The sequence below is a fragment of the Rhodococcus sp. FW305-130 genome, from assembly GCF_058788335.1.
On record NZ_JBYTAP010000003.1, the window covers coordinates 646,267 to 688,521 of the forward strand.

48 protein-coding genes and 1 riboswitch are annotated in these 42,255 nt (G+C 61.1%); of the genes, 16 read left to right on the plus strand and 32 right to left on the minus strand.

Features of this window, described 5'->3' with window-relative positions; all coding sequences use genetic code 11:
* Positions 1–71 precede the first annotated feature (71 nt).
* From AC3WQS_RS12945 to AC3WQS_RS12960, 4 genes are all read right to left on the minus strand, one after another.
* Positions 72–1,289 carry a Dyp-type peroxidase gene (locus tag AC3WQS_RS12945; RefSeq protein ID WP_020906461.1) on the minus strand — a complete coding sequence of 406 codons (1,218 nt, stop codon included), beginning with the start codon at positions 1,287–1,289 and terminating at the stop codon, positions 72–74.
* Entirely contained in the window at positions 1,282–1,782 is a 501-nt protein-coding gene (locus AC3WQS_RS12950; RefSeq protein WP_019747182.1) for a copper chaperone PCu(A)C, read from the minus strand. Before AC3WQS_RS12950 ends, AC3WQS_RS12945 begins: the two co-directional genes overlap by 8 nt.
* Positions 1,783–1,807: 25 nt before the next feature.
* Positions 1,808–3,238: a PepSY-associated TM helix domain-containing protein gene (locus AC3WQS_RS12955; RefSeq protein WP_492712651.1), complete on the minus strand. Its 1,431-nt coding sequence runs from the start codon at positions 3,236–3,238 to the stop codon at positions 1,808–1,810.
* Positions 3,239–3,346: 108 nt separating this feature from the next.
* On the minus strand, positions 3,347–3,877 hold the full coding sequence (locus tag AC3WQS_RS12960) for a hypothetical protein (protein WP_020906463.1): 531 nt from the start codon (positions 3,875–3,877) through the stop codon (positions 3,347–3,349).
* Positions 3,878–4,091: 214 nt separating this feature from the next.
* On the opposite strand from AC3WQS_RS12960, the gene AC3WQS_RS12965 reads away from it, so the two are divergent.
* Together AC3WQS_RS12965 and AC3WQS_RS12970 are read left to right on the plus strand one after the other, a co-directional pair.
* Positions 4,092–4,436 carry a hypothetical protein gene (locus AC3WQS_RS12965; RefSeq protein WP_020968637.1) on the plus strand — a complete coding sequence of 115 codons (345 nt, stop codon included), beginning with the start codon at positions 4,092–4,094 and terminating at the stop codon, positions 4,434–4,436.
* Positions 4,437–4,821: 385 nt separating this feature from the next.
* Entirely contained in the window at positions 4,822–5,988 is a 1,167-nt protein-coding gene (locus AC3WQS_RS12970) for a MinD/ParA family ATP-binding protein (protein ID WP_020906466.1), read from the plus strand.
* Positions 5,989–6,025: 37 nt separating this feature from the next.
* Here AC3WQS_RS12970 and AC3WQS_RS12975 read toward each other — a convergent pair whose 3' ends face one another.
* The 3 genes from AC3WQS_RS12975 to AC3WQS_RS12985 all read right to left on the minus strand — a co-directional run bounded on the left by AC3WQS_RS12975 (position 6,026) and on the right by AC3WQS_RS12985 (position 8,625).
* Complete coding sequence (locus AC3WQS_RS12975; RefSeq protein WP_492712650.1) at positions 6,026–7,060, minus strand: baeRF2 domain-containing protein; 1,035 nt, start codon at positions 7,058–7,060, stop codon at positions 6,026–6,028.
* Positions 7,061–7,261: 201 nt separating this feature from the next.
* Positions 7,262–8,344, minus strand: coding sequence for a M48 family metallopeptidase (locus AC3WQS_RS12980; protein WP_019747189.1), 1,083 nt, complete (start codon positions 8,342–8,344; stop codon positions 7,262–7,264).
* Between the two features lie 77 nt (positions 8,345–8,421).
* On the minus strand, positions 8,422–8,625 hold the full coding sequence (locus AC3WQS_RS12985; protein WP_003945456.1) for a hypothetical protein: 204 nt from the start codon (positions 8,623–8,625) through the stop codon (positions 8,422–8,424).
* A 145-nt stretch (positions 8,626–8,770) separates the two neighbouring features.
* Here AC3WQS_RS12985 and AC3WQS_RS12990 point away from each other — a divergent pair, with 145 nt between their 5' ends.
* A complete protein-coding gene (locus AC3WQS_RS12990; protein ID WP_003945912.1) occupies positions 8,771–8,926 on the plus strand; it encodes a DUF6131 family protein in 156 nt (51 codons plus the stop codon).
* On the opposite strand, the gene AC3WQS_RS12995 is transcribed toward AC3WQS_RS12990, so the two are convergent.
* The 4 genes from AC3WQS_RS12995 to AC3WQS_RS13010 all read right to left on the minus strand — a co-directional run bounded on the left by AC3WQS_RS12995 (position 8,920) and on the right by AC3WQS_RS13010 (position 13,729).
* A complete protein-coding gene (locus AC3WQS_RS12995) occupies positions 8,920–10,089 on the minus strand; it encodes a carboxylate-amine ligase (RefSeq protein WP_113682217.1) in 1,170 nt (389 codons plus the stop codon). The genes AC3WQS_RS12990 and AC3WQS_RS12995 overlap by 7 nt on opposite strands.
* Before the next feature lie 517 nt (positions 10,090–10,606).
* On the minus strand, positions 10,607–10,993 hold the full coding sequence (locus AC3WQS_RS13000) for a hypothetical protein (RefSeq protein WP_133053396.1): 387 nt from the start codon (positions 10,991–10,993) through the stop codon (positions 10,607–10,609).
* A 257-nt stretch (positions 10,994–11,250) separates the two neighbouring features.
* A complete protein-coding gene (locus AC3WQS_RS13005; RefSeq protein WP_030537607.1) occupies positions 11,251–12,657 on the minus strand; it encodes a serine hydrolase in 1,407 nt (468 codons plus the stop codon).
* A gap of 184 nt (positions 12,658–12,841) precedes the next feature.
* Positions 12,842–13,729: an SAM-dependent methyltransferase gene (locus tag AC3WQS_RS13010; RefSeq protein ID WP_020968642.1), complete on the minus strand. Its 888-nt coding sequence runs from the start codon at positions 13,727–13,729 to the stop codon at positions 12,842–12,844.
* Between the two features lie 285 nt (positions 13,730–14,014).
* On the opposite strand from AC3WQS_RS13010, the gene AC3WQS_RS13015 reads away from it, so the two are divergent.
* Positions 14,015–14,353, plus strand: coding sequence for a hypothetical protein (locus tag AC3WQS_RS13015; protein WP_021333190.1), 339 nt, complete (start codon positions 14,015–14,017; stop codon positions 14,351–14,353).
* A gap of 47 nt (positions 14,354–14,400) precedes the next feature.
* Positions 14,401–14,742, plus strand: a complete 342-nt coding sequence (locus tag AC3WQS_RS13020; protein ID WP_492712649.1) for a hypothetical protein — start codon at positions 14,401–14,403, stop codon at positions 14,740–14,742.
* A 187-nt stretch (positions 14,743–14,929) separates the two neighbouring features.
* On the opposite strand, the gene AC3WQS_RS13025 is transcribed toward AC3WQS_RS13020, so the two are convergent.
* Genes AC3WQS_RS13025 through AC3WQS_RS13040 form a run of 4 tightly spaced genes read right to left on the minus strand, consistent with a single transcriptional unit; the run spans position 14,930 to position 18,101 of the window.
* Entirely contained in the window at positions 14,930–15,700 is a 771-nt protein-coding gene (locus AC3WQS_RS13025; protein ID WP_019747198.1) for a glucose 1-dehydrogenase, read from the minus strand.
* Between the two features lie 8 nt (positions 15,701–15,708).
* Entirely contained in the window at positions 15,709–16,284 is a 576-nt protein-coding gene (locus AC3WQS_RS13030) for a TetR/AcrR family transcriptional regulator (protein ID WP_019747199.1), read from the minus strand.
* 51 nt (positions 16,285–16,335) lie between these two features.
* Positions 16,336–16,863, minus strand: a complete 528-nt coding sequence (locus tag AC3WQS_RS13035) for an SRPBCC family protein (RefSeq protein ID WP_019747200.1) — start codon at positions 16,861–16,863, stop codon at positions 16,336–16,338.
* A gap of 50 nt (positions 16,864–16,913) precedes the next feature.
* On the minus strand, positions 16,914–18,101 hold the full coding sequence (locus AC3WQS_RS13040; protein WP_019747201.1) for a zinc-dependent alcohol dehydrogenase: 1,188 nt from the start codon (positions 18,099–18,101) through the stop codon (positions 16,914–16,916).
* Positions 18,102–18,286: 185 nt separating this feature from the next.
* On the opposite strand from AC3WQS_RS13040, the gene AC3WQS_RS13045 reads away from it, so the two are divergent.
* Positions 18,287–18,433: a hypothetical protein gene (locus AC3WQS_RS13045; protein ID WP_019747202.1), complete on the plus strand. Its 147-nt coding sequence runs from the start codon at positions 18,287–18,289 to the stop codon at positions 18,431–18,433.
* A 150-nt stretch (positions 18,434–18,583) separates the two neighbouring features.
* Here the strand turns inward: AC3WQS_RS13045 and AC3WQS_RS13050 are convergent, their stop codons facing one another.
* Positions 18,584–19,222 carry a PAS and ANTAR domain-containing protein gene (locus AC3WQS_RS13050; RefSeq protein ID WP_019747203.1) on the minus strand — a complete coding sequence of 213 codons (639 nt, stop codon included), beginning with the start codon at positions 19,220–19,222 and terminating at the stop codon, positions 18,584–18,586.
* A 168-nt stretch (positions 19,223–19,390) separates the two neighbouring features.
* Entirely contained in the window at positions 19,391–20,266 is an 876-nt protein-coding gene (locus AC3WQS_RS13055; RefSeq protein WP_492712648.1) for a haloalkane dehalogenase, read from the minus strand.
* A 62-nt stretch (positions 20,267–20,328) separates the two neighbouring features.
* Here AC3WQS_RS13055 and AC3WQS_RS13060 point away from each other — a divergent pair, with 62 nt between their 5' ends.
* The gene (locus AC3WQS_RS13060; RefSeq protein WP_170320392.1) at positions 20,329–20,787 is read left to right on the plus strand and encodes a MarR family winged helix-turn-helix transcriptional regulator; all 459 of its coding nucleotides are present in this window, start codon (positions 20,329–20,331) and stop codon (positions 20,785–20,787) included.
* A 125-nt stretch (positions 20,788–20,912) separates the two neighbouring features.
* On the opposite strand, the gene AC3WQS_RS13065 is transcribed toward AC3WQS_RS13060, so the two are convergent.
* From AC3WQS_RS13065 to AC3WQS_RS13075, 3 genes are all read right to left on the minus strand, one after another.
* On the minus strand, positions 20,913–21,527 hold the full coding sequence (locus tag AC3WQS_RS13065) for a hypothetical protein (protein WP_020968648.1): 615 nt from the start codon (positions 21,525–21,527) through the stop codon (positions 20,913–20,915).
* Between the two features lie 49 nt (positions 21,528–21,576).
* Positions 21,577–22,365, minus strand: a complete 789-nt coding sequence (locus AC3WQS_RS13070) for a hypothetical protein (RefSeq protein WP_021333197.1) — start codon at positions 22,363–22,365, stop codon at positions 21,577–21,579.
* A gap of 70 nt (positions 22,366–22,435) precedes the next feature.
* Complete coding sequence (locus AC3WQS_RS13075) at positions 22,436–23,308, minus strand: hypothetical protein (RefSeq protein ID WP_019747208.1); 873 nt, start codon at positions 23,306–23,308, stop codon at positions 22,436–22,438.
* Positions 23,309–23,677: 369 nt separating this feature from the next.
* Between AC3WQS_RS13075 and AC3WQS_RS13080 the strand changes: the two genes are divergently transcribed.
* Complete coding sequence (locus AC3WQS_RS13080; RefSeq protein WP_492712647.1) at positions 23,678–25,054, plus strand: WS/DGAT/MGAT family O-acyltransferase; 1,377 nt, start codon at positions 23,678–23,680, stop codon at positions 25,052–25,054.
* 18 nt (positions 25,055–25,072) lie between these two features.
* Here AC3WQS_RS13080 and AC3WQS_RS13085 read toward each other — a convergent pair whose 3' ends face one another.
* The 3 genes from AC3WQS_RS13085 to AC3WQS_RS13095 are packed head-to-tail and all read right to left on the minus strand — an operon-like array spanning position 25,073 to position 27,398.
* Positions 25,073–25,486: a PPOX class F420-dependent oxidoreductase gene (locus tag AC3WQS_RS13085; protein WP_492712646.1), complete on the minus strand. Its 414-nt coding sequence runs from the start codon at positions 25,484–25,486 to the stop codon at positions 25,073–25,075.
* A gap of 55 nt (positions 25,487–25,541) precedes the next feature.
* A complete protein-coding gene (locus tag AC3WQS_RS13090; protein ID WP_492712645.1) occupies positions 25,542–26,408 on the minus strand; it encodes a hypothetical protein in 867 nt (288 codons plus the stop codon).
* 12 nt (positions 26,409–26,420) lie between these two features.
* Positions 26,421–27,398: an HAD family hydrolase gene (locus AC3WQS_RS13095; protein ID WP_492712644.1), complete on the minus strand. Its 978-nt coding sequence runs from the start codon at positions 27,396–27,398 to the stop codon at positions 26,421–26,423.
* Between the two features lie 177 nt (positions 27,399–27,575).
* Here AC3WQS_RS13095 and AC3WQS_RS13100 point away from each other — a divergent pair, with 177 nt between their 5' ends.
* Positions 27,576–29,936 carry an arylsulfatase gene (locus AC3WQS_RS13100; protein WP_492712643.1) on the plus strand — a complete coding sequence of 787 codons (2,361 nt, stop codon included), beginning with the start codon at positions 27,576–27,578 and terminating at the stop codon, positions 29,934–29,936.
* Between the two features lie 15 nt (positions 29,937–29,951).
* Here AC3WQS_RS13100 and AC3WQS_RS13105 read toward each other — a convergent pair whose 3' ends face one another.
* From AC3WQS_RS13105 to AC3WQS_RS13125, 5 genes are all read right to left on the minus strand, one after another.
* On the minus strand, positions 29,952–30,725 hold the full coding sequence (locus AC3WQS_RS13105; protein ID WP_019747215.1) for an ABC transporter ATP-binding protein: 774 nt from the start codon (positions 30,723–30,725) through the stop codon (positions 29,952–29,954).
* Positions 30,722–31,762 carry a FecCD family ABC transporter permease gene (locus AC3WQS_RS13110; protein ID WP_019747216.1) on the minus strand — a complete coding sequence of 347 codons (1,041 nt, stop codon included), beginning with the start codon at positions 31,760–31,762 and terminating at the stop codon, positions 30,722–30,724. The genes AC3WQS_RS13105 and AC3WQS_RS13110 overlap by 4 nt, the downstream gene beginning before the upstream one ends.
* Entirely contained in the window at positions 31,759–32,511 is a 753-nt protein-coding gene (locus AC3WQS_RS13115; protein ID WP_030537618.1) for a class I SAM-dependent methyltransferase, read from the minus strand. The genes AC3WQS_RS13110 and AC3WQS_RS13115 overlap by 4 nt, the downstream gene beginning before the upstream one ends.
* Positions 32,512–33,525: an ABC transporter substrate-binding protein gene (locus AC3WQS_RS13120; RefSeq protein ID WP_021343124.1), complete on the minus strand. Its 1,014-nt coding sequence runs from the start codon at positions 33,523–33,525 to the stop codon at positions 32,512–32,514. It abuts the gene before it with no gap.
* Positions 33,526–33,583: 58 nt separating this feature from the next.
* Positions 33,584–33,764: riboswitch (cobalamin riboswitch) on the minus strand.
* Positions 33,765–33,804: 40 nt separating this feature from the next.
* Positions 33,805–34,662 carry a siderophore-interacting protein gene (locus AC3WQS_RS13125; RefSeq protein ID WP_492712642.1) on the minus strand — a complete coding sequence of 286 codons (858 nt, stop codon included), beginning with the start codon at positions 34,660–34,662 and terminating at the stop codon, positions 33,805–33,807.
* A gap of 482 nt (positions 34,663–35,144) precedes the next feature.
* Here AC3WQS_RS13125 and AC3WQS_RS13130 point away from each other — a divergent pair, with 482 nt between their 5' ends.
* Positions 35,145–35,936 carry an SDR family NAD(P)-dependent oxidoreductase gene (locus tag AC3WQS_RS13130; protein WP_492712641.1) on the plus strand — a complete coding sequence of 264 codons (792 nt, stop codon included), beginning with the start codon at positions 35,145–35,147 and terminating at the stop codon, positions 35,934–35,936.
* A gap of 52 nt (positions 35,937–35,988) precedes the next feature.
* Here the strand turns inward: AC3WQS_RS13130 and AC3WQS_RS13135 are convergent, their stop codons facing one another.
* Positions 35,989–37,326 carry a DUF1254 domain-containing protein gene (locus tag AC3WQS_RS13135; protein ID WP_492712640.1) on the minus strand — a complete coding sequence of 446 codons (1,338 nt, stop codon included), beginning with the start codon at positions 37,324–37,326 and terminating at the stop codon, positions 35,989–35,991.
* Positions 37,327–37,425: 99 nt separating this feature from the next.
* On the opposite strand from AC3WQS_RS13135, the gene AC3WQS_RS13140 reads away from it, so the two are divergent.
* The 4 genes from AC3WQS_RS13140 to AC3WQS_RS13155 all read left to right on the plus strand — a co-directional run bounded on the left by AC3WQS_RS13140 (position 37,426) and on the right by AC3WQS_RS13155 (position 39,982).
* The gene (locus AC3WQS_RS13140; RefSeq protein WP_020968661.1) at positions 37,426–37,827 is read left to right on the plus strand and encodes a nuclear transport factor 2 family protein; all 402 of its coding nucleotides are present in this window, start codon (positions 37,426–37,428) and stop codon (positions 37,825–37,827) included.
* A 164-nt stretch (positions 37,828–37,991) separates the two neighbouring features.
* The gene (locus tag AC3WQS_RS13145) at positions 37,992–38,147 is read left to right on the plus strand and encodes a DUF6131 family protein (RefSeq protein ID WP_003945564.1); all 156 of its coding nucleotides are present in this window, start codon (positions 37,992–37,994) and stop codon (positions 38,145–38,147) included.
* A 136-nt stretch (positions 38,148–38,283) separates the two neighbouring features.
* A complete protein-coding gene (locus AC3WQS_RS13150; RefSeq protein WP_031332956.1) occupies positions 38,284–38,760 on the plus strand; it encodes a hypothetical protein in 477 nt (158 codons plus the stop codon).
* 64 nt (positions 38,761–38,824) lie between these two features.
* Positions 38,825–39,982 carry an AI-2E family transporter gene (locus AC3WQS_RS13155; RefSeq protein ID WP_029254636.1) on the plus strand — a complete coding sequence of 386 codons (1,158 nt, stop codon included), beginning with the start codon at positions 38,825–38,827 and terminating at the stop codon, positions 39,980–39,982.
* 7 nt (positions 39,983–39,989) lie between these two features.
* Here AC3WQS_RS13155 and AC3WQS_RS13160 read toward each other — a convergent pair whose 3' ends face one another.
* On the minus strand, positions 39,990–40,205 hold the full coding sequence (locus tag AC3WQS_RS13160; RefSeq protein WP_019747225.1) for a hypothetical protein: 216 nt from the start codon (positions 40,203–40,205) through the stop codon (positions 39,990–39,992).
* A gap of 187 nt (positions 40,206–40,392) precedes the next feature.
* Here AC3WQS_RS13160 and AC3WQS_RS13165 point away from each other — a divergent pair, with 187 nt between their 5' ends.
* Positions 40,393–40,662, plus strand: coding sequence for a DUF4235 domain-containing protein (locus tag AC3WQS_RS13165; protein WP_007734706.1), 270 nt, complete (start codon positions 40,393–40,395; stop codon positions 40,660–40,662).
* A gap of 22 nt (positions 40,663–40,684) precedes the next feature.
* Here the strand turns inward: AC3WQS_RS13165 and AC3WQS_RS13170 are convergent, their stop codons facing one another.
* Complete coding sequence (locus AC3WQS_RS13170) at positions 40,685–41,092, minus strand: RidA family protein (protein ID WP_019747226.1); 408 nt, start codon at positions 41,090–41,092, stop codon at positions 40,685–40,687.
* Between the two features lie 111 nt (positions 41,093–41,203).
* Between AC3WQS_RS13170 and AC3WQS_RS13175 the strand changes: the two genes are divergently transcribed.
* The gene (locus tag AC3WQS_RS13175) at positions 41,204–41,419 is read left to right on the plus strand and encodes a BldC family transcriptional regulator (protein WP_021333209.1); all 216 of its coding nucleotides are present in this window, start codon (positions 41,204–41,206) and stop codon (positions 41,417–41,419) included.
* Between the two features lie 72 nt (positions 41,420–41,491).
* Here AC3WQS_RS13175 and AC3WQS_RS13180 read toward each other — a convergent pair.
* Positions 41,492–42,255, minus strand: a 764-nt coding sequence (locus tag AC3WQS_RS13180) for an acetyl-CoA C-acyltransferase (RefSeq protein WP_492741476.1), incomplete at its 5' end; no start/stop codon positions are given.

Sequence of the window (42,255 nt, forward strand, 5' to 3'; positions counted from 1 at the left end):
TTGGGGGAGAAGGTGTTGTGGGGGGGGGATCCGTTCGGCCCCCCCCCCCACAGTATCGTTACCCGGGGTTGTCAGCCGAGCAATCCGCTTCCCACATAGTCGTTCTCGGTGCATCCCGGCGGAATGAGATACACCGCAGAACCGATCGGCGTCGTCCACTCGTTGAGTGCGTCGAAGTCACTCAATCGCTGTTGGACCGGTAGATATTGCTCGGCGATGTCCCGTTGGAATGCTGCGAAGATCAATCCCGAGTTCGAGGTCTGCCCGCTCTCGGGTGCGTCGTCGTAGTTGTATGCCCGACGGAAGAACTGCTCCTTCTCATGCGTCTGGTGGGCTCGCGCGATGTGTGATCCTGGCGGGATCACCGGAATGCCGAACTTGTCCGTGAGTGTGAAATCCGCTTCGTCGAATTCGTTGGTTCCGTTGAGCGGAGCGCCATTGGACAACGTGCGCCCCATGGTGAGTTCGCGCCCCGAGCGATCGAGTTCGTCCCAGGTATCCATTTCCATGCGAATGCGTCGCAGTACCAACGAGGTTCCGCCCGCCAGCCACGGTTGACCGGCGCCGTCGTGCCAGATCAGTGAATCGAAATCCACTGTTCCCGGAGCCGGATTGACCGTCCCGTCCACTTGGCCCATGAGATTGCGCATCGTGGTTCCCTCGGGCGTGGTGCCGCGCGCGTTACGGAATCCCTTTTGCGTCCACCGGATTGTCGTCAGTGATCGGACGTTCTTGGTCAGAACTCGCACAGCATGAGCAATGGTCACCGGATCGTCGCCACAAATCTGCAGCAACAGGTCCGATCCGCCCCATCGATCGTCAAGTCGGTCGATCTCGTAGCTCGGCAACGGCTCGAACCAGTCCGGTTGACGTGCTTGCAATCCCAGCTTGGTGAACAGGCCAGGGCCGTAGCCGACGGTCACCGTCAAGCGGGCCGGATCCACGGCCAGTTCCCGTTCGGTATCGGCCAACGCCGGGTTACCGGCGGTCAGCCGTGACGCATCCTCGGACCACATCTTCATGATCCCGACCACGACTGCTCGATCGGCTCCAGGCAAGAGGTCGAACCCGATGAACGTGCCGTGCGCTTGCGGAGTGGTGGCGATCCCAGCTTGGTGGACGCCGTAGAACGGTTCCACCAGCTTGCCTGCTTGCTGCTCGTGTTCGCTGCGCTCGACCACTGTGGTTGCGCCCCAAGTTATTCCCGCGACGCCGAGCGCGGCGGCACCTCCTCCGAGAAGGCGCCGCCGGCTGAGTGCTCGGCTGGGCGGGTTCGTGTTCTCAGCCACCGTGATTCGGGTCGTAGTTCTCCTGATTACCGGAGAAGTCGCGAATCTGGGCTGTGAACGTGGTGCTGGAACCGTCGTCGTAGATCAATGTGAGGTCGGTTTCTGCGCCTGGGAGCAGCGGCGCGGACAGGTCCATGAACATCAGGTGGTCACCGCCCGGGGTGAGGCTGGCGGACCCGTTGGCAGGGACCAGGAACCCACCGTCCTTGGGGCGCATCGTCATCGTGCCGCCGTCCCCGGTCACGACCTCGTGCAGTTCCAGTCGCGATGACGCGGGACTGGTTGCCGAGACCACGCGTACGTCCTTGTCGCTGGAGTTGACCAGTTCGGCGAACGCCGCACTCATTCCCTCGGGTGCTGCCTTGACCCATTGATCCTGAACTGTGATGGATTGTGCGGCTTCGGTTTCCTTGTCGGAGTTCGAAGAACAGCCGGTCAAGGCGAGAGCTGCGGTCAGTGCAACAGCTGCGAATATCTTTGTTCGAACAGTCATGTGTGTCTCCGTGATTCGTGAGGTGTCAGGTGGTGACGCGGCGTTTGAACGCCGCAATGCAAACGTCGATCAGCAGGAATGCGAGAAGACTGATGCCGAGTAGCGGAACAAACCAGCCCACCAGTGCGGTTACCGCAACCAGCGCAACAATGCTGAGCGGGGAGAGGTTGCGAATCCCGCCGCGGGCAGGGGCCCGGCCGACAGCCCAGTCGGAGCCACGGGTGGGGCGTCGGCGCCACCACATGATGTAGCCACGAATGACCACGCTGACCAACGCGAGTGCCAGTGCGGTGAGTGCGATCTGGTTGGCAAGGCCGAACAGCAGGCCCATGTGGAGCTGGATTCCCCAAGCCGAAAGTTTGGCTGCGAGTGGCCAATCCGAGAACCACAACTCGTCGGTGACCTTCTGCGTCGCTCCGTCGATTGCGATGGTGTTGTTGCTGTACACCCACGGCTGACGCGTCTGGGCGACGGTGAAGGCTGTCTCGGCGTTGGCGGGTATCGATACTTCGACCGGACCGGTGATCCCGTTGTACCTGGCGATACCGAGGACGGTGTCGACACGTCCGACGTTGTTGTCTGTCAGCGTGCCGGCGGCGGCGGGGGCCATGTCGTGACCTTCGTGCCCGCCCGTTGCCGGTGGTGGAGCGTCGCCGAGAGTTTTCACGACCGAGGGCGTCGTCCAACTCAATGCGGTTCTCAGATTGCTGACGTTCTCTCCGGCGTACGTCGACCACGTGAGTCCGGTCGCCGAGAGAAACACCAACGCAACTGCTATCCAGATGCCGACGACACCGTGCCAGTTCAGGGTCCGGCTCCGTCCGGTGGACGCTCGGTCGATCGTAAGTAGACGAGCGTTCCGAGCGGTGCGGTATCGACGGAACCACAGGTAGACGCCACCGAGTGCGACCACCCACATCCACGACGCGGCCAATTCGCTGTAGAGGCGGCCAGGTTCACCGAGATGAAGGTGGCGATGCAGCTGAGAGATCCAGGTGCGCAGTGGCAACGAACCACTGCTTCCGTAGACCGCCAGCTCGCCGACCGGCTGTGCAAGCACTGGATCGACGAAGACTGCGAGCCTCTCCGATTCGCCCAACGACGGATCGGTGAACAGGACCCGCGTGGTTTCTCCGGCCGCAGGGGACGGACGTACTGCCGAGACGGTCAGGTCAGGGCGGTACTGCTGGGCGGAACGGATCTGGTCGTTCAGCGACGCGATTTGTCCGGTGGTGTCGGTCTGGAGGTAGTCGCTGTAGACGAATTTCTCGATGGTGGGCGCCATCGCGTAGAGACCACCGCTCAGCGCGGCGATGAGGATGAACGGCCCGATGAGGATTCCGGCATAGAAGTGCAGGCGCAGAATCAGCGGTCTGGCGCCGCCGACCTGCTTCTTCGGGGGAGAGCTGTCGTTGGAAGCGCGTGTCTGTGCGCGCTCCAATTCGGGTGCGGACATGCGTGTACTCGATCCCGCCGTGCGCCTTTATTAACCGCCCGCGGTTAATAAAGGCGCACAGCAAAGTGGCGCACGTATTCACGTGCGTGAGAGGAAAGGGAAGGTGAGTTACACGAATGCCGGTGGGCCGCGAGTGCCCAGGCCTGAGGTGAGAAGTTGACGCAGAACAACTTTGGCGCGGTATCGAGTACGGGCAGTGAACGGCGAGGGTTCAGGTGCCCACGGGCGCAATAGGACGGCGACGATTGCCGCCACCGTCGATGCCGCCACGACGTACCCGTGTTCTGCGCCGCGGATCAGAACTGCGCACACTCCGACGGCAGCGATGTGCGCTGCGAGCATCGGAAGCGACAGGAGCAGACCGTGTTGATGATCCGAAGCGATGGTCAATGTCGCGTGACCGATGGCCTGACCCGCAGCGAGCATAAGGGCGAGCAAGAGGGCAGGGGATCGGCGAGTGTCGATGGACGTGACCACCGCGCCGACGCTCGCGCACGCGAGGATCAACAACACCACCGCGCTCTCGGACGGGGCCATGCCGCCGCCACCGAGCGCGTGGGCTGCGACGGAAACCGCGCCGGAGGTACCGCCCACGAAAGCGCCGCGCAGCTGCGCGACATCTTTCGGACCCGGCGTCATACGCGAAAGGATACAGGCAGCTACTACGAGGGCTAGTAGTCGAGCCCGGCCGAGTCGGTTTGACGCCGTCGACGGCAGTCAGGTCGCGCCACTCACATTCTTGCAATCCCTGTATACGAATGGTGCACGGTCATCGTTCAACGCTGTCGGTCATCATCCGTACTCGTATCCGGCGCTGCCTACAGATGAACATGACTGGAACTCGTGGTCTCAGATGAGTGTCGAGTCGTTCGCGGGCGGCGGGATCGTTCGGCCGAGCCTTCGCGGAATCATGACTGCCAACGGAGATTCTGCAAAAAAGATTTGGATTACCGAGTTCGGGGCGCCTACAAGTGGGACTCCCGACAGCGTCAGCGAAGCACGTCAACTCGAGATCTATCAGGCAGCGATGGCAGACAAGCAAACCAAGTCTTGGTTGGGGCCGCTCATCTTCTACCGTCTCAACGACTACGCGCCTTACGGGGCAACGACGGATCGAGAGTCGTATTTCGGCGCAGTGAGGTCGGACGGCACCGTCAAACCGAGTGGTGCATACGTGAAGAGTGTGCTCTGCCCGTGATGGCGGTCGAATGGTACGAGTGATCCGTAGGGTTGGGGGCACTTCGTTCGAGAGCGCGGAATTCTGCAGCAGCTGAACACTTGTCCATGAAGGGAGGGCGATCGCCCAGGTGATCACCCTCCCTTTTCTCGTTTGTTACCAAGGGATTTGCCCTGACATTGCGGAAGGCTGTTTTCAGCGGCAGATGAAGATATCTGTGCCGCATATCGTTACGACGTTCGTATTTGCTGAGATCGGCACAGGCGTGGGGACCAAAGTCATCGAAGTGCGGGTGTAACGGTCTGTTGTGCCGTGACGGTATTGAGCAGAGAACGGCAAGCCCGCCAGAGTGATAGCGTCCGAGAGGCTATGTCCGAAATGATTCCGAACTCGACCTAGGAAAACGGTGCGCAGCGATAACAACGGTTCGAATAACGGAGTCCTGGGGAACAACTCCGGAACGACTCAGGGCGACGGCCTTTTCGACGCGTCCGACGACGGTTACGCAACGTCGATTCGAACCGTCACCTTCACGCCGCAATTCGACGAACCTGCGGCAAAACCGTTGCCCAGTCAGCGGATGCGCCAGCAACGTCGTGAAGAGCCGACCGATTTTCGGACCTCGACGCCCAGAGCTATGACGTCCGTCGACGATCTGGACATCATCAAGCGGGCGAAGCGTCCACCCGAACGCGGTTTGGGCAGTGTGTTGTTCAAACTCACCGGGGGTCGGATCAACACCGGGCAGTCGGCCGCCGAACTCGAACATCAAGCTCTGGTGCGCCGTGCCAACCGAACAGTGCGCGGCGTGTACAAGATTGCTTTCATCTCACTCAAGGGTGGTGTGGGGAAAACCACGGCGGCCAAGACCGTCGGTTCGACGTTCGCGTCGATCCGTGGCGATCGAATCGTAGCCATCGACGCCAATCCCGACCTGGGGACTCTGGCTGATCGTGAACGACGTGAACATCACCTGACCGTTCGTGATCTGTTGGCCGACGGTGACATTCGTACGTACAGCGATGTTCGCTACTACACCTCGCAAGGCGACAGCCGACTCGAAATCCTTGCGAGTGAGGCAGATCCGGAAACTTCGGAGTCTTTCAACGAGCAGGACTACCTCGATACTCTGCGAATTCTCGAGGTGCATTACAACATCGTCATCACCGACTGTGGCACCGGAATCATGCACTCTGCCATGTACGGAATTCTCGACGAAGCAGACGCTTTGGTAGTCGTAAGCCCGACGGCGCAGGACGGTGCCCGTAGTGCCGCAGCAACGCTCAGTTGGCTGACCAAGCACGGCTACGCAGATCTGGTGAGCAGGTCGGTCGTGGCGATCAATGCGACGCGGCCGGGTTCGTCTTCGCTCGACCTCGACCAACTCGAGGACGTTTTCGCTCAGCGTGGAGTGCGAGCGGTCAAGACGTTGCCCTATGACGATCACCTCGGTGAGGGCGGTCCGATCGACTTGAAATTGTTGAACAAGCGCACTGCACGGGCATATCTGGAACTCGTCGCAGCGATTGCCGACGGTTTCCCGGACTCGGTGGGCAAGCACGCTTCTCGCTGAACGTGCTCGCCCCCGAATCTGATCATCGGGCCGGTGTTCAGGGGTGCCGAAGTATCGCGCCGTATCCGTCGGCGAGAACGAGGCGTTCGTCGATCTGTATCAGCTCGGTGCCGGTCCCGATTGCGATGTAGGGGAGTACGCGATCGGCGGGCCCGATCAGCTTTCCACTGGTGACTTCCTTGTCGTCGGGATCGGTGAGCAGCAGTGTCTCGACCTTGCCCTGCTCGAGGGCGTCGAGGACGCGTGCGGTCCCGTCGATGGAGAGGCCGGAGTCCCGGCCCTGCTCTGCGACGTAGCGTTCGGTTTCCGCATCCATTCTGCGTAGTCGCTGCGTGTCGATCAGTTCACGAATCGACTTCGACACCTCGGCGGGTGTCGAACCGACTGAACGCGAACCTTTTTCGACGTCCACCACCCGTAGCGTCGACGGTAGAAGCTGTGCAAAAGCTTTGCGGGACTGTACTTCTCCGATCACGACCACCAGCGCGACCTTGTGTTCGCGGGCGAGCGCCGCCGCGCGCTCCACGGCCTGTGTCAGGTTCTTTCGGATGTTCTCCTCCACGAGGCTTTGGCTGTCGGTGTACCGCTCCTGGCCGCCCACGTGTGCCTTGTGGACCGGGAAGCCGTCGCCGTCTACCGTTTCGCCGTACACGTCACGCCCGCGAGCATCGCGCACGCACAGGTCCGCGCCAGTGTGGTCGACCTTTGCGATGAGGAACGGTTCGGTGTCGTATCCGTGTGCGATCAGTGGAATCAAGTAGGGCAGTTCGCCCAAGGTCGCGATGGTGGAGCCGGCAGGTTCGAGCAGAATATCGTCGATCAGCACTGCCTCGGATGTGGCGACGATCGCGCGTCCGGCGCGACCTGAGATGCCGTGATGGTTGTCCTTCACCTCGTCCAGTCGCGCGATCAGCGATTCCGATGCTCCCTGTTTAGTGAGTTGATTGCGCATCGAGCGCCATTCGAGTTCGAAGCGCTCGCGTGCATCTTCCCGGTTGCGGACGTCTTCGAAGTACACGGAGGCAAACGGGCCGTCACTCGAACCGACCTTCTTCAGCCGCCCAGCATGCATGTCGGCTCCCTTCTGTAGTGGTCCTATGCCGCGTACCCGACAACTGGTGATTCGACACGACCGCTTTCAGTTCGCACGTTTGTTCGACTGCTGGTACTGTCTGTGAACGTGAGGGTGGTGCAGAGGGAAGCCTGCATCACCTTCACGCCAAGAACCCGGGACCTGCCGCCGACTGCCTTCGGTGGCAGGTCCCGATTCTGCTTAATCGGCGTCGTCAGTGCCCTTCGACCTGTCGGAACTCTTGCGCCAGTGAGTGAATCGTTCCTTGATGTCCGTCGCTACGTCGCCGACGCCGTTCCCGACGGCGCCCACGGCACCGCCCAATCCGCTACCGATGTCGCGCACCATCCGGACCAAGGGGTCTTCCGACTCGTCGAAGTTCTGCTTGTACGTCTTGGCTGCATTCTTGAACTCGTCGCTGATCTTCGCTCCGTCGTCATCGCCGCGGCGGGGGTAGTTTCCGCGCAGAATCGCGGCGTAGTCTCCGCTGTCCACCCACTTCTTGAGTTCGGCGGCGCGAAGCACCGAGAACGGGTGAGAGAGCAGTTCGATGTTGAGGAGCTTGAGTACACCGTCGCGGAGGTCGCCGCTGGCGTCGTACTCGGCGGCCTGGGCGAGAAACGCGTCGATGTCGATTTCACTGACTCGGGATCCGCCGGCCAATTTCATCTGCACGCGAATCGCTGTGTGTACGTCCTGGCCGCACAGTAGTCCTGCACGATCGCCGGACAGTTCGGACTTGCGTTGCCATTCCATCAGGGCGGCGATGATCGCGCGCAGTGCCCATCCGCCGACCGGCAGCCATCCGATGGTTCCGGCCAGTCGCATCAAATGCATCAAGATGGTGCGATACACGGCATGGCCGGACAGTGCGTGGCCTAGTTCGTGGCCGATGATGAACCGTTGCTCCTCGTAGTTCATCACGTCCAGCAGACCAGTAGTGACCACCATGAACGGCTTGTCCATGCCGATGGTGAAGGCGTTGACCATCGGGGTCTGGAGTACGAACAGCTCTGGTGTCTCGTCGGCCTGCAGGATCTCGACGCAGTCACGGCGCAGATCGTTCAGGTCACTGAACTGGCGTTCGTCGACTCGCACTGACGTGGCGAGGTACATGAGGCGGTGCTGACGTTCTTGGAGCAGTCCGGACAGCGTCCGCAGAACAGTGTCGAACCCCCGAAGCGTCCGGAGCGTCACCAATGCGGCCCGATCGGCTGGGTGTTCCCACGCACGCGAGCTGATGTCCGGGAACTCGATTCGGGTGCGATCTGGTGCAGTGGTCATGGTGGCCCCTCACTTCGATGTGTGTCGACTCACCTCCAGGGTAACGACTAGTCGGTTTAGCGCGGATGTCCGGCAGCTCACTCGGTGGGCTGGGGGAGCGTGCAATCCGTGACTTTGGGGTTGACGCCGAAGTAGTTCAGCGGGCCGGCGATGACCGTGAGCGCGATGGTCCCGACGCCGGCGCAGTTGGTCGGCGAACTGCTGTAGTAGCCGCGTTGGCCGGCCGCGACGGCCCCGACTATCAGCCAGATCAGAACGATCAGAGTCACAATTCTCATCATGGCGGGCTCGATTCTTCAAATATTATGGTGCCCAGCGAAATACCCGGTCAGAGTGGGTATGAAACGCTCAGCCGACGGGTATCCCTGATGTATGCGGCTCGAGGCGGGCGTATCCGCCCGAGTGAACGCACTGAAGGAGCTTGTGATGATCATCCTCGGCGTAATCCTGCTGATTATCGGTTTCGTGGTGAACATTCCGATCCTCTGGACGATCGGTGTCGTCTTGTTGGTGATCGGAATCATCCTGTACGCGCTGGGCGCGGCCGGGCACGCTATCGGTGGTCGGAGGCATTACTACTGATCAGGGGTCGACCCGTCATGCGTATCCGTGCCCGTCGGGACGGTGCGCTCAACCGCACGTGCGATCAGTTTCCGCAGGCAGACCTGGCGAAGCGTTCGCTGTTGCCAGTCGCTGCCGCCGCCGGTCACGCATTTGTCGCGCAGTGCTGATTCCACGCTCGTGTACTCGCCTGTCTCGTCGAGGGAGTCACGGACATGGATCAGGAGTCGGTGCAACTGTTCCGTGGCCGAAATTCTTTGTGTGGTAACCGGATCGATCGACGCTCCCAGGACGCCTTCCTTCGCGGACACCCAGGTTGCGAGGCGGAGGTTCTCGAGGGAAGTGCGCGGAGCGACGACTCCTCGTTCGACGGCGCGCAGTGCAGTGGCGACCAGTGCGCGCACAAGTGCTGCAAGCAATACGGTGTCGTCGACCGTCGGCTGAACGTCGCAGACCCGGATCTCGACGGTCGGTAGGTGGCAGGAAGGCCGGATATCCCAGTAGGCCATCCGCTTGTCGAGCATCACGCCGCAATCCACCATCTTCGCGACCGCAGTGTCGAAGTCCCCGGGTGTCTCGAAGTACGGCGGCGGCCCGGCGACGGGCCACCGGGACCATTGGATCGCCCGCCAACTCGCGAAGTCGGTGTCGACTCCTTGGTGGATACGGGAGTTGGCGCTCAGTGCCAGCAGGGCAGGCAACCAGATGCGCACGTGATTGCAGACCTGCACGGCCTCTACTTGATCAGCGACGCCCACATGGATGTGGCAACCGCAGATACTTTGTTCGGCGGCAAGGGCGCCGAAGTGTTCGCCCATCTGGCGGTAGCGAGGGGAGTCGCTAATCTCGAAACGAGAAGGCCCCGAAAGCGGTGCGCCGACGGCCAACAGCCTGCAGCCGTTCAACTCGGCCGCTTTCGCCGCGAGCCGACGCATGTCGATCAAGTGGGTTCGGAGTTCGTCGATGCTCTGGCACACGGGAGAGTTGGTCTCGACTTGGCAGCAGGACAACTCGAGCTGAAGATCCAAACCGAGTGTCGACGCGGTTTCCGCAACCGCGGCATTGTCGGTGGACGGCAGCCAGGATGTCGGGTCGACGAGGATGAATTCTTCTTCGACGCCGACGGTCGGGGTCGTCGATTCGTAGCGGCCAGCGGTGGATCCGGTCGAGCAGGTGGCGCCCATGCTCGCGTCTACCCGGTCGGTCGAAGGCGGAAACCGACCCGAGGAAGCCCCGTTCTCGTCGGGAGAACGGGGCCTGTGGTCGGTCTTGCCAACATCTCGGAAGCGTCAACGAGCCCTTGCACACCGTATGAATCTGGGGACTGGCGTGCCTGGGAAAACGTACTGTGTCGGACTCGGTAAAACGAGACCCCAAGGCATGTCTCACCCCCGATTTCACCCTCATGCGAGGGTGCCTGCACGCCCTTCGTCGAGGCGCGGATCGTGACCTGGTGGCCTGCGGCGGTCCAGTCGCGGTTTATCCGTGGGGCCGCCTTTATCGGGCAGATTTCGAGAAATACGAACCCATCTAAACTAACGTCCAGCATTCGGATGTGAAGTTCTGGCGAAGTGTGGGGACTCGGTGAGTCAACAGACATTTGATCAGTTAATCGCGTGCACAGTATCCACTGAAGATATGTAATTTTCGAACTGGTATTGCGTTTCATCTGCGAGAATATCCAGTGGTCATGGGTGAAAGTCAGAAGGTGGGAGAAAGTGCCTGGGATTGTGTTGCTAACGGTTCGTTATCGCCGCCGAATGCCCACCATGTATGTGGATGGCGCCTCTTGGAAGCGGGAAAACTGCGTGTCATCCGTGTCGCAACTTCCTCTGCCTCGTGGTCTTGGATTGAGAGTTTCACCAGGAGGATCTTTCGTAATCGACGCGTACGGAAATTTTTCTCAAGATTTACCCACTTGCGAATTAGGGAATTTAATGGGTTGTGGAAAGTGGAAATATTGCGGGTGGGAGCTGTTATTTGCGGTGATTTGCTCATATCTTGCTGAGTGAGGTATTTGCAACCGAAGTGCCACGTGGTCGAGAAATAATGCTTTTCATGCTTTACATTGGAAATTGCAAGATGCACGTTTCATCCTCCAGTGTTAAACGAAAGGACGAACGCAATGGGTAGCTTGGAAGATTTCGACATCGCGGCACTTCTTCAGAAGGTCATCGCATTCTTCGACGGATTCTCGTCGGACGAGACCGAGCCCCCCACGGGCTAAGACTTGGCGAAGCCGCTGTGCATCCGGATGACACTGGAAGCACAGCGGCTTCTCTGTATCCGGACCTCATCTGTCAACCCAGTCGGAGACTGTCGCGAAATCTCAACCTTCTATCGTTCTAGCTGGTCGCATCCTTCTGGATCAGGAGCATCGCGTCGTCGACCGGATCGAAGTACAGAGCCGGATCGGCAACCAGGGCAGCGTCGTCACCGTGAGTTTGCATGGCGACGACCCAGGCGCGATCGTCGTGTTCAACGTAGTAGGCACCCGCAAGGACCCCGATGGAGCTGCCGCCCTTGAATCCGCCGTAGGTGAACCATTTCGCGGACTCGTCACCGAGCGCCGGATCTTCGGCCAGTATGTCTCGAACCGGTGCACCGCTCTCGGTCTTCGCCATCTCTTGCAACGAGACCAACGCGGCACGCAGGTCGGCGGGCGAGGCGAACCAGTCGATGTCGAAAGGCCATGCGGGGGTGGTGAATGCTGACGCCGGGATGTCCACCAGGCCGCCAGGTAGTGCCGCCAGTATTGCTCGACGCTCGTCCGGGGTTCCGTCGCGCCAGGCGATACGTTGTGCGCCATCGTTGCCCCAGCCGAGTTGGAACAGTGCGCGGGTCGGCTTCAGTGGAATGTTGAGCGAAGGATCCGCCATGCCCATCGGGGCGAATTCGGCCTCGACCTGCTCGCGCCCGACAGCAGCGATCAGCATGTCGGTGGCGGTGTTGTCGCTGATCGAGATCATCTTGCCGGCGGTCTCCCGGACCGTGACTTCGGTTCCCGACGGCAGGTCCTGCATTGTCCCGCCGGGCATCGACTTGAGGTCGTCGGTGATGGTGAGCTTCTGATCCCACGAGAGTGTCCCGTTCTGGACAGCCGTCGCGACCGCGCCGAGAACGTACAGCTTGATCGTTGACCCTGTGGGCTGTGGTGAGGTGTCGCCGACACCGAAGACTTCGGCGTTCTTTCCGCCGGTGACCTCGGTGACGGTCAAGTTCGTCGGCGCGGGAAGTGCTTTGACAGCTGCCTCGAGCTCTTTCCACGATGCGGCAGGCACATGATCGTCTTTGGTCGGTGTTATCGCCATTCCAAGGACCAACCCGCTGCCGTCGACGACGACGTTTATGTCGAACGCGCCGCCGGTGGTACTGGTGATGGAAACGGTGCCGTCGGTATCGCCTCCCTTGTAATTCACTGTTGTCCAGGGCTGTCCGGCTCGGATGGAGTCGAAGTCCGGAGGCGTCAGGACAACTGGTGCGGTGGGTCCGAAGTGCTCGGCGATTTCTTCCTGGGGCAATGGCGCGCTCGTGTTGAACGCACTGAGAAGCCAGCTGATCTGCTTGCCGACGGGGCTGTCGGGGATCGTGACTGTCGTGGGTGTCTCGGTGGCGGAGACCTTTGTGCTGTTGTCCGAGGTTTGTGCAGAATCCGGCCCGGAAGTACATGCGGCGAGGGCGAATACCGCTGCGGAGGCAAGTGCCACCAGCGTGAGCGGGCGACTCTTCCTGCGTGTGTGTTCGAGTTTCATGGACTCATTTCATCAGCGTTTTCTTCGGCGCGCGTCCGTCTGAGGTGTAGACGTACTCAGCCTGAAGTACTGAATCGGTTCATCCTCGAGTGCCGTCAACTACTTGTCGTGGTGACACGCATAGTGAAGCTGGACAAAACGGAGAAATGCTGCACCCGAGTAACTTTCGTGAGGACTGCCCGAGTTAGTTCTTGGTCGCGGCCAGGAAAGAAGGCTGCGTCGACAGTGCGGCGATCTCTTCGGGGAGATCAGGAATCCGGCGATCGTACAGATCTGCCAACCCCACCGAGCTGAAGCGTCGGACGGTCCAATTGTGTTCAGTGAGCCACCGGCCGGGATCGGATCGTTTGTCGCTGTAGAACAGTTGCGAAATGTCCAGGTCTCCGAACGGGTTCTCGGCAAAGTACTTGGATCTGATGGTCGCCAGCTTCTTCGGGTCCGTGCCGGCCGGAAAGTCGTTCACTGCCAACCGACTACCAGTGGCCGAGAGTTCGTCGATCCGCTCGAACAGGGCGTCGTGGGCCGGGCCGGGGAGATAAGCGAGCAGGCCTTCTGCGGACCATGCAGTAGGTTCCTTCGGATCGAAACCGGCCTCCGCGAGCGCAGCCGGCCAGTCGTTGCGCAGATCCGTAGGCACAGTGCGTCGATCAGTTTTCGGCTGGGCGTCGCGCGCCGCGAGCACTTCGGCTTTGAACTCCAGTACCTTTGGTTGATCTACTTCGAACACTGTCGATTCTGAGTTCCAATCCAGCCGGTACGCACGCGAATCCAACCCCGCCGCAACGATTACCGCCTGCTTTACTCCGGATTCGGTTGACGACAAGAAGAATTCGTCGAAGAACCTGGTTCGCAATCCCATGAAACCGCCGAAGGGTGTGTCGTCGAGGAGTGCCGGATCTTTCAGAAGAGCTGTGAAATGCGGCTCCGCTGCAGCTTCTACGAACCACGATGCGAACTTGTCTTCGATGATCGCGTCCGAGCGGGCGCTTTCCAATGCGCGGAAGGTCGCCACTGCAAGCGCGGTGAGTCCGACGCTGCTGACGATGTCCCACGTATCTCCATCGCTCCGCATTTTCTGGGTGTCCTTCCGCTCTGGACGACTGAGCCGAACCCTCTCGACTTTACGCCCGAGCGACCCCTTGCCGCCTGGAACGGAACGGTCGGAACTGGGGCGCGAACAACCACGAGGCAGCGTCGGAACATTATGTAGTGCAAGGCGTTCGGTTTGAAATCAGCCCTGCCAGGAATCTGCCAGGGTTGTGCCAGTGGACGGCCAGGATGCAGGACTTCACTGGTGTGTGCCCCGTTCGGGACAGCCAGAGAGAGTCTGGAGAAATCTTCGGAGAAGGGATCGATCATGACACGACTATCCGCACCGGAACAACGTAGGAAGTACTTCTGGACCAAGCTTGCGGTGACGGGTGCGGTATTGACCGTACCCATTGCCGTGCTCGCCGCACCGGCCTCGGCAGATACTGTGAATCATGATGTAACACAGGCCGATAACAGTTGGTACGGAGATCAGGGGGGCGATCACTCGCACGATTGGGACCGTGGTGGAAACGGCGGCTGGAACCAGGGTGGTAACTGGAATCAGGGCAACGACTGGGGCAATCAGAACCAATGGCAAGGCGGGCAAGATCAGGCACCCGCGCCGACAGTGAACCCCTTCGCCGGACTGTTCGGATCCAGCTGATCCCCCGGTTACACGACGAATTTCGGGTCGAGAGAGATTGTAAGCCCATGTTGCAGGAAGGCTCGCTCGAGATGTTGGCCGCCGCGGCACGGAGCGGTAGCGATGAAGCCATGACCGATTTGTACGCAGTGTTTCGCCCGATGGTTGTGCTGCGGTGCCGCGCCGAGCTTGATCGGGCCGTCTCCGACTCCGCCGCGGATGCTGCATGCATCTCTGTTCTCACGGCAGTTTGTGACGGATCGGCGGCGAATCAGCCTTTCCTGCGCCTGCTGTACGTGAGTACAAGCGTCGCGATTGCTCGGGCGGCATCCGACCGGTTCAGCAGTGGGCCGCTCCCGCCTCCAACAGCGCTCCCGGTGTCGAACGCGATGTCCTGGTGTTGCGGTTGATCGTCGGCCTCGACAGTGAGGCGACGGCAACATCGCTCGCCCGTACGACCGACCAGGTGTCACTCGACCTGCATCGTGCGCTGCAGCGCCTGCGAAAGTTGAGTTCTCCGAATGCAATCAGGGAGACGTTGGTGTCTACCTGAGGACGTTCGGAATGCGCAGGTTCAGGCGGGAACGGATCCCTGCCTTACTGGCCGGCGATGTATTCGATCGACGGTCCGGCGGTCCAACCACCGTCGACGGCGATCTCGGAACCTGTTGTGTACGAGGCATCGTCGGAAAGTAGGTAGGTGACCGCACCGACCAACTCCTCCGGGCGACCGACACGGCGATACGGATTGTTGGGGAATGCGCCCTCTTCGAGGCTGATGCCCGTCGGCGCAGTCATGGGGGTGAGGACCATGCCGGGGTGTACGGAGTTGACCCGAATCTTGTCGCGACCGAGTTCGACGGCGGCGATCTTGCTCAGCCCACGCACGCCCCACTTGGCTGCGCCGTAACCGCTGGTCAGAGCCATGCCCATCAGGCCGGCGGCCGAGGAGATGTTCACGATGGATCCGCCGCCTGCTGCCTTCATGAACGGCACCACCGTGTGGATACCGGTGTGTACGGACACCAGGTTGATCTGGATGATGCGTTGGAACGTCTCGAGCGGTTCTTCGGCGACCGTCTGGCCGGAAGCCGAGATTCCGGCATTGTTGACCAAACCGTTGATCGCGCCGAATTCGGATACCGCGTACTCGGCGGCGGACTTCCAAGACGTCGGATCGGTGACGTCGAGGTGAACGTAACGTGCTGCGTCGCCGAGAGATTCGGCCACTGCTCGGCCGTCGTCGTCGAGTAGGTCGCCGATGACGACGCGGCCGTTACCCGCGACGATGCCGCGCGCAAACGCTTCGCCCAGGCCGCGTGCGCCGCCAGTGACGAGAACGATTTTTCCGGAGAGATCCTGAGTCATGATTGTTCCTAACCTGTTGGTGTTGCGAGATATGGCTTCGAGAACGCGCCGAGCGCGCGGGTGATGGCCTTGGGTGCGGGGGTCCGGAGGTCTGCCATCTCGCGCAGTGCGGCCACTACCGCCAGTGTTGCCTGGCCCGAAGCCGCTGTCGTGTCGAGCGAGCCTTCTGGCCGATCGATCAGACGTGCAACTTCTGGGCGGATCAGTTCCATCGTCTCGAAAGTTGCTGATTCCCAAACTCTCCGGAGCGCCGCGTCGCCGAAGATGATGGGCATCAGTGACCGAGTCATCGGCTCGAAGGACTCGCCGACCGATGCGATAAAGGCCGTCTTCACTGCCGCTGAGAGTCCGTATTCGCGGGATTGCGCGCTGAGGGCGGTGGCAAGACTGCGGTTTCCCTCGTCGAGCATCGGCCAGATGCTCTCTTCCTTGGTGGCAAAGCAGCGATAGAAGGTGCGCTCGGAGATTTCTGCCCGTTCGGCGAGCTCCGCGATGGTCGTCGAAGTGTCGCCGCGTTCGACGAAAGCGGCAGCGCAACTCTGCGAGACGCGGAGAAGTAGTGCAGTGCGGCGGGCTGTTGCCATATCCGCACTGTACCAAAAGTGGCAGAAACTGCCACAAGCTGTGCCGGTCGGTCAGCCGGTGCTGCCTTCGATGCCGGATACCTCCTGCTCAACGGCGCTCTTGATGTTCAGCAGCGTCTTGCGGATGTTGCCGCGCTGAAAGTCGGCGAACGTCTTTCCGCCGGTGGCAACTTTGTCGAATATGTCGGCCGCAAAATCCGGCCAGCCCCGTCTGTCGTCGATCCACGTTTCGGTAACTCGGGTTCCACCGGGGACGGGCTGAAATCGGTACCGCCAGGTTGCAATAGCGGCAGAGATTCGTGGCGTGGCAAGGCCGATCTTGTGAACACGGAATTCGAACAGTTTCCCGGTGTCGGCAGCGGTGACGGTGCATCTTGTGGTCCACTGCGCGCGCCCACGTTTGTTGTGCCCGTCGAACTCCATACCCAGGAAAGCGCTTTCGCGGTCTCCCCGCAAGGTAGCTCCCAGGTTTTCGGGACTCCAGTCGCCCATGCGAGTGGGATCGCTGATGAGCTCATAGAGAGAAAGCGCGTCGACATTGACGACGACGCTGTCGGAGACGGTGAGTTCGCGAGCCATTTCGGTTTCAGTTTCTTTCTGTCGAACGTGGATGGAATCGGTGCTGATTATTACCCGTGCGGTTTCAGTTGGATCTTGACCGCGCCTTCCTGCTTTTTCTGAAAGATCTCGTAGGCGTGTGGCGCCTGATCGAGCGGCAGCTGATGAGTGGAAAAGGTGTCGACGCCGAGTGGGTCGTCATCAGTGAGCAAAGGCATGATGTCGTCTACCCACTTCTTGACGTTCGCCTGACCCATCCTGAGCTGAATCTGCTTGTCGAACATAGTCATCAGCGGCAGTGGATCAACCATGCCGCCGTATACACCGATCAGAGAAATCGTCCCCCCGCGCCGAACGATGTCGATGGCCGAATAGACCGCACCGAGTCGATCGATTCCTGCGTTACGCATCGCAGGCGCGGCAAGAGCATCGGGAAGGAGTCCGACGAACTGCTGCGCGAGCTTTCCGATCGGAGACCCGTGAGCTTCCATTCCGACAGCATCGATCACCGAATCGGTTCCACGGCCGTTCGTCGCATCTCTGACTGCGTCACCGATCTTGCTGCCGTAGTCGTCGAGATTGAGGGTTTCGATCCCGCGTTCGGCAAGGCGTGCAAGGCGTTCGGGTACACGGTCCACGCCGATTACTCGAAATCCCTTGTGGTGAGCGATGCGGGCCGCCATGTCACCGATCGGTCCGAGACCGAGGATGGTCACGGACCCACCCGGCGGGATGTCGGCGTATTCAACCGACTGCCAGGCTGTGGGAAGCACGTCGGAGAGGTAGACGAATCGCGAATCCGCGGGACCTTCGGGAACTTTGATGTGTGTGAAATGTGCTTGCGGTACTCGAAGGTACTCGGCCTGCCCGCCTGGCACCGAGCCGTACAGCTCGGAGAAGCCGAACAACGCTGCGCCCGTTCCCTGATCGCGGACCTGAGTCGTCTCGCACTGTGTGTAGAGGCTCGAATCACACATGAAACAGTTGCCACACGAGATCTGGAACGGGATCACGACGCGGTCGCCTATCTCGAGATTCGTGACTTCCGAGCCGACTTCTTCGACGATGCCCATCGGTTCATGACCGAGAATGTCGCCGGCATTCATGAACGCACCCAGAGTCTCGTACAGGTGCAGATCGGATCCGCAGATATTCGTCGTGGTGACCTTGATGATCGCGTCACTGGGTTCGACGATCTTCGGGTCCGGAACCGTATCGACGCTTACTTTTCGTTTGCCTTGCCAAGTCACTGCGCGCACTGGGATCGACCTCTCATCGCGGAAATGCTGTTCGCAGTCACCTGCCCGAAAGCGCTGAAATGCAAACAAAACCGGTGAGGGTTGCGGGAAGTGCTGAGAGCGTTAGATTGAGAGGGAGGCGGGCCGAGGCTCCTGAAAGGCCGCACGCCGTATGACTGACAGGACCAAATGACGGGGATGACCGCATGACCGAGAAAGACAACAACGACCAGTCGCCCAAGGGTGGGCACCCAGGGCCCGTGGACAAGGGCGGCGACGGCGGAATGGCAACTCGAGAACAGGCGCCTGAACTGGTCGAGGAGACCTCCGAGAAGAAGTCTGACGACAAGTAGTTTCCTTTTACTCCGCGTTGGGTAACAACGGGGATAGGCCGCATCGGACCGTCCCGGAATCAATGCGGGCGAGGTTCCTCGAGGTTGAGCAGCCAGCCACGGGAACCGCCTTAAGCATCTCCCAGTTCGTGGTTCAGCCGGGTTAGAAGTTCAACCCTGTAACAGCAAGTGATCGAACCGGGTCCGCAGAAGTGTCGGGACCCGGAAATCGTCCAGCGTGCGAACTATCAACTGCTCGGCAACATCCCTGAGTTTCACGTTGGTCTCCTGCGAACGCCACACGAGGATGTCGAAAGCTCGATCGGCAGAGATTCCGTAGATCACCATGAGCATGCCTTTGGCTTGCTCGATCACCCCGCGAGAAGCAGTGATTTCGTTGACCAGCACGTCGACAGATGCTTTCACCGTGCTGTCCAGGGTTTCGGTGACGTCGATGTAGAAGCCTGAGCTGCCGACCACAGCACCCGACTCGTCCACGACGCTGTCGCCGACGACGATTACCGAGTGAGTGTCCCCTGCGGTGTCGATAATGCGGTGGCGGCTGCTGAACGGGCCGCCTGAAGTGCGGATGGCATGGAGTGTCTGGGCAACGTGTCTTCGGTCGTCGGGATGCTTGTGCGCGAGCATCAATTCCGTCGTCGGAGCCACTTGGTCGGGTTCGTATCCGTGAATCCGTGCGACTTCGTCCGACCACTCCCACCGGTCGCCGTTGCGGTGATAAAGAAAGCCGCCCACCCGGTGTGGAGCCCCCGATCCCGACGTTCGCCCCAACCCGTCCTCGTTCACCACACACGCCCCCTCGTTCTCGACCTCGTCCCAACCGGCGTACTCGCCAGTTAGTTATATCGGACAAATCCGGCGGAGGTGGTGTCGGTCCCATATTTCGGAGCACCGTCTGGATCGCTACCGCATGGGTCGGGGAAACCGGCGCTCAGAGAACGTGGCGACGGTCCCACTTCAGTCGCGGCTGAAGCAGTGTTGCCGCTGTGTCCATTCGGTGATCGCCGCCGCGATGGCCGCAGGCTGATCCTCGGGGGCGAGATGTCCTGCGGGACCGCACTGTTTCACCTCGAGGTTTGCGATATTCGATCGGCTCCACGCGACTTCGTCAGGTCCGATCATGAGAAGTTCGGCGGGGCCGCTGAAGGTGAGAAGGAGTTTGGGTACCTCGCTGCTTTCTGCGAGCCAATCGCTGTACGCCGCCACTCGTGCATTCACGTCGCCGGGACTTCCTTCGACGGGGAAGGACCGTGGCCACTCGAGAAGGGGCCGGCGACTCTCCGGCGAGGGGTAAGGGGCGCGATAGGTTTCAGCATCGGTTTCGGACAGTTCTCCGAGAACTGTTCTGTGAAGCGCAATTTCGAGGAAGAAGTTTTCGTCGAGTACCTTGGTCTCGCCGATGCCGGGAGCTCTCAGGGCCTCGACCCGCGCTCGTGCGTCTCCCGGGAAGTGCTCGTCCCAGGTCATCGGACGGAGGATCGTTTCGAAGAAGGCAACACCTCGAACGCGTTCGGGATGGCGGGCAGCCCAGTCCAGTGCAAGTGCCCCGCCCCAGTCGTGTCCGACGAGTACGACGTCGTCGAGCTCCATCTGGTCGAACCATGCGCCGAGGTAACGGGCGGTGTCGAGAAAACCGTAGTCGATTGGCGGTTTGCCCGACGCGCCCATTCCGGTGAGGTCAGGGGCAAGCGCTTGGCCGAGATTTCCTATCTGCGGGAGGATGTTTCGCCACAGGTAGGAGGATGTGGGGTTCCCGTAGATAAGTACGAAGGGTGTTCCGTCTCCGCACGAGCGGTAGGCCACAGTCGAGTCGAGCACGGGAATTGTGGGCATTGCGACTCCTCGAATAGTTTCCATGTACCCTAATTGAGATAGTAGCCATGTATTCTATTTGAATGCAAGATCGAGAATTATGGACGACGGGGTCGCTGGTGTGGCACCTTGGCTTGCGCTGGCGGGCGGGGGTTGACCGAGCGATCGCCCACCTCGGGTTGACCCACGCCCAGTATTCGGTGCTCGCGTCTCTCCATGGTCTGGTGAGTGCGGGGGAGAGGCCTAGTCAGCGAGAACTCGCCGCGCACACGGGGTTGCAGCGAATCTACATATCCAAGCTCGTGCGAGCGTTGGAGAAGAGCGGGTTTGTTGTCAGCGAACGAGACAGTCGCGATGCGAGAGCCGTTTGCCTCGATCTCAGTGACGAGGGGAAACGAGTCATAGAACTCGCTAAAGACATTGTCCGCCAATTGGATGCAAAGAATACGGAAGTGCTGACGAAAACCGGTGGGCGGGAACTGGCCGAGCTCCACCGCGCCCTCGGTGCGTTACTCGACGCCACCGAAGCAGGAGATGGATAATGCGCCGGTCCGCTTCGTGGCGCAACCGATGGTGATCGTGTGCTGACTCGGTCCATAGGACGTTCGTTGGGGGAGCGACGGAAGCGTCGATCCCCCAACGAGCCCTATTGTCTAGCTGTCGATCGTCACGGTGTCACGTTGATCGGTGTGGCCGATGCGAACTGCAGTGTGCCGGACATGGTTGCCGTGCCAGTGGCCGCGGCGGGGCAGACGGGCCCGGTGCCGGTACGCGTGTAGTTCACAGTGCCGGTGTTGCTTGCCACGACGCGCTGGTTGGGAATATCGAATGGTAGCGGTCCGATAGTGCTGGCCCCGACGGTGACTGTGCACGTGGATCCGGGCATCGTGACGACTGCGCCTCCTGCAGGAATGACCAGGGATCCCTGAGCCGATCCGGTGTCTGCCGAGACGTTCAATAGCCACGAGCCGGAGGTCGTGACCACAGCGGGTAGGCCGTTAGCCTTGCACCCGGTCAGGCTGGGGGTGCCGATGTTTACGTTGATCCCGCCCGTGCCGGTGGTGGAGTTACCCGGCGCCGCTGGGATGGTTCCGGATCCCGTCGTGCTGGAGCAGGTAAGCGTGATCGTGCCAGTCTTGATACTGAGATTGCTGCTCGAGGCAGTCACGGCTTGTCCCGCTGGAGTGACGACGGTCGAAGCCGAAGCGGTGCCAGCTGCGACCGCGATCGCGGCTACTGCGGCAGCTGTGACGAAGGTGGTGCGGCGAACTGCATGGGACATCGATATCTCCTTGTTGTCGGTGATACTTCGTGAGTCGCCGGTGCTTGCTCTACTGCGTCCGCAGGCTGTCGGCGCCGATGTTGAACACATCGCTTGTGGTGGTCAACGAGTTGTGACCACTCGAAGACGGAACGTTGGCGCGAAGATTGACTGCCCAATTCAATGCGCCGAACAGTCCGCATCCAGATGCGCCCGGTACCGCGAACGTCTGGTCGGCGTGCGTCACGTTTCTGACGGCGGCGGTATCCGGAAATCCTGGAACTTCCTCCAGGACACCATTTTCGGACACTCCGAGTTTGAACATGATCGGGTTGCTCGCAGAACCCAGATAGCAGTTGCCGCCCAGCAAGGGGTTGGAGATCTTCAATCTTGCCGGAAGTGTGACACCGAGTTGGAATGCGTCGACTGTCGGCAACGCGACCGGTTCGACTGTTGCCTTGATGGTGGTCAAGCCGCCGGGGAACGGTATACCGAGCCCGAAGATTCCTCCTGGTACCTCGATGGGGCTGGAATAGACGCCTTTGGTGCCGTCAGTGGGAGGAATGAAGATCTGGTCGAACCCGAACTCTGCGTCGGGGTTCTCGCGATAGGCGACACCGCCGGCGATATTCAACGAGCCGGAAGGAATCGGTACTTTGAGCCCGTTGATGTTCATTTCGCCGCCTTTGACGACGACGTCGACACAGGTGCTTGTCTCCGGATTTGCTATCGGGCACTTTCCCCAGCCCCCGAACGGCGCATTGGGCAGCGGGGCCGCCGTCGCGGTTGACACCGCCCCGAGAGTGAGGACTCCCGCTGCGACGACGGCGAGCGCGGCTCTGAATCGTATTGTGCGCATGGACAAGTGAACTCCGTTTCGAGGTGGCAATCTGTCGTCGATGACGGTTCTGTGGCAGTGGGTTGGATTGCTAGTTGGCGCTACGTTCGGCAATGACGGCAGCGGGTTCGGGTGAGCCGGCCGGCTGTGGCCTGAGGCTGTCGGCACCGATGTTGTAGACGTCACTCGTCGTGGCGAGGGAGTTGGACGTGGTGGACGAGGGAAGCCCGGCGCGCCAGTTGACGATTGGATTCAGAACGCCGAACGGGCCACATCCGGAAGCTGTCGGGACGGCGAAGGGCTGTCCGGTGTGCCCGGTGTTTCGAACGACGGCAGTATCCGGGAAACCTGGAACCTCTTCGAGGACGCCGTATTCGGTCACATCCAAGTTGAGTTGAACGGGGTTGCTGTCCGAGCCCAGGTAGCATTTGCCGCCGAGGAGAGGGTTCGCGATCTTCAATTTGACGGGTAGCTTCACGCCAAGCTGGAATGCATCCACGGTGGGGAGTGCAGACGTCGACTCGACGGTGGCCGAGGCCTTGTTCAGTCCGAAGAGATTGTTGAATGGTAGGTCGATTCCGAGTGCGCCCCCGGGGATGTCGATAGGTTCGGCGTAGATCCCCCGACTGTTGTCGTTCGGTGGGATGAAGACTTGGTCGAATCCGAATTCAGCCTCTGGATTCTCCCGGTAGGCAACTCCGCCTGCGATGCGCATCGCCCCGGCGGGAATGCCGACGGAAAGCTTGCCGATCTTCATGTTTCCGCCGGTAACCGTGACGTCCATACAGGTGCTGGTCTCGGGATTGTCGATCGGACATGAATCCCAACCGCCGAAGGGGATCTCCGCTGCCGGGGCGGCTCCTGCAATGCTTGCTGACAGGCTTCCCACCGCTGTGACGGTGGCGAACACAGTTGCGGTGGCGAGTGCGCCGAAAAGCCCACGCGACGTCGAACGTCGGGACATGTATTTCTCCTTTGGGTACAACCGACCAGTCGGGATTGTGATGATGAGTGACGGTAGTCACGTGTGACTTGGATGTACAGACAATTTGAAACAATTCCGACAAAAGTATTACTGCGATCGCCTTCGCTACTACTTGTGGCTGTGAGGATTGAAATTTGTTGCAGTGCTCTGTGTCTCGTCATTCACCCACGCATCGCTGTGAGGTGCTACGACCCGAAAAGGCGTTCGTCGACGGGAATATCGGACTCCTGTCGAAATCGAGGGGGCAATGTTTTGTCGGAGTCGCCAATGTGGGAAGTCAGGGCGAGTAACTTTGTCGAACAGCGGCTGATCGGTACTCCGGGCAGCTGCCCGAGAGAACGGATCGCCATGACGCTGATGCTGCCGCTCGACTCGATGTTCCTGCTGATGGAGTCACGAGAGCATCCCATGCACGTCGGTGGACTGTCGCTTTTCGTTCCGCCGGAAGGAGACGACGGCGAATTCGCCAGGTCGCTCTACCGTTCGCTCACCGACGTCGACTCGATTCGCCCCCTCTTCCGCCGCAAGCCGGTGCAGTTCTTGTCGAACTTCGCGCCGGTGCGTTGGACGGAAGATACGGATGTCGATCTCGAGTATCACGTCCGGTTGCTCGCGCTGCCCAAGCCGGGACGAGTCCGCGAATTGCTCGAGCTGACCTCCATGCTCCACGGCACGCTGCTCGATCGGCACCGGCCGCTGTGGGAGGCGTACGTGATCGAAGGTCTCGCCGACGGCCGAGTTGCCGTGTACATGAAGACGCACCATGCACTCATGGATGGTGTGTCTGCTGTTCAGGCGTGGTACCGCAGCCTCTCGTCGGACCCGCTCGATCGAGAATCGATGCCTCCGTGGGCGCAGCGACCTTCTTCGGGGCGGGTTCGAGCCAGTCGCGGGCTGGACCTGCAGAGGCGGGTGGGCTCCGTGATCGAGACCGTGCAAGATGTGGTCGGGGTGGGCCCTGCGATAGTGAACGCCGCTGCCTCGGCAGTGAAGGACCACGTCGCACCGTTACCGTTCGCTGCTCCGAAATCGATCTTCAACGTCCCGATCACCGGCGCGAGGCGTGTCGCCGCGCAGTCGTGGCCGATCGAGCGCCTGCGTAAGGTCAGTTGCGTTGCAGACGTGACGCTCAACGATGCGGTGTTGGCTATGTGCGCGGGCGCGCTGCGGCGTTACCTGATCGAACTGGACGAGTTGCCGGACAAACCGTTGATCGCGATGGTGCCGGTATCACTTCGTAAAGGCGAAGAGGGTGAGGCTTCCGGCAATGCTGTTGGTGCGGTGTTGTGTGATCTGGCAACCGAATTGGCGGATCCGGCGGCCAGACTTCAGAGAGTTCACGACTCGATGAGTAGCGCCAAGTCCCTGATGTCGGGACTGACGCCCCTTCAGATCACGGCGCTCAGTGCATTGAACGTCGCGGGCCTCGGGTTGCCGCTGATCCCTGGTTCATCCCGACTGATCACTGGGCGCCCAGTCTTCAATCTGGTGATTTCCAACGTGCCCGGCCCGACGACGACGCGATACTGGAACGGCGCGAAGCTCGAGAGCTGTTATCCGGCATCGATTCCGTTGGACGGGCAGGCAATGAACATCACCGTCATCGGCTACGCGGACACCATGCAGTTCGGTCTCGTCGGTTGCCGCCGCAATGTTCCGCACCTGCAGCGGCTTCTCGGTCACCTCGAGGAATCACTGAGTGAACTCGAAGCCGCCGCAGGCTGATCAATTCGATTCGGGCATTCAGACGTCACGTCCGTTCACGACCAACTGGTGGACGTCCAGTTCTTTGTCGTCGAGGCCGAAGCTGATGATGCGTTCGGGGTGGATACGGATGATCGGTGCGTCGAGACCATGCGCACCAGCACCCGTAACATCCAAAGCCTCTGCCCGTCCACGGATTTCGACACACCTGACCCGCCATGGATCTACAGATGCGATGTCGTCCACGACAAACGCGACCCGCCCGTTCTCCGCGACGTTGTGAAACTTACGGCTGTCCGTCATGTTGTAACCGCTGATGTCGATCGTGGCTGTATCCGGGTTGTAGTGGAATCCGACCGGACTGACTTGCAGCGTTCCATTCCGTTGAACCGTCGCGAGGCGTCCGAGAGTCTGTGTGGCCAGGTAGTCGAGTTCGATTCGGGTGAATGTCATGAAATCACGCTAGAACCTGAACTGCTGTAGAGGTCAAGATCTCCGAACGTGCAACTCATTCCGTCTCGTCAAGGCTCTCTTCTGCTTCGTCGACCCGGCGCTCGGCCTCGCGAAGCTCATCCTCGGACTCTCGAACCGCGACGCCGGCAGCCTTCTCGGTGTTCTTGGCGAACTGTCGTTCCTGTTCTGCGTGTTCGAGATCGGCGCGGAGTTCTTCGATGCGGCGGTCGAGGTCGGACAGCTTTGACCTGGCATCCTCGAACTGGGCGGTCTCGGCCTTGACCCGTCGTCGGATTTTCTCGAGGTCTGCCCTGGCTTCCTTCAATTCTGCTTTCGCCTTGGCTTGTTCGGCCTTGTGATCCGGAGCAGTGGATTTGGCCGGAGCGTTGTCTTCGGTGTGGATCGCAGGGGCATCTTGTACGGAATCCTCCTCCACTACAGCAAGTCCCGCCGGCCCGAAACCGCTGTAACTGGCAGCGGTCACAACTCGTCCGAGTCGGACCTGCGCGGCAGTCTCCTCGTCGGACAGGGCGGCATTGAGGGTCTGCGCGACATCACGTAACGCATCCTCACCGGCATTCTTTCCACGCGAAGCCGCGATCTCGCCGGATTTGTGGGCGAGACTTCGCACCACCTGCTGCCTCTGTGTCGTCAGCCGTCGCAAGTCCTGACCTGAGAGATGGCGTTGGGCGTCGCGTAGCGATTCGCCAAGCGCGAGAAGTGCATCCAGATCTTCGGATAGATTGCGCGAAATGAGATTGACCAACCATCCCACGGTGGTTGGCTTCCGAAGTTTTCCGATCTCCGCGGCCAGTGTGCGGTCGTTGTCCTCCCGGGCAGCCTTCACATGCTTTGTACGCGCCTCGACGAACTCGCCGGGGTCGAGGCCGTAGAGTTCGTCGGCGACATCATCGAGGGTCACACGTCCATACTGTCATTCGGCGAGTGGTTCGAAGACTGTCTTCCAGTCGTTTTTGATGCTCACCACTGTCCACCCGTTTGCGCGCGAGGCGTCGAGTGCGTGCTCGGCTCCGTCCACGTAGTCGAACTCGCGTTCCGGATCGTCATGGAGCACCAGAAGACGAAGTGCCGGAATGTTCGGGTGTTCGGCGAACTGCAACATCGGTAGGTCACCGTTGCTGTTTCCGGCCGCGATGACAGGTCGTCGGCCGATTCGGTTCCATATCTGTACGGGCTTGGCCGGCCCGTCGTCGACGACATCGGTTTGGGGATGACGAAGGATCGTGCCGCTGTGGCCGTCGTCCTTCCACGTCAATGCCACGCCGCTGCCGATGACGCGATCTCGGTGGATGCCGTAGACCTCCTGACTGATCGGCCGCATGAAATCACGTCCGCCGCCAGAGACTATGTAGTTGGAGAAGCCTTTGGCCGCAAGGTAATCGAGCAACTCCACCATGGGCGAATAGCTGCAGTGCAAATATTTGCGATCGAGAGTGGGATGCGAAGCAGTGCGCAGGTAGGTATCGGCGTGGGTTTCGAATTCGTCGACTGTGACTTCGGCGAATGCCGCCAGGACACCGGCCGCGAGCACCTTCAGTGCGCTGTCGTCGCCGCGATAGTGCTTCGAGATCACATCGTTCAACCAGGCGTAGTCCTGCTCGAAGGCCGCCTGCCACGGTTGACGGTTGCGAAGAGTCGGATCCTGGTTGGTCATCTCGACGAGGCGGCGCAAGATGAAGTCGAGTTGGATCGGCATCGGCTTCTCACACCACAGAGTTCCGTCGTTGTCGAAGACTGCGATCCGGTCTTCCGGTGCGATTTCGTCCGGACTTCCCGCAGTCGTCGCGCGTTCGACGAATTGCCTGATGGCCTGTTTCGGCGTGCCGTCCTGCCAGCTCGGAAGCGGGTCAGGGTTATCGGAGGTGGAGGCTTCAACGAATTGACTGCTCATGTGGTCCCTGGCTTCCAGTGAGGCGATGACAGACCCGGCACTTTCATACTCGGACCTCCTGCCGAAGATGGCATCGCCCATTTCGGGCGACAGCGCTTCGGTGAGCACAATCGGGGTATGCGATTGACCATGCAGCCGTAGAGGCTGGCATTCAGATCACCTACAAGGAGCCAGGTCATGGCCAACGCATTCAAAGGCGTCGTCAACCTCGATATTCGCGATTCGATTCCCGACTGGAGCCCGTACGAGCAGCCGAAGGCTGCCGCCGGCACGCCTAACATTCTCTACATCGTTCTCGACGACGTCGGATTCGGCGCCTTGGGTTGCTACGGGGGACCGATCGAGACGCCGAACATCGACCGCATCGCGGGCAACGGATTGCGGTACGGGCAGTGGCACACCACAGCGCTGTGCTCACCGACGCGATCGTGTCTGCTCACCGGCCGGAACCACACGACCAACGGAATGGCTTGCATCAGTGAGTGCGCGGTCGGGTTTCCCGGCGGGAACGGTCACATCCCTCCCGAATGTGCCACGCTCGCCGAGGTTCTGGTCGAGCAGGGGTTCAGTACCGCGATGGTCGGCAAATGGCACCTCTGCGCCGAAGACGAGATGAATCTTGCTTCCACGAAACGGAATTGGCCGGTCGGTCGCGGATTCGAGCGGTTCTACGGCTTTCTCGGTGCCGAGACCAATCAGTGGTATCCCGACCTCGTCCACGACAACCACCCCGTCGAACAGCCGTCGACGCCGGAAGAGGGGTATCACTTCAGCGTCGACATCACCGACAGAGCGCTCGAATACATCGGCGACGTGAAGTCGATAGCTCCGGACCGGCCTGTATTTCTCTACTACGCACCCGGGTGCGCACACGCTCCACATCACGCGCCCCGCGAATGGGCCGATCGCTACGCGGGCAGGTTCGACGCAGGGTACGAAGCCATGCGGGATGAGATTCTGGCGAGGCAGAAGGACATGGGACTTGTCCCGAACGACACGACTCTGCCCTCACTCAACCCGATAGGCACTCCTGACACCCGCACCGGACCTGACGGCGAACCGTTTCCGCCGCTGGATTTCACCCGCCCCTGGGACACCCTCTCCGCTGACGAGCAACGACTGTTCTCACGGATGGCGGAGGTGTACGCGGGCTTCCTCTCGCACTGCGACGATCAGATCGGACGCTTGCTCGAATACCTCGAAGAAATCGAGCAGCTGGACAACACGATCATCGTGGTGGTTTCCGACAACGGTGCCAGCGGTGAGGGCGGACCCGACGGATCAGTCAACGAGAACAAAATCGCGAACGGGGTACCCGACGACCTCGCCGAGAACCTGGCAAAGCTGGACGAGTTGGGCAGCACCGAGACGTACAACCACTATCCCAACGGGTGGGCGATGGCGTTCAACACGCCCTTCAAGATGTGGAAGCGGTACTCGTTCAACGGCGGAACCTGCGACCCCTGCATCATCTCGTGGCCGGAGGGCATCGACGCCCGAGGCGAGATTCGAGATCAGTACCACCATGCCATCGACGTCGTCCCGACTCTGCTCGACTGCGTCGGTGTCGACTTGCCCGACACGGTGAAGGGATACACCCAGCACCCGATCCAAGGCGTGAGCATGCGGTACAGCTTCGACGCCGGCAACATCCCCACCGCCAAGCACACCCAGTTCTATTCGATGCTCGGAGGACGAGGGATTTGGCATGACGGGTGGAAGGCCGTCACCACGCACCCGACTCTGAGCGGGTGGGGTCATTTCTCGGAAGACACCTGGGAGCTCTACCACACGGAGGTGGACCGAGCCGAGCTCCGGAACCTTGCCGGCGAAGAACCCGGCAGGCTCGCCGAGCTCGTGGGGTTGTGGTTCCACGAGGCCGGCGCCAATCAAGCTCTGCCACTGGATGATCGGTCCGGCGTCGAACTCCTCACCACACCTCGCCCCCAGCTGGCTCCGCCGCGCAACCGGTACGTCTACCGTCCAGGGGGAGCCGAGGTACCGGAAGCCGTCGCTGTCAACCTTCGTAATCGTTCATACTCGATCGGGGCAGTTGTCGAGTTGGCCGAACCGGGTGCGGCCGGTGTGCTGTTCTCGCATGGCGGCAGGTTCGGTGGTCACTCGCTGTACGTCAAGGACAACCGACTGCATTACGTGTACAACTTCCTCGGCAGTGAACAGCAGAAGATCGATGCCACCGAAGACCTTCCCATCGGCGAAAATGTAATCTTGGCAGCAACTTTCGACAAGGAAGGTGAGGATCCGCCGGGCACTGCGCACGGGGTGCTCGGCCTCTACTACGGCGATCGGAAAGTCGGTGAGGGCAGAATCCGCACTCAGCCAGGCAAGTTCAGCATCGGCGGCGGCGAAGGGCTCAATGCTGGCCGTGACAGCGGGGAGCCTGTGACCGACGACTACCCGGGTACCTCACCATGGGCGTTTACCGGTGGAACGCTCAGCCGGGTGGCGATCGACGTCAGTGGGGAACCGTACGTCGACCTCGAACGCGAAGCAGTGGCGATGCTCTCGCGTGAATGACAGATCTGCGTGCGTCTAATCCGAGCTGGGTGGAAGGTATCTCACGGTGGGTACTCCGCCGGGACCGTCCAGGCGGACTTCGGCATCGACCTGGTAGACCTCGGCTATCAGGTCGGCGGTGAGGACCTCGGTCGGGCTTCCGTGGGCAACGATGGAGCCACGGTTCAGCATCACTATCGAATCGCAGAACATGGCGGCCAGATTCAGATCGTGCAATGCCATGATCGTGGTGGTGGGCAGGCGACGCACGAGCGCGAGCAATTCGAGTTGATGGTTGATGTCCAGGTGATTGGTCGGTTCGTCGAGCAGCAACTCGTGAGGTTCCTGAGCGAGGGCGCGCGCGATCTGCACGCGTTGGCGCTCCCCGCCGGACAGGGTGTGCCACGACCGGTCGAGCATCCCGGAGAGGTTGGTGTGTTCGATCGCCGCGCGGACGGCGTCGCGGTCGGAACCTGAATGCCCGCCCCACAATCCGCGGTGCGGGGTGCGTCCCAATTCGACGACCTCGGCTACCGTCAGGTCGATCTCCGTGTTGCTGTGCTGATCGACGGTGGCAATCCGACGCGCGACATCTCGGCGTTTCCAATCAGGCAACGGAGTTCGGTCCAGAGTCACCTCCCCGATTGTCGGACGGTTCTGCCCGGCAAGCAGTTTCAGCAGTGTCGATTTTCCCGAACCGTTGGGGCCGAGAAGCCCCACCGTACTTCCGACGGTGGGGGACACGTCGAGGGCGTCGACTATGAGCGCCCCGCCGACCCGCCAGCTGACACCGGCCGCTTCGAGTGTCATGGCCTGGCCTTTCGTCTCCAGAGGATGACGGCAAACGCAGGCACGCCGACCAACGCGGTTACCACACCGGCCGGGAGTTCCTGCGGCGCAATGGCTGTACGTGCCACAGCGTCGACCCAGACCAGGAAGATCGAGCCGATCAGTGCGGACGCGGGCAGCAGTCGCCGATGGCTCGGACCGACGAGAGCCCGTGCCGCATGCGGGAGGACGAGGCCCACAAAGCCAATGGCGCCTGCGACGCTCACGATCACCGCCGTCATCAAAGCTGTTGCCAACAACAGGGTCACGCGCACTCGCCACACGTTCACCCCCAGCGACGACGCCGCGTCCTCGCCGAAGGCAAAGGCGTCGAGTGCGCGGGAGTGAGTCAGACAGACCACGAGGCCGACGGCGACCACCGCAGCGCAGAGCGCGACGTCGAGCCAGTCGGCGCCGCCGAGTGAGCCCAGGAGCCAGAACATCACGCCGCGAGTCTGCTCGGGATCGGCCGAGGTGATCACGATGAACGAGGTGAGCGCCGAGAACAGTTGGGTCGCGGCGACTCCGGCCAGGATCACCCGATCCGGCGTGCCGCCGGCCGCATGGGCGAGCAGCAACACAAGGGCGAAGGAGATCACCGCGCCGATGAAGGCGCCGCTCGACAAGCCGATCACCCCCGACCCGACTCCGAGGATCACGATCAGTACGGCACCGGTCGAGGCGCCGGACGAGATACCGAGGACAAAAGGATCAGCCAGTGGATTGCGAAGCAGAGACTGCATGATCGCCCCGCACAGCCCGAGGCCCGCACCGCAGAGCGCGGCGAGCAGAGTACGTGGCAGACGGAGATCCCACACGATGCCGTCGCGGATAGGGGTGACGTCCGCCGCGGTACCGCCGAGATGGCCGATGACGATCGAGGCCACCTCACCGACCGACAGACCGGCCGGCCCCAACGTGATCGCCACGGCGGCCGACCCGGCCAGCGTGACAACACCGATCACCCACAGCAGGGTGACGGTCGTCGGGTTGTCACGCAGGCGAACTCTTGTCGTCATCTCACGCCGTAGACCACGTAGTCGTCGAACAGTTGCCAGACCGTTCCCGACTCTCGAAAACCTGCTTGCGCGAGCGCCGCCAACTGGAAGTCGACGGCAGTGGGCGCGGTAGCGTCGCGTCCGGCGAATCTGCGCTCTCGCTCGTCGGTCATTGGTCCGATGCCGGGAGTTGCCCGCAACTCCTCCCACCAGCTGTCCCACTCGGGAGCACCGGCAGCAAAGGCGGAGCGTTGCGTCTGCTCGTCGTGAGCCTTCGCCCATCGACCGATGACAGGGAAGCGGCTGTCGAAGCGAAAGTGATCACCGTTGAGCAGGACTCCGTCAGGACTCAGCAGTTCGCGGCACTGCCGGTACACCTCGACGAGCTGTTGCGGTTGTAACCAGTGCAGCGCAGTTGTCGACACTATCGCCTGCACCGGTGCAGTCACCGAAGTCGGCCAATCGGTGCTCAGCAGGTCTGCGTCGACCAGCTGCAGTCGGTCTCCGAAACGAGTCGACGACTGACGGGCGACTTCCAGCAGCATCGGGTCGTAATCGATCCCCACAACGCTCGCGTGCTTGAACTTCTCGAGGATCCGGGCGCTCAGTGAGCCCGGTCCGCAGGCCAGGTCGACAACCGTGAACGGGGTGTGCGCGTACTGCAATTCGAGAACGTCGAGAATCGCGTCGAATCGCTTTTCGCGGTCGGCGATGTATGCCGCCTGCTGGTCGTCCCACTGACGCACCAGTTCACTGATCTCCGCGGACATCTAGACCACACCCAACTGGCGCAGCCCGTCGGAGAGCTGTTCGATGCCACCGACATTGCGGATCGAGGGATCCATCGTCGTTCCCTCGAGGATGATGTAACGCTTGTTCTTCACTGCGGTGAGCTTGCTGGCGACCGGGTCCGATTCGAGGAACGCGATCTTGTCTGCGGCACTGTCGCCGTCTCCGCCGCGGTCGAGATCTGCGAGCACCAGCACGGTCGGGTCACGATCGAGCACACTCTCCCAACCGATTTCGGGCCAGTACTGTTTGTTGTCGTCGAAGGCGTTCTTCGCGCCCACCGCGTCGGTCATGATTCCCGGTGCACCGCAGCACCCGGCGAAGTACGGAGTCTTCGTGGCTGCGTACCACCACGCCAGCGTCACGTTTTCGGCTCCCAGCGACGCCGTGGCGGTGGCCGCGCGATCCTTCAAACTCTCGGTCAGCTCGACACCTTTGTCCTTGACGTCGAACAGTGTTGCCACGTCGCCGATTTCGGCGTACAAGTCGTCGAGTGTGAGGGCCTTGCTCTGCTCGGCATCCTGACCGGTGCACTCGCTGGGCGACTGGTACGTCGCGACCCCGAGGTCGGTGAACTTGGTCCGGTCGGCGATGCCTTCCGAGGTGAACGTGTAATTGAAGGTCGTGTAGACCATGTCCGGTTCGCGTTCGAGGACACTCTCGAAGGACGGGAACTCGGTGTCGAAAGCTTGAACCTGACCGCGTGCCTCACGTAATTCGGGGAGTACGTCGTCGTCGCTCATGGCGTAGCCGGCCATCCGGTCCTGCACTCCCAGTGCGAACAGCATTTCGGCCGCAGGCTGATTTACCGCGATCGCCCGTTCGATCGGTCGCTCCACCGTGACGTCTCGGCCACAGTTCTGGACTGTCACGCGCGATTGTTCGGAAGAGTTGGATTGTCGGGCAGCACTGTCGTCGGAGGAGCAGGCAACCAACGACGCGCTCAACAAGGCCGCGACGGCAGCGGCGGGTAGGCGAAGTCTGGACAGACGCATGGAATCTCGTTCTCGCAGGGGCTCGTTCGCGGAGCCCGTCACCGTGTGAACAGGCGCCTGTTGACCCCTGCTGCCAGCCGGTATTCGGACTCGAGATCGCCCCACCCGAGCGCCTTCCCAGATTTTCATCCAGTGGCGTAAGCCCGGGCGGTCACCCTCACCGCTGCGCGTCAGTTCCGGATTCACACCGGATTCCCTGACCCCCTGTGTGGAGGTCCGCTGGCACAGAGGAACTTATCACCGCAGTGCACGGCCGGTCAGGTCGGCCGGTGTACGCGATCAGATCTCGATGGCCAGGTCGTCGATGTCGGTCAGGGTTCCACCGCCGGCGAGGATTCGCTCGTAGTTCTCGCGCCGACGGAGGTCGATTTCGGTGTTGCTGATGCCGCGCTTCCAGTAACCGAATATCGCGACGTCGTCTTTGTCGAGTCCGACGGTCGACCGAAAGTGCTTACGGATTGCGCGCATCTCGTTGCGTTCACCGGCTCCCCACACGACGTAGCTCGCGGGATCGGCGAGCTCGCGTGCTCGTGCCGCCAGTGGGCCGTCGGGCTCGGCGAGATCTGCGCTCACGCGGTGAAGCTCCAGGCCGGGGAGGGCGGGCAGTTCGGCGAAAGCGACCTCGTCATCTGTTGTGACCCAGCCGATTCCGACCACGTCGGTAGGTAGCTGCTCGATGATCGAGTACAGCGCAGGTATTGCGGTGCCGTCCAGAAAAAGTGCGATCCGTCGACCTGGAACGTCGGGGACCAAGAAGTGTGGTCGCGGACCGGTGAGACCGAAGGTGTCACCGATGGTCAACGCCGCTGCCCACCTCATCATCGGGCTGGTCTGTCCGTGCAGGACCACGTCGATGACGATCGATCCGGTGGCGGAATCGTAGGAACGCACCGTGTACACGCGCGAAGCGTCGTCGAAATTGGGCCCGAGATTCATTCGTACGGTGACGTTCGGGCGTGACCAGGTCGGATCGTCGGTCGACTCCGTCAAACGAGCCGTGATCCGCAGCAGGTGGTCGCTCGGTCGCTCCATTGCTTCGACGACGGCGAGAACGTCGTTGAGTCCGCGATTGTGGTCAGCGGTTCGTAGGACGCTCGCCCGGGGAGTTGTTGTGCTCGTGGCGTCTGCATGTGTCATCGACTGTGCTCCTGGATCGGGTTTTCGAGATGCCATCAGGTTAGTGCTGCCTAAGTCGGCACAGTTGTCCAGAAGTGACATCTGATTACCCGAATCAAACCTGCGTCGCGAACAACGCGTTTGAGCGACTTGTACTCGCGCTGCTACGGTGCCTGTGATGTCCATACGTCGCTGTACTCTCGATTCCGGCCGTGCACTGCGCACGGCCCGATTCGGCGTAGCGACATTCCGCCGGGGGCGTAAGGCGATCGACCGCCGCCCCTCTGGTCTTGTCTGGATCGAAAGAGCCTTGGCCGCACCGGCCGGATCCGTCTGACATTCGCCACTTCGGCGAGCATTACCTCGCTGAGATTTCGCAGTGCCACACCTGTTGCAGTGCTGCGTATTTCCCGTACCTGAAGTTTCTCGCGGGTGAGTTGTGAGTGTCGGCGCCGCCGAGCCTGGATTACCAGCCAACTCGTTTTCGTGAAAGGTACACAGCAATGAATCGTTTCGAAGGTCGTCGTATTCTCGTCACCGGCGCAGGATCGGGAATCGGGCAGGCCACCGCGCTGCGGTTGCTCGCCGAAGGTGGCCGCGTGGTCGCTGCCGACATCTCCGAGAAGGGTCTGGCAGACACCCGGAGGTCGGCTGAACATGCCTCGACGGAGGGTCGTCTCGACACCGTCGTCGTCGATATCGGTGACGAGAATTCCGTCATCACGGTTGTGGGTCAGGCAATTTCGGCTCTCGGGGGATTGGACGTACTGGTCAACGCCGCCGGGATATTGCGAGGCGGGCACACCCACGAGACCTCACTGGACTTGTGGAATCAGGTGATCTCCGTGAACTTGACCGGCACCTTCCTCGTCACTCGTCAGGCACTGCCAGCTCTCCTGGCCACCGGCAACGCAGTGGTGGTGAATTTCAGCTCCACCTCCGCAGCCTTCGCGCACCCGTACATGGCCGCATATGCGGCGAGTAAGGGAGGAATCCAGTCCTTCACTCACGCACTGGCTCTCGAATACGGCAAGCAGGGTCTGCGCGCCGTCGCGGTAGCTCCGGGCAGTGTGAAGAGCGGGATCACCGACACCACGGCGTCGTACCTGCCGGAAGACACCGACTGGTCGCTCTTCGGCAAGCTGTCGCCAATTCTGAGCACTGATCTGGAGTCCGGTGGTGCTCCCATGGCCGGGCCGGAAAGTGTTGCGGGAGTTATCGCGATGCTGGCATCCGACGATGGTGCCTTCATCACCGGCACGGAGATCCGTGTGGACGGCGGCACTCACGCCTGATTCTGTGTCCGTCTGACGGCCTGGCCTGGGGCAGGCCGTCAGACGTGAGCCGTCATTCTCGCGAGCGAGTGATAGCGGGGACGACGTAGGACTGATCGAGTACGGCGGGCGAAGGTTCGTACATTCTCAGGACCGGTCGGAAGTCTCCGCGCGGGCAGGGGAGCCAGTTCGCCTTCGCCGTGGCATCTTTCGGCTCCTCGTGACTGATCGTGATCGTCAACGCACCGTCGGCGTCGTGGACGATGCCGGGAGTGCGGTCGCCGATCGAGTATCGGTCGATAGGGTTCGCCACGAGGAAGAAGTCCGGCACCGAGTACATCGTCAGCGACCAGAAGGCGCTCACCGGCGGAGTGGGGTCGAGTCTGATCGTGTAGGTGCGGTTTCCGTTCAATTGCGTTCCCTGATCGTCGACGTAGGTCATGATGTACGCCGCTTCGTAGGGGTAGTTGCCCCACAGCCCGCCCTTGGCCGCCGCCGCGCGTTCGATGATTCGCAACCTGGGATCGGCGATCTTGAATTGTGGATCGTCGATTGCACCGACCTCGAAGTAGTCGAGGTTGTAGTCGAAGGCGTGGAAAGTCAGCTTCCAGCCGTTGGCCTCGGGGCTGGAGCCGTGCGTGAGTGCTTCGTGCAGATTCTTCTCTCCGGCGGTCAACCCGTCTGCGAGCGCCGCAGCGTCGTCGGCAGACAGCGATACATAGGGAGAGGCCCCGTGCTCGGTGACTCCGATCGGTGAGAACGAATCCTGGAGTTCTCGATCGCGCGGGGCCGGCGGAAAGGCCTGCGACCAGATGCGGAGTTTCTCGAGGAAGAGGAGGTCCTGGCTGACCTCGGGGTCGGGGACCGGTAGACCGGCCGGAGCCCCGGCGGAGTCGACGACGGTCAGGGTGGTGGCGTCCTGCAAGGCGTGCACGGCGGGGAGGTCGTCGCCGCCGCACGCCCACCGACCGACGATCGATGCAACGGTCGTGGGAAATCTGATCACTGTGGTCTGGGCGGTCGGGGTTCCGGTCCAGGTGGGTGGGACGAGAAGGAAGTCTCCGCTCGTGGTGCCGGTGGCACGGTGCCCGACGTAAGCGAAATTGTTTGTCCAGGCGTCGACGAACTGGAGGACGTAGTAACGGCCATCGGTATCGGGGACGTGCAGCGCAACGGGGCCGACGGAAAGGTCGATCTGCGCCATGGAATACACGGTGTCGTTGTTGATCGTGACAAAAGTATCTGCCGGGCCGGCGAGTGTGCGGGCGTGACTGAAGGTGTTGAAAGGTGCGGCGGGGTTCGCTCCGACACCGTCGTGAACGTACCGATGGACCTGGTCGAGATTGAAAACGAGGGGAAATCCGTAGATGTACGCCTGAGCTGCAAGCTCGGTGCGACTGGTGTCTGTCATCTCTGCCCTCTCGTAGTTCGTCGGTTCGACGTCCACCTTGCGGGAACCCTGCCGTCGAGGCATCACCCGCCGAGGGTGACGACGGTAGAGGGAGAGGCCATGTCGGATCAGGAAACAGCGGTGCTGACTGCAACTGCAGACGAGTGGAACGTCGCGATGTGCTCGAACGACGCCGAAAGGATCGGCGACTTCATGGCCGACGACTGGGTGATCGTCTCGGAGTCCGGGGTGTCCACCAAGGCGGAGTTTCTGGGCTTCGTGGCCTCTGGCGACCTGACTCATTCGGCGATGGATCGCGTCGGGCGCGCTCGCGTGCGTTTCTTCGGTGACGTTGCGCTTTTCACCACGCGGATCACCAATACTGCGCACTACGACGGAAGGCAGTACGACGCCGACGAGTGGACCACCGACGTGTTCGCCCGGCGAGACGGTCGTTGGCGCTGCGTGTTGAGCCACATCACGCCGGCCGTCGAGGCCAAGATCGAAGGCATCGAACCGTGAGGGATAAGAAAAAGAAAGGCCAATGTTTTAACGCCGACATTATTGGGTAGTAATACGAGTTTCGTATTGATGATGTCGATTATCGGATTTCTTGATTGTGAAGTTTTTGTAGTAGCGTCAGTTGAGTAGATCATTTCTATACGCATACCGGATGAGGTTCTCACATGATTGTTCTCGGCATTATTCTGGCGTTGATCGGCTTTTTCACGGGGTTGAGCATTCTGACCACCGTCGGCATCATTTTGGTCGTCGTAGGTGCAGTTTTGTCCATCCTCGGTGCTACCGGGCGTGCAGTGGGCGGACGAAAAGTCTGGTATTGATCGATACTGCGCGAGTAGCTGAGAAGGCGGTACCTGATCTCTTCGGAGATCGAGTACCGCTTTTTCGTTCTCCAATTGATTTTCGGTGTCTCCACCCGAAAGTATCGCTCTGAGCTGCGTCGGGTAAACATGAAGGATGCTTTCTCGAGATCATGCGGAAGAGAAACCTGCGGAGAGATTCAGGTTTCCTCGCAGATGGAATCAAGTTGACGAATCACGCCGCGGTTTGGTGTTGGCGTGGGTGGCCTTCACACTGACGTTCGGTGGAGCACGTCTGGTGACCTGGTTGATCCAGATCGACACCAGGGACGTCGGCGACATCAGTGCTGGTGGGACGCACCTTCACCATTACCTGTGGGGAATCCTCCTGTTGGCCGGGGTGGCGATCTTCGGCCTCGTAGACCGAAGCCCTCGCGCACGAACATGGATGGGCATCGCGTTGGGTATTGCACTCGGGCTCATCGTCGACGAGGCCGCGTTGCTGATCACTCTCGACGACGTCTACTGGCAGAGCGACGGTTGGCCCAGTATCGCCATCGCAGTGTCGATCATCGGAGTTGTGGGAACCGGGCTCGCACTGACCCGAAGCGGAGCGGAGAGGCCTCGAGGTTGATCCGACTACGGCACGGGTACTCACTCCCGTGCCGGGAAGTCGCGCGGATCGTGAGGTGGCTTGAATGGATCCCAGTTCCGCAGACCGTTCACCGGACTCCGAAAGTGAAGTCCAAGCCGTAGATCCGATGGCGGAAGCGGAACGCGAAGCCGCAGCATTGGCGACGCCTGTCCGGCCGCTGGGTGAGCCCGGACCGAGATTCGACCGTCGGTCACCGTTCTTCATCGGTCTGAGCGCCGCGGCCGGAGTTGCCGTGACTTATGCGGTGATCGAAGTGCTGCTTGCGGCGCGAGGCATGCTGATCCTGATCGTGGTCGCGCTGTTTCTCGCGGTGGGCATCGAACCGATGATCGTCTGGCTGGAGCGGAGACATTTCCGGCGCTGGATCGCAGTCACCGTGGTACTCCTCGGAATTGCAGTGATGTTGGCGCTGTTTCTCGTTGCTGCGATCACCCCGCTGGTCGAGCAGGGACGTCAGTTTGCATCGCACGCTCCCGAACTCCTGACACACATTCGTGACCGGTACCCGATCGTCAACGACCTCGACGAGAAGTATCACCTCGAGCAGCACCTCACCACACAACTGGATGGTTCGGGTTCTGCGCTCGCGACGGGTTTGCTCGGTGCGGGGCGGGCGGTGTTCAGCGCAGTCGCCGACGCCGGAATCGTTGCTGTACTGACGACGTACTTCTTGATCGACTATCCACGAATCCGCACGAATCTGTATCGGCTGGTGCCACATTCGCGGCGGCCCCGAGCAATCGCCATCGGTGATCAGATACTGGCAGGTGTGGGTGGGTACGTCCTCGGCAATGTTCTGATCTCCGTGATCACCGCAGTGTGCACCTTCGCGTGGTTGTTGATCTTCGACGTGCCGTACCCGTTGATCCTGGCGCTGCTGGTCGCTCTGCTCGATCTGATCCCGATAGTCGGTTCCACGATCGCAGGGGTTATCGTCGCCCTGGTCTCCCTGACAGTCTCTGTCCCAACGGCATTGGCGACAGTTGCATTCTTCATCGCGTTACGTCTGCTCGAGGACTACCTGCTCGTTCCGAAGATCATCGGGAAGACGGTAGCGGTCCCGGCGTTGGTGACTGTGGTCGCGGTCCTGTTGGGCGGAGCGTTGCTCGGTATTGTCGGTGCGTTGCTGGCGATTCCGGTCGCTGCGGCCTTGCTGTTGCTCGCAAGAGAAACGCTCTTCCCTCGCCTCGACGCTTCTTGACCGGTTTCTATCGGACGCTTCGCGCGCGACGCCGCGAACCAGGATTCGGCTTGGGGCACATCCGAGTCGGGATGGTTTCCCCTTCGTCGGTGATACGGAATACCGATACTTTCTCGCTACACCCGTGATTCAGATCGACCGCGTATGCGATGGCGGCGCGATCCGAGACGAAATCTTCCATCACCGTAGTACCGTCCGGTAGTTCGATTCTGTAGTTTTCCATGACTTACACAACCTTCTTTCGCTAAGACGATCCTACCCGGCCCGCGAAATGGCAAACCGTGGAACATAACGTGCGACAGTCAACTTCGCGCCGCGCCGGTGCAATGTTTCGACAGTTCGCCTGTGGGGTAGTGAGAGTCGGTCAGCCCGCTCAGGCGGTACGAATCGAACCATGGAGGATCCGCGCAATGAGCGCAGTATCGAAAGCGATGTACAAGCCACTCTCACTGGCGACGAGCGTCCTCGGCGGCATTTTGGCCGGTGCCGTCTTCCAGCAGGTGTGGAAGCGCATCGGTGACGACAAGAATGCGCCCGAGCCAAAAGATTTGAGCAGGTCGAGTAAGGAAGTCCTGATCGCCGCCGCCCTGCAGGGAGCCATCTTCGCTGTTGTGCGAGCCGCTGTGGATCGTGCGGGGGCAAAGGGCTACCAGGCCCTTGCTCACGAAGATCCCCGGTAGGAACGCCCGGTTCGGTTCGAGTTCAGTCGACGACGGCCGCGATTGCCTCGATCTCGACCAGTTGATCGTCGTAACCGAGAACGGTCACACCCATCAGAGTGCTTGGGGCGTCGTGATCACCGAACGCGTCGCGGACTACCTCCCACGCCGCAACGAGGTCGGCTTGATTGCTCGACGCCACCAGGACGCGGGTGTTGATCACGTCGGTGATGGACGCGCCCGCGTCCGAGAGAGCTGTTCTCAGGTTGTCGACGGCCTTGGCTGCCTGTCCTGCGTAGTCGCCGATGGCGGCAGTGGAGCCGTCCTCGTTCAACGGGCAGGATCCGGCCAGGAAGATCAGTCGAGCCTCGGCGGGAGCCGTTGCTGCATAGGCGTATTCAGCGACCGATGAGAGTGATGTGGAACGGATCAGAGTTACCGACTTCGACATATTTTCCCCAAGGAATAGTAAAGTTTTGCAGCGAGTCTTTCACATCGCGCCAGGGGTTGCCAATTCATTGTCGGACCCATCCATCCACGCTACGGCTACGAATCACTGTCAATGAGCCGAGAAGAAGAGCACGCAGCATCTGTCGACGAATGGCTGACAACCAAACAGGTTGCCGCACTGTTCCATGTCGACAGGACCACGGTGTCCAGGTGGGCGAGGGAGGGCAAGGTCGGCACTCTGAGAACGCTTGGCGGACATCGGAGATACCGACGTTCGGAGATCGAGAAGTTGTTGCGCAACCGTTTGACGACGCTTGATCCGAACTAGCCTCCGACATGAAACAGACAGGTCGCCGAGCACGATGAGGGCTCGGCGACCTGTCTGGTCAGGATGAAGTAATTACGCCTTGGGGACGCGGATGATGAGTGCGTCGCCTTGTCCGCCGCCGCCGCAGAGTGCGGCTGCGCCGATGCCGCCGCCGCGGCGTTGCAGTTCGAGGGCGAGGTGCAGGGCGATGCGGGCGCCGGACATGCCGAGGGGGTGTCCGACGGCGATGGCGCCGCCGTTGGCGTTGACCTTGGCGGGGTCGAGGCCGAGTTCGCGGGTGGAGGCGATCCCGACGGCGGCGAACGCTTCGTTGATTTCGACGAGGTCGAGGTCGGTGGGGTCGATGCCTTCCTTGGCGCAGGCCTTGGCGATGGCGCGGGCGGGTTGGGACTGGAGGGTGGAGTCGGGTCCGGCGACGACGCCGTGGGCGCCGATTTCCGCGATCCAGGTCAGGCCGAGTTCTTCGGCTTTGGTTTTGCTCATCACGATCACGGCGGCGGCGCCGTCGGAGATCGGGGAGGCGGAGCCGGCGGTGATGGTGCCGTCCTTGCTGAACGCGGGACGCAGTTTGCCGAGGGATTCGGTGGTGGTGTCGGCGCGGATGCCTTCGTCCTGGGAGAAGACGATCGGCTCGCCCTTGCGTTGGGGGATGGAGACGGGGACTACTTCGTTGTCGAAGTAGCCGTCTTTCCAGGCGCGGGCCGCGTTCTGGTGTGAGGCGGCGGCGAAGGCGTCCTGCTCGGCGCGGGTGATGTGGGTGGTTTCTTGTTGGTTGACTTGTTCGGTGAGCAGGCCCATGGCCTGGTCGGTGAAGATGTCGTGGAGGCCGTCGTAGG

What these genes read in the sequence shown, in the direction of transcription:
- AC3WQS_RS12950 (WP_019747182.1), bottom strand. Translation starts at nt 1,782, where the DNA reads ATGACTGTTCGAACAAAGATATTCGCAGCTGTTGCACTGACCGCAGCT.
- AC3WQS_RS13030 (WP_019747199.1), bottom strand. Translation starts at nt 16,284, where the DNA reads ATGGCAACAGCCCGCCGCACTGCACTACTTCTCCGCGTCTCGCAGAGT.
- AC3WQS_RS13095 (WP_492712644.1), bottom strand. Translation starts at nt 27,398, where the DNA reads ATGAGCAGTCAATTCGTTGAAGCCTCCACCTCCGATAACCCTGACCCG.
- AC3WQS_RS13115 (WP_030537618.1), bottom strand. Translation starts at nt 32,511, where the DNA reads ATGTCCGCGGAGATCAGTGAACTGGTGCGTCAGTGGGACGACCAGCAG.
- AC3WQS_RS13105 (WP_019747215.1), bottom strand. Translation starts at nt 30,725, where the DNA reads ATGACACTCGAAGCGGCCGGTGTCAGCTGGCGGGTCGGCGGGGCGCTC.
- AC3WQS_RS13010 (WP_020968642.1), bottom strand. Translation starts at nt 13,729, where the DNA reads ATGCGGAGCGATGGAGATACGTGGGACATCGTCAGCAGCGTCGGACTC.
- AC3WQS_RS13100 (WP_492712643.1), top strand. Translation starts at nt 27,576, where the DNA reads ATGGCCAACGCATTCAAAGGCGTCGTCAACCTCGATATTCGCGATTCG.
- AC3WQS_RS13145 (WP_003945564.1), top strand. Translation starts at nt 37,992, where the DNA reads ATGATTGTTCTCGGCATTATTCTGGCGTTGATCGGCTTTTTCACGGGG.
- AC3WQS_RS13015 (WP_021333190.1), top strand. Translation starts at nt 14,015, where the DNA reads ATGACACGACTATCCGCACCGGAACAACGTAGGAAGTACTTCTGGACC.
- AC3WQS_RS12965 (WP_020968637.1), top strand. Translation starts at nt 4,092, where the DNA reads ATGAGTGTCGAGTCGTTCGCGGGCGGCGGGATCGTTCGGCCGAGCCTT.
- AC3WQS_RS12960 (WP_020906463.1), bottom strand. Translation starts at nt 3,877, where the DNA reads ATGACGCCGGGTCCGAAAGATGTCGCGCAGCTGCGCGGCGCTTTCGTG.
- AC3WQS_RS13135 (WP_492712640.1), bottom strand. Translation starts at nt 37,326, where the DNA reads ATGACAGACACCAGTCGCACCGAGCTTGCAGCTCAGGCGTACATCTAC.
- AC3WQS_RS12980 (WP_019747189.1), bottom strand. Translation starts at nt 8,344, where the DNA reads ATGACCACTGCACCAGATCGCACCCGAATCGAGTTCCCGGACATCAGC.
- AC3WQS_RS12990 (WP_003945912.1), top strand. Translation starts at nt 8,771, where the DNA reads ATGATCATCCTCGGCGTAATCCTGCTGATTATCGGTTTCGTGGTGAAC.
- AC3WQS_RS13160 (WP_019747225.1), bottom strand. Translation starts at nt 40,205, where the DNA reads ATGGAAAACTACAGAATCGAACTACCGGACGGTACTACGGTGATGGAA.
- AC3WQS_RS13075 (WP_019747208.1), bottom strand. Translation starts at nt 23,308, where the DNA reads ATGTCCCGACGTTCGACGTCGCGTGGGCTTTTCGGCGCACTCGCCACC.
- AC3WQS_RS13005 (WP_030537607.1), bottom strand. Translation starts at nt 12,657, where the DNA reads ATGAAACTCGAACACACACGCAGGAAGAGTCGCCCGCTCACGCTGGTG.
- AC3WQS_RS12985 (WP_003945456.1), bottom strand. Translation starts at nt 8,625, where the DNA reads ATGATGAGAATTGTGACTCTGATCGTTCTGATCTGGCTGATAGTCGGG.
- AC3WQS_RS13150 (WP_031332956.1), top strand. Translation starts at nt 38,284, where the DNA reads ATGCTTTCTCGAGATCATGCGGAAGAGAAACCTGCGGAGAGATTCAGG.
- AC3WQS_RS13130 (WP_492712641.1), top strand. Translation starts at nt 35,145, where the DNA reads ATGAATCGTTTCGAAGGTCGTCGTATTCTCGTCACCGGCGCAGGATCG.
- AC3WQS_RS13155 (WP_029254636.1), top strand. Translation starts at nt 38,825, where the DNA reads ATGGATCCCAGTTCCGCAGACCGTTCACCGGACTCCGAAAGTGAAGTC.
- AC3WQS_RS13060 (WP_170320392.1), top strand. Translation starts at nt 20,329, where the DNA reads ATGCAAGATCGAGAATTATGGACGACGGGGTCGCTGGTGTGGCACCTT.
- AC3WQS_RS13175 (WP_021333209.1), top strand. Translation starts at nt 41,204, where the DNA reads ATGAGCCGAGAAGAAGAGCACGCAGCATCTGTCGACGAATGGCTGACA.
- AC3WQS_RS12955 (WP_492712651.1), bottom strand. Translation starts at nt 3,238, where the DNA reads ATGTCCGCACCCGAATTGGAGCGCGCACAGACACGCGCTTCCAACGAC.
- AC3WQS_RS13165 (WP_007734706.1), top strand. Translation starts at nt 40,393, where the DNA reads ATGAGCGCAGTATCGAAAGCGATGTACAAGCCACTCTCACTGGCGACG.
- AC3WQS_RS13125 (WP_492712642.1), bottom strand. Translation starts at nt 34,662, where the DNA reads ATGACACATGCAGACGCCACGAGCACAACAACTCCCCGGGCGAGCGTC.
- AC3WQS_RS13170 (WP_019747226.1), bottom strand. Translation starts at nt 41,092, where the DNA reads ATGTCGAAGTCGGTAACTCTGATCCGTTCCACATCACTCTCATCGGTC.
- AC3WQS_RS13045 (WP_019747202.1), top strand. Translation starts at nt 18,287, where the DNA reads ATGACCGAGAAAGACAACAACGACCAGTCGCCCAAGGGTGGGCACCCA.
- AC3WQS_RS13140 (WP_020968661.1), top strand. Translation starts at nt 37,426, where the DNA reads ATGTCGGATCAGGAAACAGCGGTGCTGACTGCAACTGCAGACGAGTGG.
- AC3WQS_RS13020 (WP_492712649.1), top strand. Translation starts at nt 14,401, where the DNA reads ATGTTGCAGGAAGGCTCGCTCGAGATGTTGGCCGCCGCGGCACGGAGC.
- AC3WQS_RS13085 (WP_492712646.1), bottom strand. Translation starts at nt 25,486, where the DNA reads ATGACATTCACCCGAATCGAACTCGACTACCTGGCCACACAGACTCTC.
- AC3WQS_RS13120 (WP_021343124.1), bottom strand. Translation starts at nt 33,525, where the DNA reads ATGCGTCTGTCCAGACTTCGCCTACCCGCCGCTGCCGTCGCGGCCTTG.
- AC3WQS_RS13035 (WP_019747200.1), bottom strand. Translation starts at nt 16,863, where the DNA reads ATGGCTCGCGAACTCACCGTCTCCGACAGCGTCGTCGTCAATGTCGAC.
- AC3WQS_RS12975 (WP_492712650.1), bottom strand. Translation starts at nt 7,060, where the DNA reads ATGCATGCTGGGCGGCTGAAGAAGGTCGGTTCGAGTGACGGCCCGTTT.
- AC3WQS_RS13070 (WP_021333197.1), bottom strand. Translation starts at nt 22,365, where the DNA reads ATGCGCACAATACGATTCAGAGCCGCGCTCGCCGTCGTCGCAGCGGGA.
- AC3WQS_RS13080 (WP_492712647.1), top strand. Translation starts at nt 23,678, where the DNA reads ATGACGCTGATGCTGCCGCTCGACTCGATGTTCCTGCTGATGGAGTCA.
- AC3WQS_RS12995 (WP_113682217.1), bottom strand. Translation starts at nt 10,089, where the DNA reads ATGGGCGCCACCTGCTCGACCGGATCCACCGCTGGCCGCTACGAATCG.
- AC3WQS_RS13110 (WP_019747216.1), bottom strand. Translation starts at nt 31,762, where the DNA reads ATGACGACAAGAGTTCGCCTGCGTGACAACCCGACGACCGTCACCCTG.
- AC3WQS_RS13065 (WP_020968648.1), bottom strand. Translation starts at nt 21,527, where the DNA reads ATGTCCCATGCAGTTCGCCGCACCACCTTCGTCACAGCTGCCGCAGTA.
- AC3WQS_RS13025 (WP_019747198.1), bottom strand. Translation starts at nt 15,700, where the DNA reads ATGACTCAGGATCTCTCCGGAAAAATCGTTCTCGTCACTGGCGGCGCA.
- AC3WQS_RS13055 (WP_492712648.1), bottom strand. Translation starts at nt 20,266, where the DNA reads ATGCCCACAATTCCCGTGCTCGACTCGACTGTGGCCTACCGCTCGTGC.